We start from the raw sequence: 56,646 nt of genomic DNA, 5'->3' as shown, positions 1-56,646 counted from the left end.
GCCGTCCTCCGGGTAGTACCGCCACTCGTCGCCACAGGTTGCCGCCGCGCCCCACCCTTCTCCGGTTCGCAGGTCGCTCGGCATCCCCGGCCACGGGCGCGTGACGACGAGTTCGCCCGCCTCGTCCACGTCGACGGCCTCGCCCGCGGGGTCTACCACGCTCGTCTCGATACCGGGGAGCGGTCTCCCCGCCGCGCCGGGTTTCATCGCGTCGACGCCCGGCAGCGTCGAGACGAGGATGGCGCCCGTCTCGGTCTGCCACCACGTATCGACCACGGGGCACTCGCCGCCGCCGATGTGTTCGCGGTACCACCGCCACGCCCGTTCGTCGATGGGTTCGCCGACGGTCCCCAGCAGCCGGAGACTGGAGAGGTCGTGGCGCTTTGGGTACTCCTCGCCCCACTTCATGAACGTCCGGACGGCCGTCGGCGCGGTGTAGAACACGTCGACGGCGTACCGGTCGACGATCTCCCAGACCCGGTCCTTCTCGGGGTGGTCCGGCGTGCCGTTGTACAGCACCGCCGTCGTCCCGAGAGCGAGGGGCCCGTAGACGATGTAGGAGTGGCCCGTGATCCAGCCGATGTCGGCCGAACACCAGTAGGTGTCTTCGGGCTTGATGTCCAGTACGGACTGGGAGGTCCACGCGACGTGGGCGAGGTATCCCCCGGTCGTGTGGTCGACGGCCTTCGGTTCGCCGGTGGTGCCGGAAGTGTAGATGCGAAAGAGGGTGTCGCTGGCGTCCCGCGATACGGGAGCGACCGTCTCGCCGTCGTGGGCCGCCCGCAACGCGTCGTAGTCGTAGTAACCGTCGCCTAAATGCACGTCCCGGCTCAGGATGTCCAGTACGACCACCGAGACGTCCTGTTCGACGGCGATGCGGGCGTTGTCGGCCTTGTTCTTCTGTGCGACGGCGCTCCCCCGACGGTAGTAGCCGTCGCAGGTCACGAGCATCTCCGAGCCGGTCCGCTCCATCCGCTCGGCCAGCGCGTCGGCCGAAAACCCCGCGAACACGACGTTGTGGACGACGCCGAGACGCACGCAGGCCAGCATCACGACGGGGAGTTCGGGTACCATCGGCAGGTAGACGGTGACGACGTCGTCCTCCGAGACGCCCTTCTCGCGGAGCGCGGCCGCGACGGCGTTGACCTCGCGGTGCAGTTCCCGGTAGGTGTAGGTTCGGGACTCGCCCAGATGCCCCTCCCAGATGAGCGCCAACTGGTTCTTGCGCTCGGGGAGGTGCCGGTCGATGCAGTTGTAGGCGGCGTTCAGCCGACCGCCGGGGAACCACTCGAACGGCGGGACGTCACCACCCCGGAACACCTCGTCGTAGGGGTCCGTCCAGTCGAGTAAGTCCGCGGCCCGGTCCCAGCAGTCGGGCCACTCCCGTTCGAACGTCTCGTAGACGGACGGATCGGCGACGTTCGCCTGTTCGACGAACCACTCGGGCGGGTCGATGGCCGGTCGCTCGTCGAGCGCAGTATCACGGCCGGAGCCGTCGCCCCCTGTCATCGTTCGAATCTCCGGCGGCGCATTGATAAGCGTTGACGCTAACCACTGTGTCGGCGGACGTTCTCAGCATCGACACTGGCGGCGGAAGCTATATTCACGACCCTCGACAACGACGGATAGAGGCCGGTCACGGGGCATGAGCGACACAGAGAAGAAGATAGCCGATATGCAGGGGCAGTACCTGCTCGCCGTCTCGCAGGGCCAGCGGCTCACCGACGCCGAGTGGCGAAACTGTCGCGTCGTCCTCACGACCGAACGGATCGCACTCATCGGCGACAGCAAGCGTCAAATCGCGCTCGACGACATCGACCGCATCGCCGACCGCTTCGACGTGAATCAGCAGAGCGCGGGCGTCTCCGAGTACCTCGCCTTCCACGTCGGCGAGGACGTCGTCCTCGTCTCCACGTCGGACCACGACGTGTTCCAGACGGACTTCTACCGGGCGAGTCTCGACGGCGCGGTCATCCTCGCACAACACCCCGCGCTGAAAGGCGGCGTCGTACAGGACGCCGCGTGGACCAAAGGCCGACTGAAAGTCACCGACGAGGCGCTTCGACTGGCGCTGGCGGACGGACAGGCCGTCGATATCGAACGGACCGACATCGGCGACCTGACCGTCGAGGAAAAGCAGGTCTCGGGCGAGGAACGCACCGTCATCCAGGTCGAACACAGCGAGGGGGACATCAGCGTCGAGACGCACCTCGCCGGCGAGGAGTTCCAGGCCACCGTCCTCCGGACGATGCTCGAAGACAGCGCCGAGCAGAATCAGGCTGACCTCGACCTCTCTTCGACGGAGAAGCGGGTCGTCATGGCGCTCCACTCGGGCGTCTCGCCGTTCGACATCCCCAACTTCGTCGGCATCGACGTCGAGAAGACCGAGGCCATCTTCGACCGCCTCGTCGAACTCGGCGTCATCAGCGTCGTCCGCGAGCGCACCGAGGTGGCGCTGACGACGAAAGGACGGCGCGTCGCGGGTGATCGGATGGGCGAGCAGTAGCGAGACGCCGGGCCCCGCACGGCGTCTCGAACCGCGACGCGGTGACCGAAGGGGACCGCGGAGCGGTTTCACACTCACTTGGTTCGTTCGAACGCACCGATGGCGAGCGAGGAGAGAGCCGTGAGCAGTGGCGAAGAGCTGCGAACGAACGCAGCGTCTCCCGTCGTCGGTAGTGCCGAGGGTGTCCTCCAACGCTGCGACCGGAACTGGGCCGTGGTAGTCGACCCAGAACGCGAGTATCAAACAATGGTAGTCCCGCCATATTCAAATCCCCACTCCTGTTGATACGAGTATGGAAATCGACACGGCTGTCGTCCTCGCCGCCGGGGAGGGGACCCGGCTTCGCCCGCTGACGCGAAACCGGCCGAAGCCGATGCTGCCGGCCGGGAACCGGCCGATTCTGGCGCACGTCTTCGACGCGCTGGTAGAGGCCGGCGTCGAGCGGTTGGTGACCGTCGTCGGCTACAAGCGCGACCGCGTGCAGGATCACTTCGGACCGACGTACCGGGGTGTCCCGATCACGTACGTCACACAGCACAAACAACTCGGGAGCGGCCACGCGCTGTTGCAGGCCCGCTCGGTCGTCGACGGCCCGCCGCTCGTGTTGAACGGGGACCGACTCATCGACGCCGCGACCGTCGAGGCCGTCGCGGACACGTTCTCGGCGACGGGAGACCCGGCGCTCGCCGTCGTCGAGCGACAGGACACGAGCCGATACGGGGCCGTCGAAGTCCGCGACGGTGTCATCTCGGACCTCGTCGAGAAGCCCAGAGAGGGCGACTACCGCCTGATAAACGGCGGCGTCTACGCCTTCTCGGCGGACATATTCGACGCTATCGAGGACACGCCACGGCAGGCGGGCGAACTCGCGCTCACGGACACGCTCGCGACCCTCGTCGACGAGAACCGTGTCCGGGGCGTGGAAGTCGACGGGATGTGGGTCGACGCCACGTACCCGTGGGACCTGTTGACCGTCGCCCGCGAGGTGCTCGCCCGCGGGCGTCTCGTCGAGAGCGCGCGGCGCGAACAGGTCTGGATAGCGGATTCGGCCCGGGTTCACAACGAGGCCGTCTTGCAGGCCCCGGTCGTCGTCGGCCCGGACTGCGAGGTCGGCCCCGACGCCGTCGTCGGTCCGAACGTCGCGCTCGGTGCGAACGTCACCGTCGGGGCGAACACCGTCGTCCAGTGGAGCGTGCTGGACGCCGACACGCGGGTCGACCCCGGGTCGACGCTGCTCGATACGATCACCGGACAGGACGTCCACCTCGGTGCTAGCACTGTCGTTCCGGGCGGTCCCGCGGACGTACAGGTCGGGACGGAGATATTCGAAGACCAGCGACTGGGTGCGGTCATCGCCGACCGGGCCCGCGCACGCGGCGACGTGAGTTTCTCGCCGGGGTCACTGGTCGGGCCGAACGCGACGCTCGACGCCGGCGTAACGGTCGACCGGAACGTCTCAGAGGACGCGGAGGTGACGCGCTGATGTGTGGCATCATCGGCTGTGTCGGCCGAGGCGACGAGACGCTCGACACCCTCGTTCACGGCCTCTCGAAACTGGAGTACCGGGGCTACGACTCGGCCGGTGTCGCGATGGCCAACGGCGGCGTCGACGTCGTGAAGACCGCCGGCGAGATAGACGACCTGCGGAGGACGCTCGAAGGGTCTGCCCTGACCGGTGACGTCGGCATCGGCCACACGCGCTGGAGCACGCACGGGCCGCCGACCGACGCGAACGCCCACCCGCATCAGGACTGTACAGGTGACGTCGCCGTCGTCCACAACGGCATCATCGAGAACTACCAGTCGCTGCGGGACGAACTCGTCGGGGCGGGCCACACCTTCACCTCCGACACCGACACCGAAGTCGTCCCCCATCTCGTCGAGGACGCGCTGGAAGCGGGCGTCGACCCGGAGCGTGCCGTTCGCGACGCCATCGCGCGGCTAGAGGGGAGTTACGCCGTCGCCGTCGTCGTCGCGGGCCACAGTACGGTCTACGCCGCGCGCAACGACTCGCCGCTGGTGTTGGGGCTGGGCGAGGACGAGACGTTCCTCGCCAGCGACGTGCCGGCGTTCCGCGACTACACCGACCAGGTCGTGTATCTGGCCGACGGCGAGTTCGCCCGACTCGACGCCGAGGGCTGGACCGTCACGACGCTCGACGGGGAGTCGGTCGAGACGGACGTCGACACCATCGAGTGGGACCCAGAGGAGACGGGCAAGAGCGGCTACGACCACTACATGCTCAAGGAGATACACGAACAGCCACGGGCGCTCCGGCAGTGTTTGCGGGGCCGCGTCGACGAGATGGCCGGCACCGTCGACATCGAGGACCTCGGCGACCTCTCGCCGACGGGCGTGCAGTTCGTCGCCTGTGGCACCTCCTACCACGCCGCGCTGTACGGCGCGCAACTGTTCCGTAACGCCGGCATCCCGGCACAGGCGTTCCTCGCCAGCGAGTACGCCACGTCGGTGCCGCCTATCGGCGATGCGCTGGTCGTCGGCGTCACCCAGAGCGGCGAGACGGCCGATACCCTGTCGGCGCTCAGGGCGGCCCGCAAGCGCGGCGCGCGCACGATGACGGTCACGAACGTCGTCGGGTCGACCGCGGCCCGGGAGTGTGACCACGCCTTCTACATCCGGGCCGGCCCCGAAATCGGCGTCGCCGCCAGCAAGACCTTTTCGTCGCAGCAGGTGGCGCTGAACCTGCTCGCGTTGGGGATGACGCGAACCGTCGACACCCGCGACGTCATCACCTCGCTCCGAGAACTCCCGGGGAACGTCCAGCGCGTCTTAGACGAGTCGGCCGCCGAGGCGGTGGCCGAGGTGTATCAGGACGCCGACGCCTACTTCTTCATCGGCCGGGGGTACCAGCACCCCGTCGCCCTCGAAGGCGCGCTGAAGATGAAAGAGATCACGTACAAACACGCCGAGGGATTCGCCTCTGGCGAACTGAAACACGGCCCGCTGGCGCTGGTCACGGAGCACACGCCGGTGTTCGCCGTCGTGACCGGCGACGGCGAGCAGGCCCGAAAGACCGTCGGCAACGTCAAGGAAGTGGAGGCTCGCGACGCACCGGTCGTCGCCATCTCCGATGGCCAGACCGACGTCGCCCGCTACGCCGACCACGTACTGGAGATACCGGAGACGCACCCCCGGGCCGCGGCGGTGCTCGCGAACACGCACCTGCAACTGCTCTCGTACCACACGGCGGCGTTGCTCGGGCGGAACATCGACAAGCCGCGGAATCTGGCGAAAAGCGTGACGGTTGAGTGAGTGTATATCCGATAGCTAGCGCTCTCTACCCGGACTTTCTGGCGGCTTCAGTACTTCTCCGAGGAGTTGCCATGCGGTACTCTGACAGACAGCGGTCCGAATCGGCGTACTAGCCCGACGCCACTGTCGAACGACGGTTCGCAAAGCCGACGCACGATAGCTCCGAGACGCGGTCGCGGTGGCTCGGTGGAGCAATCGAACGACCGGTCCGACGGTCCGCGTTCGTTCGAGGTCGACGACCACTGTCTCTCCGGTCGGTTCGCTGGTGAGCCACCGGACACAGACCGACTGTGCGACGGCAGACGTGAGTCGGGTGGCCACGCTATCGGAGAGGCGGCCCGGTACCGAGTTCGAAGCGGCGGTCGCGAGTAACTGCCCGAGTCGCCGGGCCCGCCCGAGACACGACTTCTCGACGGCCGTCCGGAGTACGTCGTCGGTGGCATCTGGCATCGTTCTCACTGCTCGCTGGCGTTGGCCGGCCCGACTCGCTGGAGACGACCGGAGACGACGGCGTCGTCGGTGACGACGGTCACACGGTTGTCGACGCGAAGCGGGGACCCGCCGAACCACGGCGTCCCGTCACGCGCCCACGTTCGGAGGTCGAGCGTGACTGCTCGCTTGCCGTCTGCCGCCGGTCCATCGCCGACACGCTCGACGGTCGCGACGGTGTGGTCGTCCACTCGTGCGGTCGCGCCGGTCTCGACCGACCGGGCGACGCTCTCGTTCACCGAGATGACGACGCTGACTCGGCTCGTCGGGAGTGTCGCCGTTGTCTGGTTGACGGCGAGTACGTCGGCGCGGGTGCGGTATCCGTGGGCAATCACCGCTGTCTCGTCCCCACCGTAGAGCGGGCGCGTGTCGTCCCGAACGATTCCGTCTCCCCAGACCCACTGGGCCGAGAGCGGTCCGGTGTAGGCGACCCGGGCTACGACGTGTGCCTCGCCGCCCGGTGCGAAACTCCGTGTCACCCCGACCACCTCCAGTGGCTCCCCCGTCGGCGCAGGGTCGAGCGTCTCACCCGATTCGATCGCGGCCGCCCCGCTCGTCAGTGGCACTGCGTAGGAGACAGTCGCGTATTTCGTCGGTTCGGTGTTCGAGACACCGCTGTTGCCCCTATCGAGGACGAGTGCGGTTCCCGCGAGGAGTACCGTCAGGACGACGAGCACGACTACCGCGTCGACGACGTTGACGCGACCGAACAGCGCGCCGTTCTCGTCGATGATTCGGCCCGATCCGTCCGACTCGGTCATAGCATAGGTGTTTCAGTGTCGGTGTATGGGTGTTTCGCTTCCACCGACGGGGATTCAACTCGCGTCTGGACGATTCGATTGCGTGAGGTACCCCACGGCGTCCGTGCCCACCTGATACAGTTGTCTGACGACGATCTTCAGGTCGAACACGATGGACTGGTTGCGGATGTACTCGATGTCGTGCTGGAGTTTCCGGTGGGGTTCGTGGCCGGTGACGCCGTGTATCTGTGCGAGTCCCGTCAGTCCGGGTTTGACGAACCAGCGACTCCGCCACTCCCGGAGGTCCGATTCGATGTCGGCGTCCAGTTCCGGCCGTTCGGGTCGCGGGCCGACGACGCTCATGTCCCCGCGCAGGACCGCCACCAGTTGCGGAATCTCGTCTAGATGGGTCGTCCGGAGGACGCGGCCCACGGCGGTCACGCGGGGATCGACCCCGCCGGCGTCGGCGGCAGAGATGACCGCGCCCGACTGGCTCTCGGCGTCGGGCACCATCGTCCGGAACTTCGAGACGGTGAACGTCTCACCGAGCGTCGCCGTCCGCTCCTGTCGGTACAGCAGTGGACCCCTGTCGTCGAGTTTGATGGCCGCCGCGATAGCTGCAATGACCGGGAGGAGCGCACCGAGCGCTACCGTCGCGAACGTGACGTCGAACAGTCGCTTGAAGACGCGGTCTTGTACGTCCCACGGGTCGAGGTCGATTTCGGCGAGGCCGTCGCCGCCGAGGTCACGGGTCAACACGGCGTCGGCGTGGTCGCGGTGGACCTTCGCGGTCACGCCGTGTTCGTAGCAGACGTTGAGCGCGCCGAAAAAGGCCGAGCGGTCGGGCTGTCCGAAGGCAAGCACCGCGGTGTCGACGTCGTACTCGACGAGTACCGTCTCCAGTTTCGGGAGGCCGCCGAGGCAGGGGACGTTCTCCAGTCCCCGCACCTGTCCGCCGTCGGTGAAGCCGACCAACACTCGCTCGTCGGTCCGAACCGTCTCACCGACCCGCGGCGAGACGTATCCCAGTACGCTGCTGTCGACGTCTTCTAGCACCTCGGCGACCTGTTCCGGCGTGTCGCCGACGACGACGGTCCGACCCCCGCTTGCGGGGCGGCGCCGGACGGCGACGAAGTACAGCGGCAGGAACGCGACCAGTGCGGTGCCCGCGACGATGAGCGTCGAGCGCGGCAGCCGATAGGTGTAATCGAAGTACCCCACCGTCGCGAGCGCGAGCAGCGCGATACCGGTCCGCTGGAGGGCGAGCAGCCACGTATCGAGGAGTCGACGCGGCTGGGGGCGATACAACGGGGCGAACGCCGCCACGACCACGACCGTCGTCGTCGCCATCTCCATCCCGAGCTCTCGCCCCGTCGCGGATTCGATCGGGAGGTCACCGACGACGGGCAGGAAACTCACGGCCGTCTGCACCACCGGCAGGTACGCTAGCGAGACGGCCACCCCCGTCACCAGTACTGTCCCCACCAACGCGGTGAGGCGGTACCGCCACCCGCTTTTCATCACTACAGAGACTCACGTCCCGCAAAATAAGTCCACCGGGCCCACTATCGTTGCTGAAAACGAGGGCTGTAGCACCCTATCCGTGGCTGACGAGGCGGTCTACCCATCTGGCACCCGTCGCCCAGAGCGTCCCCAGACCCGGCCGACCGTCGGCCCACCAGAGGACCGTCGCGAAGACCAGTAAGGCGAGTTCGAACGTCACGTACGAATCGAGCGTGAGTTGGGCGACGTGAGCGAGGAAGCTCTTCCCGACCTCCGCTTCGGGGACGGGCAGTATCGGCCACAGGAGGTAGCTCAGGTCGGCGTAGCGCCCTTCGAGAACGGGGTAGAGTCCGTCGGCGAGGACGTGACTGAGCGTGCCTGAGACGAACGCGAGGCTGGCGTCGCGCCCGCGAAAGCGGTACCCGAGATAGCCGGCGACGGCCGCGACGAGAGCCAGCGTCACCAGCGAGTGCGCCAGCGACCGTCCGCCGGGGAGGACGCCGAGCGTCCACCCGAGCGGTTTGTCGACGAGGTCCGGGAACTGCGTCCCGACGGCGAGTGCGAGCACCGGCGGTCCGGCGGGTATCCGGCCCTGCCAACGGCGAGCGGACGAGTACCAGAGATAGCCGACGGCGGCGTGTCCCCATGGCCACATGGACGCCGCTATGTCAGGGGTGGTGTTGACGGTACCGTTTCAGGTCGAAGGCGAAATGGTATCGAAAGTGTGTCGCAGGGGCGTCGGACGAGCGGTTCCTGTGGACGTGAGAGTACTCTAATTCTATATCGACTGATACTGGTGGCTGTAAATTCGCAAAGACATTCGCCACCCCGGGGTGGCGAATTACTTCAGTTTGTTACAGCCACCAGTATGAGATCTAATGCAGCATCGGCGGTCTGCTGTCGTCTATATGATTCTCTCCGCCCAACGGAGTGGCAAGAGTGATACCGTTATTAGCCGTGAAGCGACGTAAGAATGAGTCAGTCTCTCTGGTATCCCTCGGTGGATGATGTCCTTGAAATCCACGAGGATATTCTCGCAGAGTACGCTGATACTAGCCCCGGCGTACAGAACGAGGGCGATATTCAATTTGCGCTGGATTACATAGAGCAAGGACACTTCGGATCGGTTCCTGAGACGATACATGAGAAAGCGTTTCACCTCTGTCGTCTCCTCGTAGCAAACCATCCTTTCGTGGATGGAAACAAACGTACGGCACTCAACACGACTGTCGTCTTCTACTTCCTCAACGGCTACGAGTTCGACTACGACGAAGAAATACGAGAGATACTGAAGCGGCTCGGGACGAACGAGGCGGATGTCGACGAAGATACTGTCGTTGAGTACCTCCAAACACATACTAAGGAGATTGATCTTGAGGAGGCAATCGCACGATGGCGGAATGACCTCGTGGAATATGGACTTGACCGGCTCTCGGATGAACCACGCGACCCGAACGATTAACCGGATTCGGAAGCAAGAGACCTATATGGCTACGGAGGAGGACACCGGTGATGAGACGTCACTCGACCGGGTGATGAATGATATCCGTCGAGAGATCGTCTTACAAGTCGCCAAAGCGGATCGGGACGACCACCGTGATATCTACGACGCGCTCGAACACGAGTAATCTGTATCCGTTTACTTTGAGTGGCCACTCAGCTCCGAGATGACAACCAGCACTGGGTAGTTACAATCGAAATAGGCATCGAATCACTACGGTGAAAATCCTCTTGTAGCGTATCAGGACCGGCGGACGAGCGGTTCGTACCACTCGCGGTTGGCCTCGTACCAGTCGATGAACTTCGAGACGCCCTCCCGGATGGTGTGGCTCGCCTCGTAGTCGAGCAGTTCGCTGGCCTTCGACGTGTCTGCGTGGGTGTGTTCGGCGTCGGCGTCGTGGCGCGCCTCGAAGACGAGGTCGAGGTCCGGCGCCAACTGGTCGCGAATCTCCTCGGCCAGCGTCTTGATCTCGATGTTGTCGGTCGACCCGATGTTGACGGCCTCGCCGTCGGCGGCGTCCTCCTCTAAGAGGGTGACGTTCGCCTCGACGACGTCGTCGATAAACGTGAAGTCTCGGGTCTGGGTGCCGTCGCCGTAGATGATGGGCGGTTCGCCGTTCATGCACCGCGAGACGAAGTTCGAGATGGCCATGTTCGGGCGCATCCGCGGGCCGTACACCGTGAAGTAACGCAGGGCGACGACGGGGAAGTCGTACACTTCGCCGTAGGCACAGGCGTAGCGCTCGGCCGAGAGTTTCGACGCGCCGTAGGGCGAGACGGGCGTCGTCGGGTGTTCCTCGTCGTATGGGAGATATCGCGGCACGCCGTACACCGACGACGAGGAGGCCATCACGAACCGCTCGATGCCCTCGTCGCGGCAGGCGTCGAGGATGTTGAGCGTGCCGTCGGCGTTGACCTCGTGGTACTTCCGGGGGTTCTCGACGCTCGGGCGGACGCCGGCCTGTGCGGCCTGATGGTAGACGTAGTCGGCGTCGGCGACGAGGTCCGCGACGAGGTCGGCGTCTCGTACGTCGCCCTCGACGAGTTCGTAGCTCCCGCCGCCGTCTGCTGCGGCCTCGCGGCCGGTCTCGACGTTGTGATGCTTGATGTCGAGGTCGTAAAACGGGTCGAAGTTGTCGAGGACGGTGACCGAGTGACCGTCGCGGGCGAAGCGCTCGGCGAGGTTGCCGCCGATGAAGCCAGCGCCGCCGGTGACGAGGACGTTCATTGCTTGAGTCGGGTCCGGCGACGGACAAAAAACCGTCGGGTCCGCTCACTCGCTCGCGGCGATGTTCTCGGCGACGAGTTCGGGATCGACCTCGCCTTCCAGGCGACGCTCGGCCTCGTCGCGGTCCTCGGGGTAGCCGATGTCGTTGCGCCAGCCGTCCGTGCGGATGGCGTCGATGGTTCGACCGGAATGGTGGAGGAGGCCGATGTCGTCGCTGATCTCGTACGCTCGGGATTCGACGGCTGGACGGGGTGGCGGGCGTGGACGATAGCCGGCGTACGCGTGTCGAAGCCGGCCATCGCCAGCTCGGCGGGGGTTTTCGGGCTTTTCGATGACCTCCGGGGTTTCGCCGTACTTGCTGGTGTCACAGACGCCGTACCTATTGGCCCCTCTCCGCTGATCGGTGATTCGACACTCCCGGTGACGTCCACATTCTCTGCGTTGCTGGTTGTGTTCTCGTGAGTCGAGGGTGCGAGGGCCGCTGTGCAACAGTCTGTGTTCCAGCCGACTGACCGTTCATGTCCATCTCGGAACTTTCAACCCATCGAAAAGTGGTGAGTGTCTCGCTGAGTGTTACCGAGGACGGTGGTGACAACTGCGTTCGTCTCATCGCCGACCACCGTGCAACGCTGCGTATTGCCTCGGGCTGCTCGGTTCGAGTGAGTACCCCAGTCAGACGAACTCTTCGCTCCGATACTCGGTCAGTATGGGGACGTCCCTGTGGTTGTCGATGAGCGACGCGAGCGTCAGGACGTGACAGAGTTCCTCCCGAGTGTACGACTCCGGGTCGTCGAGGATCGTCTGTTCGAGCCCCTCTCGGTCGAGGATCGACCGCGGGTTCCGAGTGACCTGGTCACGGAGGCAGTCGACGAACGGCGACGTCGCTCGGTCGGCTTCGCCGTTGAGTCCCAGCAGTGACTTGATCGTCGGCTTGACGACGTCGAAAAGCGCCGGGTGTCGTTGCAAGACGTTGTAGAGGGCGACGCGCGCTTCGTGGGTGACGCTGGCCGGCGGTGCGCCGAAGTTCGCGTTCGGCACCGTCGCCAACTCGGGCGAGAGTTGCTTTAACACCGCCGCGTACAGCTGATACCGCCGTTTCTGAGCGTCCGGGATGGACATGGCACAGTCGACGACGTCGGGCGCGTAAAACGGCGACGTCGTCCAGCAATGGTTCCGGTTCGTATCGGTCGCCTCGAAGAGCCACGAGAAGGCTCGCTGGAAGAGTTCGTAATGGACGAACCGCTTCGAGAGCGACGTTTCCGGGTACTCACGAACGGTCTCGCGGACGTCCGCTCGCACTTCGGCTTCGGCGACGCCAGTCATCGCCTCGACGTCCTCGGCGCTGAACGTCTCTTCCGATTGCATGATGTACGAGACGAGTTCGTCGATGGTCTCGATATCGACGACGGGTGAGATATCGGGGACGAGTTTGTCACCGCCATCGCCCGTGTACGTCCAGACGGGACCGTCGTGATCAGCTCTGATCTGTCGGAGGAACGGTTGCATGTGTGCGATTCCGAAGGGATCCGCCCCACCGCCCATGTCCAGATGGGCCAGCAGATCGCTCCCGTCTGGACCGGGCGTCGGCAAGCGGTCCCAGTTCGAACCGACGGCGTCGGTCAACTCTCGTGCGAGGTCGATATCCGCTCGCGAATCGTGTTCGAAGTCACGCGTTGCGGCGCTGTAGGACACCCCACATCGCTCGAAGCCCCCGAGAATCGCCCGTGAGTCCAACCCACCACTCAACAACACCACGTTCTCTCCGGGGGCGCTGTCGGCTCGACGCTTACAGGCGTTCGTGAACCGACGTGCGAATTCGCGGGCGTTCTCCGTGACCGAGGCGTCTGCGTTCCGCTCGTCGTCGAAATCGAACTCGTAGTGTTGGTCGATAGCCTGCGAGCCAGTGTCCGTATCGATCTGGATGTGGTATCCCTGCGGGAGCCGTCGCAGGTCGGCATAGAGAGTCCGATCCGCCAGCGCGTAGCCCAGACGGAGGTATTCGGCGACCGCCACCCGGTCGAACGTCGCACAGTTCCCGAGACGGGCCAGAATCGGTTTGTTGCGACCGACGAGCGCGTAGTCGGTGTGGACGGCGTAAAACAGCGGGAGTTGCCCCAGGAGGTCGGGTACGATCGTCACTGTCCCTGCAGCGGCGTCGTGCGCGTAGAAGACGAACTCGCCGTCGAGATCCCGGAGCCACGTCGGATCCACTGGCGACGCCTCACCGTCGACGAATCGGCGCTCGAGTTCGGCACGGAGTGTCTCCTCGTCGCGGTTGTAGACGACGCCCTCGACGAACACGGTACAGTCCCCGAACGTGACCTGCCTGAACGGGTACTCGGGGTAGAGGGCCCTCGCTACGCTGCAGTGGCCGGCCTCGTACGAATCGAACGTGTACCGGTCGTCGTAGAGCGAGGGTCGGTGAGCCGCCTCGATGTCGTCGTCCGCCGGGATAGACATCCCAGCGACCACGCTTATCCCGGGCATATATCATCCCAACGTCGGAGTGGGTGCAAAAGTAGTAGCCGTGTTCCAATTTTAGTTGGTGTCTACTGTCATAGAGCGATCACGCTGTTCGTCAGCTGGCCCCAGTTGCTCCACTTATGGTCGGCAATAGCCTTCGAAGCGGACATCCGACGCGCCTGTGAACCATATTCGTGACCTAATTACTGTCGAGCGTTTCGACTGCATCCTGATACCGCTCAGCGTACGGCCCGATTGCCTCACCAGCCCGTTCGGACAGGGCTGCAGGGGCGTCATCGAGGAGGCCCGCAATCTGATCACGCTCGTCGGCAGGTGGTTGCTCAGCGACGTCCAACAGAACGGCGACGACGTGTTTGCAGATTCCCGGCCCGTCGTACGGACACGTACAGGTTGCCTCGAATGCCGTCGTGGACAGGTCGACAGTCACGTCGTAGGACCGTGAGCCCTGTACGTCGGCGGTGACGACCTCACCGAACCGAGTCAGGCGTCCGATCCGCCCCTTTGCGCGGTAGTTCTGCCCGCGCTCGAACACCGCGTCCGTACACCGCTCGCGAATCTCGGCCTCGTCGATTGGCATAGTGTCGTCAGGCCGCTCTTCGTCTGCTCACTCGCTCGCGGCGATGTTCTCGGCGGCGAGTTCGGGGTCGACCTCGCCCTGCAACCGTTCTTCGGCCTCGTCGCGGTCCTCAGGGTAGCCGATGTCGTTACGCCAGCCGTCCATGCGGATGGCGTCGATAGTCCGACCGGAATGGAGGAGCAGGTCGATGGCATCGCTTATCTCGTACTCGTCGCGGTTCGAGGGCTGGACGAGGTGACATGCGTGGAAGATGGCTGGCGTGAACGTGTAAAAGCCGGTCATCACGAGATTGGAGGGCGGGTCCTCGGGCTTTTCGACGACCTCGGTTATCTCGCCGTACTTGTTGGTGTCACAGACGCCGTACCTGCTGGCTTCCTCCCACGGCACTTCCTCGACGAGGAAGGCGGCGTCGGCCCGGTCCTCCTGTTGCCGGTTGACGACGTCCTGCAGATTGGCCTCGAAGATGTTGTCACCCAGCATCAGCATGAAGTCGTCGTCGATGTTCTCCTCGACCGTGAGGAGGGCGTGGGCGAGTCCCTTCTGCTCGCGCTGGTGGGTGTACGTGATTGGCACGCCTTCGAACTCGTCCTCGAAGTGGTTGATGATGGCCTGTTTCTTGTAGCCGACCACGACCAGCAGTTCGTCGGCACCCAACTCGATGAGTTGCTCGAAGCAGTGCGTGAGGATGGGCTTGCCCGCGACTTCGACCATCCCCTTCGGTTTGTCCTCGGTGAGCGGGCGGAGACGGGTCCCCTCACCGGCGGCGAGTACGACAGCCTTCATGGACGCTACTCGTCGGCCACCAGTCAAAGTTCTTGTTGCTCTCTGTGACATCGGCCACGGCGACCGCGAGACGTCTCGTACTCGCTCAGGCTTCCCGTCCGAGGCCGTGGCAAGCAATTTAAGACCGGGACCGGTGTTGTCACGATTAATGCCTGACCCGCACGAGGAGACTGTCGCCCTCCTTGAGGACCACCCCGAGCGAGAGCAGACGATCCGGTCGCTGCTGACGCTCGACGCTGAGCGCGACACCTGGTCGTTCGACGAGGCCGCCCTCGACTCTGGCACGTTCGGCGAACTCGTCTCCCGGGGTATCGTCGAGAAGGTCGACGGCGAGTACCGCATCGCAGACAGGGCGGCGACACAGGCCGCTCTCGACGGCGACGCCAGACCCCAATCCGATGGAACCGAACCGCAGGAGGACGGGCTATCGCTCGATATCTCTCTTGGCTCGGTGGACTGGACACTCGTCGGGTCACTCGTGGCGCTCGTGGGGCTGGTCGTCCTGTTTCGGACAGCCTTCTCGTGGTCGGCCGTCTTCCGCGACGGACACGTCGTACTGATGGGGAACGACGCGTACCTCTACAGAGACTGGGTCGAACACCTCCTCCGTGCGGACCCGACGCTCGGGGGGCTCCCCCAGCGGATGGCGACCCACGACGTGTTGATGATCGTCACGGCGTGGGGTCTCGCCGGGGTTCTGGGCGGGACCGCCAACGCGGCCGGGATGGCACTCGCGTGGTACCCCGTCGTCGCGGCTGTCGTCGTCGGCCTCGCCGTCTACGGGATGGCGACGGTCGCGTTCGACCGACAGACCGGATTGGCGTCGCTGGCTGTCTACGCCGTGACGCCCGCTGCGGTGTATCGAACCGCGCTCGGCTTCGGCGACCACCACGCGTTCGATTACGTCTGGCTCTCGATCACTCTGGCCTCATTGGTCGTCCTCGCCGGCCAGCGCGTCGACTGGCGGACCGTCACGCGACGACGTGTCCTCGCCGCTGCGGGCGTTGTCGTCGGCGTCGTCGCACAGACGTTCGCGTGGCGAGCGGGACCGCTTCTCCTCTTGCCGATCGGAGTGTATCTCGTCGTCCGGTGTGCCGCCGACATCGCGGCCGGCCGCTCACCCGTCAGGTCGAACGCGTGGCTTCTGGGGTCGCTCGCCGTCGGGTCCGTACTCGTGTTGGGGGTCCACGCGCTCCTCGGGTGGGCAGAACCGTTCCGCGCGCTGTCGCCGGCCCTGCTCGCGGGCGGTGCCGTTCTCGTGGCGTCGGTTTCGGAAGTCGCCTCTCGACGTGACACCGCTCCCGGAGTGGCGCTCGGCGCCGAGTTCGTCGGTGGCATCGCGCTCTTCGGTCTCGCTTTCGTGGTGTTCCAGCCCGTTCAGGTCGCGTTCTCCGACGGTCTCCGGTACTTCCAAACGTACGGGCAAAGCGACATCGCTGAGACCCTCTCGTTGTTCAGCACGCAGAACGGCGGGCTCATCGCGCCGTTCCTGTTTTTCGGCTTCGCCTTCTTTTTCGGGATCGGCGCGCTCGTCGCGGCGTCGGTGTGGGTCTCCCGAACCGACCGACCGTCGATCCTCTGTCTCGTCACGTACGGGTGGTGCTTCGTCGTCGCTGCTGCCGTTCAGCTACGCTTCGCGGCGCAGTTAGCGATTCCGCTGTCTGTCTTCACCGGCGTCGCGTTCGTCTATATCGCGACGCGGATAGACCTGCTACCGGAACCCGAGTGGCTGTCGGTTCAGGGGGACGGTCGACCGACGATCACCGACACGGACGCCACGAAGACGACGCTTACGCTCCCCGACTCGCGTACGCTTCTCAACCTCGGGCTGTTGTTCCTCCTCGTGGGTGGTGTCGGATTCGTTCAGGCACCGGTCAAGACCACGCAACTCGCCGTCGAAGACACGACGTACGACGCAGCCGTCGGGACGGATACTGTCGCCGAACAGCAAGCCCGCTCGTGGCCGGAGAACTACGTGTTCAGCCAGTGGGGACGAAACCGGGTGTACAACTACTTCGTCAGCGGGCACGCCGAATCGTACTCGTACGCACGGGAGAACTACGGGGCGTTCGTTAGCTCGACGGCACCCGAGTCGTGGTATCGGACACTGGCGTCGAACTCGACTGGGTTCGTGGTCGTCCAGCCACAGCCAGCCATAACAGAGTCTGCGACGGTCCAGTCCCGGCTGTGGGACCGATGGGGGAGCCGTGGCAACGGTACCGACGGCGTGGGACACTACCAGGCGGTGTACGCGAACGACCAGCGGAAGGTCTTCCAGTTAGTCCCCGGCGCGCGTCTGACGGGAACGTCGACACCGAACACGACCGTCGACCTACAGACGACGGTCGAACTCGACGAACGGCAGTTTCAGTACACACGGCGAGTGGAGACGAACCGGTACGGGGAGTACGGTGTCACTGTCCCGTACAGTGGCACCTATTCCGTCCAGAACCGGACTCGAACCGTCTCCGACGCCGCCGTCGAAAACGGCTCGACTATCGGGCCCTACGTGGCTCACTATTCGTTCGACGACGGGCGGGGTGACGTCGTGACGGACGCGGTCGGTGGGACGACAGGAACGATTCAGGGCGCAGAGTGGGTCGACGGGCCGCGTGGCAGTGCGCTCGCGTTCGACGCCGACAGCAACGATACGGTTCTCGTCGACGACTCGGCGGGGCAACTGCAGGGGGCAGAGCAGTTCACCATCTGTGCCCGCGCAAAACCCGACGACTCGACCGCTGCACGACAGGACGTCGTCAACGTCGGCGGGTTCGACGCGCTCATCGCGTGGGGAGGACAGGCCGGGTGGGAAGTGTACTTCCGGAACCAGACTGGCTCCTACTCGCTGATGGCCACCTCGGACCAGCCAACGGGGTGGACCGACGTCTGCGGTCGCTACGACGGGTCCACGCTCGAACTGTGGATCGACGGCGACCTAGTCGCTGAACGCCCCGCGACCGGAACGGTCGGCGACCAGGGCGGGACGACGAGTATCGGTAGCTTCTCTAACAACGACCGGTTTTTCGACGGGACCGTAGACGACGTTCGCATCTACAGGTCTGCTCTCGAACCGTCACAGATACGGAATCTAACCACACGAGACGACTGAACTCCGACGTACCGCGGTGGAAAGAGTCCGGAACCTATATGATTGGCCTTTAGATACAACATAACGATGATACACGATGTCGAACTAAAGGATCTGCAGGCTAACGTCGACGAACGTGGTGAGCTGACGGAAATCTGGCGGTCGGACTGGGAGTTTTACGACGGAGACGATACCCCGGAGATGTCCTATTTCTCGGTTTCGTACCCGGGTATCATTCGAGCGTGGCACCGCCACCACCGTGGACAGATCGACCATTTCGTCGTCCCGCACGGGAAAGTGAAGGTCGGCATCTACGACGACCGCGAGGGGTCGCCGACGGAAGGCGAACTCGACACGTACGTCATCGGCGAGGGGAACATGCAGGCTATCCGCGTCCCCGGTGACTGCTGGCACGGGTTCAAGGTCGTCGGCGACGAACGGGCGACGCTGCTTAACTTCCCGACCAACCTCTATGACTACGAGGACCCCGACGAGGAACGACTGCCGTACGACACCGACAAGATTCCGCTAGACTGGGAGGAACCGCCCCACGAGTGACGATGAAAGGCATTATCCTCGCGGGCGGCACTGGCTCTCGTCTCCGCCCGATCACGCATACCGGTCCGAAGCAGTTGGTCCCCGTGGCCAACAAACCGGTCATGGAATACGCCATCGAAGACCTCCGTGACGCTGGCGTCACCGAGATCGGCATCGTTCTCGGCGATAAGGGCCGCGACGAGATTCAGGCGTACTTCGGCGACGGGAGCGACTACGACGTCGACCTGACCTACATCGTGCAGGGCGAACCGCTCGGACTCGCACACGCCGTCGGCTGTACTCGTGATTTCGTCGGTGACGACTCGTTCGTCGTCTACCTCGGCGACGACCTGATGCGCGAGGGCATCGAGGACCTCGTCGCCGACTTCGACTCGTCGACGTACGCCGCCGGAATCGGGCTACAGGAAGTCAACGAACCGTCCCGGTACGGCATCGTCGATATCGGTGACAACGGCGACGTGGTCGGTCTCGTCGAGAAACCGGACGACCCGCCATCGAATCTGGCCCTCATCGGTATCTACGTGTTCACGCCCGCGATCTTCGAGCAGATCGAAGCCCTCGAACCCTCCTGGCGCGGCGAACTGGAGATTACCGAGGCGATACAGGGCTTGCTCGAAGACGGCCACCGTGTCCAGTCTCACACCGTTCACGGCTGGTGGAAAGACACCGGGAAACCGGAGGACGTCCTCCACGCCAACCGACTCGTCCTCGACGCCATCGAGAAGGACATCCGTGGTGAGATAGAGGACGACGAGAACATCCGTGGCCGTATCGACCTCGGCGAGGGAAGCGTCATCGAGGCCGGTGCGGTCATTCGCGGGCCGGTCTCTATCGGCGAAAACACCCGAATCGGGGCGAACGCCTACATCGGCCCCTACACCAGCATCGGGAGCGACTCCGAAATCGACAACGTCCACCTGGAGTCAAGCGTCACCATCGGCGACAACAAGATAACGGCCAACCGGACTATCGTCGACAGCCTCATCGGTCGGCACGCGACGCTGATCAACAACGAGAACAAGAAACCGAAAGGAGATCGCCTCGTCGTCGGGCAGAACTCCTCGCTGGAGCTGTGACCAATGCGAATCATCACTCACTCGTGTCCGGACTGTGGTACCATCGTTGCAGGAAACATCCTCGAACGACGCCGCACGATGAAGTGCCCCGGCCTCGATTGTGAGGCCGTTCTCCGGTTCGCCGATCTCGACAGCGACGACCAGACCTACATAACCGAAAACCAAGAGAAATATACTCTCGACTAAGAAGTACGCAAACGATGACAGTCTTAGTAACCGGCGGTCTCGGCTATCTCGGCTCACGACTCATTCGCGAACTACCCGACCATCCGACGTTCTCGGGCCACGAGATACGCATCCTCGACAACTATCGGCAGCCTCGGTTCCACTCGCTGTGGGACCTCCCGAGCTATGCGGACTACAGTTTCGTCGACGCCGACATCCGTGACGAAGAGGCGGTTCGTGAGGCAATGGAGGGAGTCGACGCCGTCTTCCATCTCGCTGCGGTCACCAACGCTCCCGAGACGTTCGACATCCCCGAGAAGACCTGGGAAGTCAACTACGAGGGGGCGATGACGACCTACGAAGCCGCCCGCGACGCGGGTGTCTCCGAGTTCGTCAACGTCTCGACCTGCTCGGTGTACGGCCGGACCGAAGAGGAGATCGACGAAGGGTTCGACTGTGACCCCGAGTCGCCGTACGGCGAAGCGAAACTCGAAGCCGAACAGGAGATGCTCGATCGGTACGACGGCGGCATGGGGCTGACGGCGCTCCGACTCGGCACCGTCTACGGTTGGACGACCGGCATGCGGTTCGATACGGTCGTCGACAAGTTCGCACTGCTTGCGGCGACCGGCGAACCGCTCACCGTCTACGAGGGCGCAGAGAACCAGAAGCGACCGTATCTCCACGTCCACGACTCCGTTCGCTCGATGCTGTTCGCTGCCAGCGAACTCGGCGACGGCGAAGCGTACAACGTCGTCGGCCAGAACGGACGCCTGCAGGACGTCGTCGACGCCATCGAGAAGCACTTCCCCGAGGTCGACATCGGCACCACCGAGGCCGAACAGCTGAACCAGCTCTCCTACATCGTCAGCGACGAGAAGATCAGTTCGGAAGGGTTCGAGACCTGCTACACGCTCGATCAGGGCGTCGAGGAACTCGCCGACAAGTTCCGCGCGCTCACCAACTAGCGCGCCGACTGCATACTCTCGAAGGCTTCTTTCGGCGTGTCGAACTCCCACTCGAGCCACTCGTATAGCGCAGCGGAATCGAGCGTACTGTCTGTCGGTCGCGGGGCCTCCTGTCCGAACTCTTCGGTCGATATCGGTCGGACGAGGTCGGTGTCGTAGCCGAACACCTCGGCCAGCCGCTGGGTGAACTCGTATCGGTCGATACTCGTCGGCCCGGTGGCGTGATACAGACCGGTCTCGCCCTCGGTCACGAGGTCGACCGACGCTCTCGCGAGGTTGGGGGCGTAGGTCGGGGCCGACACCTGATCGTCGACGATGTCTATCGCGTTCCCGGACTCGAGTTCGCCGAGCGCCCACGTCACGAAGTTCGCGCTTTCGAGGCCGTAGATGACGCTCGGCCGCACGATGGTGGCTCGCTCGGCCACACGCGCTGCACGCTCGGCGGCGTACTTCGTCTCCGCGTAGTAGTTCAGCGGTGCAACGGCGTCTGACTCCCGGTAGGGTGTCTCGTCGCTGTTCCCGGCAAACACGTAATCAGAGGAGACGTACAGGTAGTGCGCGTCGAACTCGTTTGCGAGGGCCGCCAGCGTGAACGTTCCCTCGGCGTTGACTTCCCACGCCTTGGCGCGGTTCGTCTCGCAGTCGTCGACGGCGTGGAACGCGGCGGTGTCGACGACGGCGTCCGGGTCGACGGATTCGAACACCGACCGGGCCTGCTCTTCGTCCGTCTTGTCCAGTTCGACGTCGGCCGTCGCTGTTTGCTCGGAGCGGTACGTTCCAGTGACGTCGACGCCACGGGCTCGACAGTCCTGTACCACGTTCGTGCCGACGAGACCGGATGCCCCGACGACGAGAACACGCTGGTTGCTCATGTCCGTACTGTTCGCAATCTGGGATTTATTCGTACTGGTTCGGCGTGACCCGGACCCTGCTCCGTCGACCGGAATTGCAATAATTATACCCGGCGGGACACAGGTGAGCATATGAGAATCGGTCGGTCCGCGACGACGCTTTTCCTCGCTAATGCTGGAAAAGCGCTTCTCCTCTTTGCCGGGACGGCCTACTTTTCACAGGTGCTGGGTGGTGCGGGATTCGCTCCAGCCATCCTCTTCGAAGCGCTCCTCGGCCTCCTCTCTATCCCTGCCGACATGGGGCTTCGTGGTGCCGTCGAGAAGCGAATCAGTGAGGGCGACCGGGCGGGCGTCGTCGTCGCGACGTCGTTGGTGCTCAAGACGGTGCCACTGCTCCTCGTCGGCGGCGTCGTCCTCCTCTTTCGCGGGCAGATCGCCGCGTATCTCGGGGCCCCTCTGGCATCGCTGTTGGTACTCACGCTCGCCGTACAGGAAGCGGCACTCGTCTGTACCGCGGCCGTTCGGGGCGAACTCCGTGTCAGTGCGAGCGCCCCCATCATGTTCAGCAAGTACGCTGGCTGGGTCGGGATCGGTGTCGTACTCGTCCAGTTCGGGTACGGGGCTCTCGCGCCGGTGTACGGACTGCTCGGAGGCAACGTCGTCGCACTGCTGTGGGCCGTCGCCACGCTCCGAGCGACACCGGGACGCCCCGCCGTTGCGACCGCTCGCTCGCTCGTCAGGTACGCTCGCTACAACGTCGTCTCCGACATCGGCGGCTACGCGTACAACTGGATCGACGTCCTCGTCCTCGGGTTGTTCGTCGCCCCCGCGTCGGTCACCGCCTACGAGATCGCGTGGCGCGTTTCGATGACCGTGATGACGTTCTCGGCGGCCCTCTCGGACACTATCTTCCCACAGATCAGCGCGTGGGACGCCGACGGGAGCAAACGCCGCATCGAGCAGTTACTGCCGCACATGCTCGCGCTCTCGATATTCGTCGCGGTTCCGTCCTTCTTCGGGGCGTTACTGTACGCCGACGCGATTCTGGCGTTCGTCTTCGCGCCGGAGTACACCATCGCAGCAGTGGCGCTCGTCGTACTGATGGGCGAGAAGGTGTTTCAATCCGTCCACGCCGTGCTGGGTCGAACCCTCCAGGCGATAGACCGACCGGACCTCGCGGCGATGGCGACGGTCCTCGCTATCGCCGTCAACGTCGTGTTCAATGTCGTCCTGATTCAAGCCTACGGAATCGTCGGGGCAGCGGCCGCGACCGCTCTCTCTTTCCTGCTCAACACCGTTGCACACGGCTATTTCGTCGCACAGTTCCTCTCTATCGAGATACCCGCGAGACAGATCGCCCACTCGGTTCTGTCTGCCGTCGCCATGACGGCCGGCTTACTGCTCGTTCGTCAGACGTTCGGAGTGACGACGCCGCTGGCTCTCGTTGGGAACATCTTCCTCGGTGGGTTCCTCTACGTAGTGGCGATGTTGCTGTCACGGCAGGTCAGATGGACGGTCAGATACAGTTTCCGGGCAGGTGAGTCCGTATGATGGTCTCCGTCGCGCTCTGTACCTACAACGCGGGTGCGTACCTCGAACCCCAACTGCAGAGCATCGTCGACCAGACCCGGCCACCCGACGAAATCGTCGTCAGCGACGACGGGTCGACCGATGGGACTCGCGACCGACTGCGTTCGTTCGCTGCGGCGCACCCCGACACCGTGACCGTCATCGAGAACGACCGCCAACTGGGGGTGACGAAGAACTTCGAGCAGTGCATCGCCGCCTGTTCGGGGTCGGTCATCGCGCTGTCGGACCAAGACGACATCTGGGACGAAACCAAACTCGAAACCCAGCTAGACGCCTACCGGGCCACACCGGACGCCCGACTCGTCTGTCACGATTCGGAACTCCTGTTCGAGGACGCCGACACCCCGGCGACGACTCTCTGGGAGACGATTCACGACTCCCACGAACCGGAGAGCGCACTGGAGCCGACGGCCGCCATCTCGGAGCTCTTAGGCCGGAACTTCGTCCAAGGTGCGACGGCGCTGTTCGACGCCGCTCTCCGATCGGTCGCGCTCCCCATTCCGCCGTCGTGGAACCACGACGCCTATCTCGCGTTCTGGGCGGCGATGACCGGTGGTCTCGTCGACATCGGCGACCGACTCCTCACCTATCGGATCCACGAGAGCCAAGATATCGGCGTCGCCTCGGGTATCAGACAGAAGGTCGACAGAGAACTGTCCTATCCGACAGAACACTATCTGTCGCTCGCCGAGCGGTGGTCGCCACTGCTCGACGCTATCGACGCGGTGGACTCGGACGCTCTCGTCGTCGACGAGACGTGGCTTCGCCGCGTGATCGAACGCAGACAGCGATACGACCGGCGGCGGGCACAGATCCACTCACCGGAACGGTCACTCGGCACACGGTTCGGTAAGTTGGTCCTGACGCTACTCTCCGGCGGGTACACCCGGTTCGGACACGTCGGACTGGCAGGGACAGATGCCGTCGCCCTCCTCACGGACCCGTTTGGCAGACAGTGAAGGACATGCTTTCACAGAGTAGGAAAGAATAAAAGCGACAACGCGAATGACCCGATATGCGACCCACTCTGTGGGCACTCGTTGCCCTGTCGAGTCTGTTCGGTGCGGCCGGAAATATCACGATGAAGGTCATCACTAACGATATCGGCGACCTCTCTCTGGCTAAACTGACACAGATAGACTTCCTCGTCGAATTCTTCCTGATGCCGCTGGTCCTCTTCTCCATCGGCGCGGCCTTCGTCGGTCGCTTGCTCCTGTTCGCGCCGTTGAGCGAACTCGAAGTCGGCATCGTCACTGCGGTCGCACTGCTGCTCTGGGCGCTGTTTACCGCAATCGGCGACGTGGTCCTGTTCGGGACCGATTATAATCCGATGTTACTCTTCGGGTTCGGGCTTTCGCTCGTCTCGATCGTGATAATCGTCACGAACTCCTGAGCGAGTCAGTCGTCGGACGTCGAGACCGGGGCCTGCGAACTCTGGGGCGAGTCGGGCCCGAACCGGTAGTTCACGACGCTCTTTGCACAGTTCAGGGTATACGAGAAGATCCACGGGTTCGCGCTCGCGTTGTCGTCGTAGTAGCAGTCGGTCGGGACCTCTTTGAGGTTGTCGTAGAGCCCGGCGCGCTGAATCTCGCCGACGACGTCCGTATCGAAGTGGAACTGGTCGGTGCAGTTGTGGTAGTCGATCTCTTCGAGGGCCGCCGCGGAGTACGCTCGGAACCCGGTGTGGAACTCGTAGAGGTCCGTCCCGAGCGTGACGTTCTGGAACGTCGTCAGGATTCGGTTCCCGAGATACCGATGGAGCGGATAGCCGCCCGAGAGCATCCCGTACCGGGGTGCGAAGACGATTTCGGTGTCGTCCTCGTTCTCGATGGGTTCGACGACCTCCGGTATCTCCTCGGGGGCGTAGTGTTCGTCCTGGTGGATCATGACGGCGATATCGCCGCCTCGGTCGAGCACTTCGTCGTACAGCGTCTTCTGTCCGCCTCCGTAGCCCTTGTTCTCGTCGTGCTGGAAGGCACGAATCTCGTCGTATTCCGATTCGAGCGTCGTCAGCACGTCCCAGCTATCGTCGGTGCTGCCGTCGTCGACCATGTACAGTTCGTCGACGGTGTCCCACGGCACCCGGTCGACGACGTCTCGAACCGTCTCGGCGCCGTTGTAGACCGGCATGACAGCGACAGTATGCATAGGCACACTAAAACGCTACATTAGTAAAACCCTAACTATCTGTCTCGTCGGTGAGAAGACGAACCAAGACCCCAAGTAAGCGCTTCCTACCGCCCGGAGATTCCGACTCCGATATCTGATTGGGAACGTCACACATCTTCTGGCGTGAATCACAATGGATTTCCTTTCCGACTGGAAAGGAACCGCTATGTCTGTTGGTTCTCGTCGGGACCGAGTCACGTGGGTGGCAGACCCAACAGGAGTCTCACGAGGCCGACTAGCACGGGTTGGGCGACTTTACGACCTAAATACTGGGCTGTAAACATCTGGCGCAAGCGGGTGAGCGATAATGGGAATATTGGAGATTACGCACGAATGAAAACACACACAGACCGTTTGAGTTTTATAACAAACCACATAGAGAAGAATTGTGATTGAACGAGTTCGAGAAGCTACTAGCGATCAAAACTGGCGACTGATTGCAGCGCTCGGATTTTTATATATTGCTGGAATCATCGCACGGTATCCCACCAGTATGGGACTGATGCAGTGGAACGACGTTGGGTATCACATGCGGATCAGCCAATTATTGATCCGGAAGTTCCCCCAGCACACGTTCTATGATCCGAACTGGCGCGGCGGTATTCTGATGAATTATCCTACGATTTTCGAAAGCATCCCGGCCTACCTCTCGGTACTAACTGGCATTCCGATAAAGGAATTATATCCCGTAGTCCAGTTGCTCGTCTGGGCCCTAACTCCCGTGGCTCTGGCATACTTCGTCTATCAATATACCAATGTTTATGGCGCTCTTATCGCCGGCTCTATTGGCGTCTACCCTTCGACAATGCCCGATCAGGTAAGTTTCATTATTGCGACTCCTTTGTTCTTTTTAGCGACCATCTCGTTCGTTAACCACCTCACTCAGCGTCGAGTTCGGAGTGGTCTGATAATGGGACTCGGAACGGCATTAGTATTCCACAGCCACCTTTTGGCTGCTCAGTTGATGGTCTACACGTGGACAGTGGTTGCCGCTGTGTTCATAATTTCTTATCCGATGTTGGGTTCCGAAGGCCTGGGGACCCGTTTCGACCAGCGTTTGAGACTTATTATTCGTCTATCCATGACTACAGCCCCTGGTGTTGCACTGTATTTCTTGATATCAGCAGAGTGGTGGTACGATACCCTGACCACCTATGGTCTTCATTTCATGGACTCTCCACTTGCGAACATGACTAAAGAGATGGCTATCGGAACTTCAGGAATTGTTCCTCATCTCACAATGACCTATCTCCCGGTATTTGCCGCTGGGCTAATATCGTTATTTATTGGCATTTCGATGAGATTTTACCCTGCTTTATTTGAAGACCAGTACATTTCATTCCGACCAAAACATGACCTTGCTGCTCTTTGCATTATTGTTCTTACTGGCTTTTCAGCGGTGTGGTTCTGGGGTTACAATTTCAACATTTGGAAAGGTCCTGTCTGGAGATACTACGTGTTCCTTGTATTCACAGCAGCTATTGGAATTGGCTTCGTCGCCGGTGGTATTATTGAACTAATACCAACACGTGAAAAAAGACAAGTGCGTTTTCAGGAAGTTGCCATTACAGCAGTAATAATTCTATCTGTCATCTCGTCCGGTCTGTTGGTTGGTTCTGGGTACTCGTCAGGGATTGATCAAAAGATAACTAACACAAATACTCCTTGGCCAGACTCTGCTGGCACACCAAACCAGGGTGGTTATGAATATCTTAAAACTCATGCAAATGGAAGCGACACTGTACTTGCTGGCGTTCCAGATAGTACCTGGGCATTGGCTGAATCAAATGTGACTACGGTTACGGGGCACTACGGCACAACAAATCCGAACCCACAGCGTGATGCGGACGCAGCGAAAATGATCTGGAGCTCAAATTATACCGAAACAGCTCGACTTCTCTCCAGCTACAACGTGGATTACATTTTCGTTGACGAAGCACATCGGACAAATGGGATTTTTGAGGGATGGGTAGCCCATCAAAAACTTTGGGGTGGCCCCGGGAACGGTGCAGAACTCCCCATCTCAAAATATGAGTACTTTGGAGAACAAGTCTATGAAGACGAGAGTGTTACAATTTATCGAATTGATCAGAAAACTCTCTCTGAGGACGAAAATGGTCGGTCACTATCATTAGATAATCGTAATGAATGGCAGTTCGAACAATTAGGACCGGTTAGACACTTCACTTACAGAGCAGATGGCGATCTTGCACTCAAGTGGTACGCAAGCCCCTCCCGAAACGAAGCGTTTGCGACTCGGGTGCTACAAAATCAGGTACGGGCCGGTTCTGAGGGGGTATTGGTCCGGTTCGCCGTCAATCGTTCAGCAAATGTGACTCCACACGTCGCGGTGCATTACCACGAAGAATCATCTACACGTGTTGCTGTGGGCTGGTCAGATGAGTACTATCCCTACGCAAATACATACCATGGGACTGGAAACAGTACTTACTACGCATACTTCCCTGAAGTAGAGGGAGAGGTTGATGTCATTAAACTCGGTGCGGTAGCAAATGACCAGACTTCATCAACAGAGTATATGGCTTATAAAAATGTCACAATCTATCCAGTGAACTCGTCGTCGCTGTCCGCACAGAACGACACCAGCGACGCTCGGGTCGCGGACTAGTCCCGAACCCAACGGCTATTTGTTCTGCACGGGAAGACGGCGCTAACGGATGGAACGCGACACGAAGGTAGCCGCTATCCTCTCACTGCTTGCCGGTGTCGTCTTGCTGTGGGGGAGTCGGCTCGAATCCCTCGCGCTCCTCGCAGTCGGCACCGTGGCGTTTCTCGCCGCCGCTGTCCGGTTCCGGTCGCCGATTGCTACGTACGTCGCCGCGGGCGTTCTCCCGCTCGTCTTTCAGGTCGACAACTGGGGGTGGCTCTCTGGACGGGACGCACACGGCGAGGCTGTCATCACGAAGAACGTGCTCGAACACGGGTGGCCGATTCCGCCGGCGGTCCACGACGCGTGGGGGTTTCAGGCCACGCCGGGGCTCCACTTCCTCACAGCGGTACTCGCGCGTGTCACTGGGCTCCCTGTCGTCCCCGGCGTCGAGGGCCGAGTCCTGGTCACGCAACTCCTCCCCGTCGTCTTCGTCTGGACGACGCTCGCGCTCGTCGTCGTCGCGGCCCGGACCGTGACGGCGCGGCCGAGTACCGCGCTCGTGCCGTTGCTCTGCTGGACCCCGCTCCTGTATTTTTACACGTCGTTCCGCCGGCCGTCGATGGGGCTGGTCCTCGTGACGTTCGTCGTCTCGACGCTGTTTCTCTCACGTCGTCCGTCCTCGACCCGGATGCAATTGCTCACCGGTCTCGGACTGCTCGTACTGGCGTTCACGCACCACCTGACGACGCTGTACGCGATGCTCTTTCTCGGAAGCTACGCCGCTGTGACGTGGTCGCTCTCGCAGTTCACCGAGGCCGATTCGGCGACGCCGCTGCGATACGTCGCCGGTGCCCTCGGGAGCGGCGGCGTTCTCGTGGCCGTACTGGCCCAGTTCGAGTCCGGGCGACGGTTCCTCGGGAAAATCGTCGGTCTCGTCGTCCCGGCTTCCGGGGCCCCGGATTCGAACCCTAACCAATCCGGCAGTCCATCACCGGACGGCTCTACCGGTGCCGTCTCCGACGGCGGTCCGGTAGCGAAGTTCCTCGATAATGCGGCGTACCACACGCAGAACTTCCTCGTGCCGTGGGGGTACGCGGGGGTACTCGGATCGCTCTCGGTGTTTGCGCTCGGGACGACGCTCCGACGCGATGAGTCTGTCTCGCCGTTTCTTCTGACGAGCGTCGCGTTCGGCGGTCTCGCGGCTGCACTCGGACTGCTCGGATGGCTGGCTGGGATGCTCGAGTTCCGTCGGCCGCTCACGGTTTGGGTCGTCGTCTGTGGCTGGCTCGGCGTGGTCGCCGTCCTCCGGAACAGACCGGCAGAGACGGGCCTCCGACGGGTCGTATTCGCCTGTCTGCTCGTCTTCGGCGTGCTGATGGTCCCGGCCTACGACCTCGGTGTCGGGACGCCGAACTACGCGACAGGTGAGGCCGAACAGGAGTTCTCCCCGCAACTGTACGCGACGGCGGAGTTCGTCGACGAATACGGGACACGAGGTCGGGTCGTCGGCGACGCGAACGTCCGGGAAGTCGTGTCACCGCTCGGCCAGACCCTCGTCGAGACGCGTCCGGAGACTATCAAATCCGGTGTGAACGCGACGGGGACGTACGTCGTCTTGGAGTATCCGCGCAACGACCGACTCTACTTCGGACCGACCCCCTCCGGATGGGTGCACTTCGACCCCGCGGACACCAACGGGACGTTCCGGAACGAGAGTGTCATCTACACGACCGACTCGGCGGTCGTCTACACCTGATCGCGCCGCTGAACTCCGTGCGGTCGTGATGGTATCGAACGTTACGACAATCGCCCGACTGCCTTGCCGAACTGGAACGCGACGTAGTATATCGCGTCGTAGAGCAGGGCGTACGGGAGCCACGCCGCGTACCCTTCGTCGACGAGGAACCGGAGTTCGGCCAGTAGATAGTCGATTCCGTCGCTGAGAAACGTGTCGTCGCCAGTCGACGCGATTCGTGCGAAGGCCGCGCCGTCTTTGAACCGTCTGACGAACAGCGAGCGGAGGGAGTAATCGTGTGAGTGACGGACGACTGCGCTCGGTTCGTACACGATTCCGTGGCCCGCTCTAAGCGCCCGGAGCGCGAAGTCCTTGTCCTCAGACATCGCCACGTCGTCCTCGAAGCGAACCGACTTCCAGACGCCCCGTTCCATCGCGGCACACACGTCGGAGATGTAGATGTGCTCCAGATAGAAGCGTCGTTCGTCACGCGTCGCGGTGTGGTCGAGCGTCCGCTCCTCCTCGGGGTAAAAATACGAGTAGAAGAACTGCTCCATCGGTTTCGCCCCGTCTTTCGCGACTTGCCGTCCGTACGCGATGCCGACATCCGGGTCAGCGAGCGGCGCGGTGAGTCGTGCTAACCACTCGTCGTCTGCGGGCACCGCGTCCTGTGTCAGGTACACCAGCACGTCACCGCTCGCCTGTTCGGCAGCCAGGTTCCGGGTCCGGCCGTGGTGGAAGTCCTCGGGTGGGATTTCTACGAACACGTCGGCGTACGTCTCGGCGACGCTGGTCGTCCCGTCGGTCGACCCCGAATCGACGACCACGATTTCCACGTCTCGGTCCGTCGACTGTGCCCGAACCCGCTCGAACACTCGGCGCACGTCCGGGAGCCCGTTTTTCGTCAAGAGGAGGACACTGACGTCGGCCGAACTCATCTATCGGCGGGTCTGCTGGTGATGCTCATGAAGAACGAACTGAACACGATCTGAATGCCGAGGACGATGGTGGTAAACGCCAGTACGTCCATCCGTATCGACGGGAGTCTGGTGAAGTCACTCGCCACCCAGTTGTAAATCAGGTAGCTCGCGGTCAGCGCACCGACTGCGAAGACGGTGGACCCGGTGACCAGCCCCCGTTCGAGCGTGAACGAGTCGCGGATGTAGGTGGTCAGCGGGTCGGACGGTCGACGGATCGGGTCCGTCGCGATGTCGCTGAGCAACCCGAAGCTACCGACCTGAAACCCGAGTATCGACAGCAGACTCCCGGCGATCATCGAGTGAATACCGATCGGTTGGCCGGAGATAGAGAGGTTCAGAAAGCCGAGTACCAGCACCGCGAGTCCCACACCGCCCATCACCATCCCCGGGACAGAGAAGAGATAGCCGGGTGCGTTCTCGAGCATGAACTTCACGTGTCGCCAGCCGTCCCTGAAACTGTCAAGTTTCGCGTCTCCCTCGCGCGGGTGGTACGTAATCGGGACCTCCCTGATGTCCAGTCCCTTCGCGCCGGCGTCCATTATCATCTCGCTGGCGAACTCCATCCCGTCGGTGGTCAACTCCAACTGCTGTAGGGCATCGCGGGTGAACACTCGGAAGCCGGAGTGTGCGTCGGAGACGCCAGCGTCGTAAAACACGTTCAGGAACTTCGTCAACAGCGGGTTTCCGACGTACTGGTGCAGCGCTGGCATCGCACCCGGTCTGATTTCGCCGTCGAGTCGGCTCCCCATGGCGATGTCCGCACCTTCATCACGGACGAGCGAGAGCAACTTCGGCAGTTCCTCGAAGTCGTAGGTCGTATCTGCGTCCCCCATCACCAGATAGTCGCCACGAGCGTACTCGAACGCGTATCGATATGCGTATCCGTATCCCGGCTCGTCCGGTTCGACCACCGTCGCACCCATCTCCCGTGCGATGTCCGGCGTCCGGTCGTCCGAGGCGTCGCTGATGATGATCTCGCCGGTCAGGTCGAGCGCCGCCAGCGCGTTCCGTATCCGCTCGATACATTCGGCGATCCCTTCCTCTTCGTTCATCGTCGGCAACACGACACTCACCGTCGGCACGGCGTCGGAGTCGGGTCCGACGATGTCGGCCGTCGACCGCGCCGGCGTCTCGGGTGCCGTCTGCGGAGGTTCAGCGTCGAGTGACATAGCGGGGCGATTAGGTCCCGTCAAACGGGGTTGTACGTACACTGTACGCTATCTGGTAAGAGTCTTGTTCTTCTTCGAACCGGGTTCGCGCCTCTGTGGCTACGCCCCGTCTGGGACGGACACCCAGAGCCGTGCCGTCTGATACGGCGACTGTGCGTCGCCGCGATACAGTCGGAACTGTACTCGGAGTCGCTCGCCCCGTACCCGTGGCGCTGCGAGCGTCCGCCGGAACTGCTCGCTCTCGCTCGCTGCCACGCGGCGCGAGAACCGGTCGAGGACCTGTCGCTCGGTGACGACCGACCGGTTCCCGTCCGGTCTGACTCGCTGGAGTTCAGCGACGACGGTGTAGTTCGTCGGGTCGTCCTCGTAGTTCCCGATACCCACGACGATCGGTTGTTGGGAACCGGTCTGCAACGTCTCCGGGTAGCCTCCGGCGACGAGTTCGCCGTCCTCGGTTTCGGTCAACAGATACAGTTCCGAGAACTCCGCTCTGTCCGTCGGGGTCGACGTGGTGTATGCGACCGTACCCACGGCCAGACAGACGCTCAGCAACAGCACAACGGTGAGTAGTCCGTCGACTCGGTCGTTCGGGTTCGTGACCGCTCTGAGACTGCTGTGAACGGTCGCCACGATTTCGGGCTCGTACCGAACGTCGGGGGACAGTCGCCGTCGCCGCACAGCAGCGACGAGCACAGACGGGAGCGTAACGAGTGTCAGTGCGGCGAGCACCGGGATCAGTCTCAGTCCCCACGGTGTGACGTTCAGCGCCACCCCAGTCAGCGAGACGAGCGCTATCGACGCGCCGACGGCGAGCACCACCCGCTCGAAGCCGTCGACGCCGTTCCCGGACAGTTCGCCGCTCCCGACAGTTGCCGAGACAGTCCTCTCGTCGTCCGTGCCGCTTCCCGGAAACAGTGCTGCGAGGAGCGCGTAGCCGGGAACGAACAGCGTGATGAGACCCGCGACGACGAACCGAAGTGGCGTCGACGCGACTCCCGGGCCCAGCGTCACCAGCCAGAGGAGCCCTACGGCACCTATCACTAGCTGTATATCCGTTGCAACGCGGGGCGATGGCCACCCCTCGCTCCACGACCCGTCTCTGTCGGGCATCTACGGGAACAACGCGCTCTGTGACAAAATACCCTCGAATCTCGGGACAGGCTGCCGGTCTGCTGTCCGGTCTTCGGAGTGCCACAACAGCAGTTGTCTGCCGGGGACTCTCACTCCGCCGGTCGGAGAACGACGGCGCTCGACGTCGCCGACGCCCGCTTCTGTCGTCCCCGCACGCAACCAGCGCAGGGGTCTCTGTACTCGAGTGGCGTAGCAACTCGATTGGATGGCTACTGGTCGTTCGAGGCCAGATGATCGTCGGATACGGTTCGAGGACTCCGTGGGGATGTCCACACAAGACAGGAACAACGTCTTCTCGGTGGCTATCGGACGTCTCGTGACCGTTAGTGTGTACTGTTCTCGGTCAGCCCACCGGCCAGCGTGAGATTTCCACTCGAATCCATATCGGCTATCTTTGTCCCGGAATCGTTGAAAAACCCGAATCCACCGTCGCTCTGTATGGTGAGCCGGACTTGTCCACCGATGTTTATATCGAGATCTTCCGAGATAGAACCTTTCAGAGTGTTGACGTTGAAGATATCCCCATCGGACAGATCCACGTTGCCAGACGATTGGACGCCAAAGACGAGATTGTCGTCCGCGTCCATCGCTTTCACGTGGTAGTTCCGCACGTCTTTCGTCTCGATAGCGCTTTGCCAGACACCTTCCATGCGTTCCACACGGACTGCCACATCGGCTTCGCCTCGCCCGACTCCGCTCAACAGCAGGCCGCGCCCAATCCCGTCGACGTCGGTGTTTACGTCGGCCTCTATCGCGTAGCTATTGGCACCGCTGTAGCCGTCCCCGTCGTCCGTAATCTCGACGAGTGGGTTCAACGCCCACACGTCCTGATCGCTCGTCCTCGCTGCACAGTAAATAGCGGTTAAATCGCCATCGTTAGTGTCTTTGGCGGACGCATCCAACTGCGAGTGGATTCCATAGATTTTCCGCGTTTCGGACGCGTCGAAGTCGTAACTCTGGAGTAGTCCGTAGTAGTTAGTGTTCCCCTGACCGACTGCGTCCGCCACGGAATCGCTAATACTAGTTGTCTCGAGAACCTCTGTACTACCAGATTGTGCGGATAGGGTGTCCGACGCTGTCCCGTCCGTGTCACTCGGCTCTGTGTCGACAGCTCTACCAGTCGTTTCAACTGAGCCCGAGTCCTGACAGACTTCTCCGGTTTCGTCGTGTCTTCCGGTCACACTGCCGCCGGTGACTGATAGGCCGACAGCGCCAGCAGCGGCGCCAAGTCCCAGTTTCAGAACATCACGCCGATTTACCAGCATCTTCTGGAGCGTCTGGCGCATCTCCCGGTTTTCTCTCTCTAGTTTTTCGACACGCCGCTCGAGATCGACGTTGTCGGTATCAGTCTCTTCGATGGTCATTTCATGGCCCGGATAGTGGGATATCTGGCAAACCGCCGTATCGGGAAGCCAACCCCGCATCTTCGTCGATTCATTGCATTGTAACACCTCGAGGTGAACACCGTACGTCACAAACCTGTGAGTATTGTAATTCGTTATGTAACCTGTCACGACCCCTCGATTTTGGCACGTCGCATCGAGATAACCGGCGCAGGGTACGAACTGACTGGCGTGAAACGCTCGGGGTTTGAGCAGGGCCGGTGATGGAACCAACAGTCTATCTGCTACATTCCCGGACTGACCGATAGCGGCTGTGTGATCGGTTGCTACCTGATTCGGTTCGATAGGGCTGTCCGTCCTCTCCTCGGCTATACCCGCTCAGGTCGGCGTCGTCATCGCTCACTGATAGCGGTATACGGAACGTACCAATCACGTCCCCGACGAGACGGTATCGTCTGGGTGATAGCGGATCAGCGGGATAGCGAGTGTGAGCAGACGGGCCGGAACGTCACAACCGTTCAGGCGGCCGAACGGCGGTGTGGCATCTCGTCGCACAGAGTGTCCGACGCAGACGGGCCGCCCTGACTCACTCCGCGGCCCCACAGGGACGAGCGAGTGGCGTGGACGCCGACGGTGTATCGAGTGGACGCTCGCGTTGCTTTCGGTCGCCGACGGACAGTATCCTCGGGTCCGGTGTGAGCCACCCGACCCGTACCACACCTACTTCCTGTTGTGGATCGAACAACACACTCGGAGGTAGCACGATGGCTCCAGACAGGCGGACAGTGCTCCAATTGACTGGCGGCGCGGTGGCCGGGATACTCGCTGGTTGTGCCGGCGGCGGTGGCGGGACATCGGTTGAAGCGACCACGGACGTCGCGATGGTTAACAGTCAGTTCGACCCGCGAAACGTCCACGTCGGGGCGGGCGCGACGGTCACGTGGGCGAACGAGGACGGCGACGCCCACACCGTCACCAGTGCGTCGGACAACTGGGTGGTGGACGTGGAGGTGCCGGGTGGCGAGACGGCGACGCACACGTTCGATAGTGACGGTGTCTACGACGTGTACTGTCGGTTCCACGGCAGTTCGGACCTTTCCGGGATGAGCATGAAAGTCGGCGTCGGCGAGGCGACCATCGAGCAACCACTCGGTAGCGGCGGTGGCGACGTCGGGGGTGGGTACTGATGGACCGACGGACGTTTCTGACACGCGGTGCCCTCGTGACGGTGCCGCTGGTCGCGGGGTGTTCCGGACAGGGGGCGACGATGGCGGGTCACCGGCCGACCACGTCGACGGCGACGGAGACACCCACGCCGACGCCGATACCGGACGACGACGGCGGGGGCTACTGACATCGGCGCGTGTCACTCCACCGACAGGCGGCTGCGAGTGAATACTTTTGTCAGTAGAGTGCTAACAATGAACAATGGCGACCGACACAGGGACGACAGACTATCGGGTCGTCGTCTCAGTGGCTGACCCCGATCACGTCGGGCAGTTGATGCGGACGGCCCTCGACGTCGCCCGTGACCGCGACGGTGACGTCTTCGTCGTCAGCGTGGTCGGCGAGTCCCGGTCGTCGCCGTTCTGGGTGTTCCGCGACGAGGTCATCAAGGCGGAGTTCAGCGGCGATCGCCGCGAGCTACTCGACCGTGCCATCGACGCGGCCGAGGGGACCGGCATCGACGTGGACGGGCGACTCGCCGTCGCGGACAGCGTCGCCAGCGGCATCCTCACGGCGGCGACGGACTGCGACGCCGACGCGATACTGATGGGCTGGCACGCCCGCCGGCACAGCGACATCCTGATGGGACACATCGTCGACGACGTCGTGGCCTCGGCCCCCTGTGACGTCCTCGTCGAGAAGATCGGCCCGACCGCGGACGGCGTCGAGACGGTTCTCCTCCCCGCCGGCCCCGGGGCGCACACGACCCTCGCGGCGGGCGTGAGCCGTGCCATCGCCCGCGCGAACGACGCCCGCGTCGACGTGCTCAGAGTGGTGGCACCGGACGCCGCCGACGAGACGCGCGAGGAGGCCGAGACGCTCGTTGCGGAGGCAGCGTCCGCCGTCGGCGACGTGGCCACGACGACGAACGTAGTGGAAGGCGAGGACGTCACCGAGACGCTGGTCTCGGCCGCGGAGGAACGGGACGTAACCGTCGTCGGTGGCGGCGGCCGCGGGCGACTCCGCCGGGTCGTCGTCGGGTCGACCGCTCGCACGGTCGGCCAACGCGCCGAGACGACCGTCATCGTCGCCACTCACTCGCAGGGGCCCCGTTCGTGGCTCGCTCGCCGACTCTCGTGATTTCGACCGCGGGAATCGCCGTTTCGGCGACGCCCGTCTCGCTCGCGTCGACGTTCGGCGCGTCTTTGCCCTCACTATCGGCGTCGGCGAGCGCGGGATACCGCCCGACGGCGTCACCCGTTCGCCTCGACGTAGAGGCCCAGCGCCATCACCACCGACCCGACGGTGACGACGCCGCCGGTCCAGGCGAGCAACGCCTGCGTCGCGTCGGGGAAGCGGTCGGCCAGAGCGACGAACACGCGCACGTCCAGTGCGACCACGACGAGAGCACCCACGAGGTCGAAGGCGAGGTCGAAGGCCGTGTCTCGCCAGCCGTAGTGGACGAGTACTGGCTCGATACCGTAGCGCTTGCCGACGGCCCGCGCGACCAGTTCCCCCAGTTCCCAGAAGACGCCGAGGAGGAACGTGTAGACGACGGTCGTGACGGCGATGGCGAGCGGCGAGAGCGTCAGCGCCGCGTCGGTGGCCACGGCGACGACGAGGCCGGCGTACAGTAGCGCGGCGACGAGCGCGGCAGAGACGGTGTGAGTGAGGTGGTCCCACCACCAGACGGACTCGTAGGGGCCGAGCATCCCCACCGAGTGCAGGAGGCCGGCGACGGTGACCCACACCGGCAGCGCCGGCGTGTCGACGGCGAGCCACGGCGACTGGAAGCCGCCGGCGACGAAGACCGAGCACAGAGCGAGGACGAGCGACACCAGCGCGTTCACTATCGCGGCGCCGTTCCGGCGGTGAACGGCGACGACGAGCAAGAGCGTGAGCACGCCGAGGAGGACAGCCAGTACTCCGTTCGATTCCCCTACCATCGGTACGAACCGCTGCTACCGGAGTTCGTCACCCGGCCGGCATGACTCTTTGGTCCGTCGGGACGATGGTCGCACTCCCGCCGACGTAGGGGCCCACGTGTGGCCTACCTCGATGTCGTCTGTTCGGCGGCCGAGTGCGACCGCAGGTACCGCTCCGGGACTCGACTGCGTACGCGCCGGGGAAGTGCCGGGAGGACGCTGCCGAGTATCGCGTCGGCGATGGTCGGCAAGACGCGCCGGAGCGCAGTGTAGACGACCGCCACGCCCAAGCTAGCGGCGACGACGCCCTCCAGTACGCCCTCGACGCTCCAGAAGAGCGGGACCGAAAGCGCCGTCGAGAGCAGGAGGTCGCCCGGCGACCCGTCGTAGCGGACCCAGCGACGGGGTTCGAGCCACCGGCTGTTGTAGTGGTCGTACACCGCGCGGTCGGACGTCGCCTCCCACGGCCGCAGTTCGAGGCCGCCGCCGAAGACGTCGGCGACGCTGTGAGTCGCCGCGCCGAGGAGCAAGACGGCCGCGCCGACGGTCAGGGCCGACGGGAGCAGTGATGCGAGGACGAACGTTCCGGAAGCGAGGGCGGCGTAGTACACCGGATAGTGGAGCGTTCGACGGTGGCCGACGTACATATCGAGGTCGGGGAGAATTCCGCCGAGCAAGCCCGCGACGAGGGCCACGCCGGCGAACTCCGGGACGGCGTACCCGGCCGCCAGACCGAGGAGCATGCCCGCCAGCGCGTGCGTCGGGAGCATCATTGTGGCGTGTCCTAGGGGACAGAATCCGTTGAACCTATCGGTGGTCTCGACCCACCGCGTCGGCCCGGACTCGCGGGCCACACTGTCGACGCCGGTGCCCACCGACGAACAGAACTGGGGTCCCGAACTGGTCGACGGAAACCCGGCGACGCGGCCGAAGGAGACGCCGTCGGGGTCCGTGACGTATCGAGCGCGCAGGCGCTGAAACGAACGACCATGGTGCGTGGTGGACGTACAGAGCGATACGTCACACGCAAGTTGGCGATGATCTTTTAAACTCCCCGGGGTAGACAAGGAGCTATGACGAAACAGCGGCTACGGGACAATCTCCGTCTTCTCGGCCTCTCGTCGAAGGAGATCGACGTGTATCTCACGATTCTCGAACACGGCGAGGCCAAAGTGAGTCACATCGTCGACGACTCCGACGTCTCTCAGCGGTACGTCTACGAACTGTGTGAGAAACTGGACGAGCGAGGGTTGGTCGTCCTCAACGACCACGTCAGGCCCTCTATCGTGCGCGCACGGGAGGCCGAGAACGCCATCACGGGCATCACCACCCAACTCGAAGAACTCGAACAGGACATCGCCACGCAGCTAGCTACCCAGAATCTCTCTGCCCTCGAAGTCGAACTGATACAGTCGAGACAGACGATCCGAAAGCGCTGGCGAAAGTTCATCAGCGAGGCCAAAGAGGAGGTGTTCATCTGTCTGCCCGCGACGGCGTTCGAGCGGTTCCAAGCGGAGTTGGCCGCCGCTGTCGACCGGGACGTGCTCGTTCTCGTCCTCCTGACGGAACCGGGGCTGGACTCCACGGACAGTGAGGCCCTTTCCAGTCACGCGAGTCTCGCGCGGTCGTGGCCCTACGAACCGCGCCCACTCTTGACAGTCGACAACACGACCGTCGTCCACGACGAACCGAAACTACTCGTAGACGAGACGGCCGACGGGGCCGCTGTCTCGCTTACGCGGTCCGCCGTCGCCGGCAACCTCTTTAGCACGTACATCAGCAACTACTGGCGGATCGCAGAAGAAACGTTCCGCTGTGAACCGGACGAGCTACCGCAGTCGTACCCACAACTCAGGAACGCGATCGTCCACGCGACGCTCCACGAACAGGCGGGCCACGACCTGACAGCGACGATTCGGGCACAGCGTACGACGTCCGACGAGGTGGTCGAGATGGAGGACGTCCCCGTCGTCGAGATTCGACAGGGGTTAATCGAGCCGTTCACCAACCGCTTTCCCATCGAGAACGGCATCAGCGTCGCTTATGAGGGGGAGGTCGTTTCTGTCGGCGGCATCAGCGCGATTATCGAGGAGTACGAGGCACTGGAGATAACGCTCGACACCGGCGGGTGAGACGACCCTCGCTCGGGAACGGTCGCGGCGCGTCCGCGCGTCAGGCGGGTCGGGTTACCCGAGACGACGGGGCAGGCGAGTGGCAGTCGCTCGCCTCACTCCGTGATTTCGAAGTCGCCGAACGCGACTCTGCTCTTTGTCCCCTCGTTGTGTGAGGTGACGAACATCCCCGCGTCTTGTCTCTCGGCCGCAGTGGAGAGGTCGACGGTCCCGATTTCGGTGAACGTCGAACCGCCGTCGGTGCTCGCAAACCCAGTAAACGTCGTTCCGTCCTTTTCGAGTCGGAGGTGAGTCGGGAAGCTGTAGGGCACTTCCGCTCCGATGAAGCTGTCGACGAGGCCGTCACCGTCGGCGTCGACGTGCATGAACGGTCCCAGACGCGGTGCCGTCGCTACCAACAGGTATCCGGGCGACTCGCCGGCGCCAGTGATGTCGTTTCGCACCATGATACCCGACTTGGCGAACGGGTTGGTCTGTTCCTGGTCGAGAACCGCCGCCGTGACGGTGCCGCTCTCACCGAGTCCGTCGTCTACGTAGACGGTCCCGTATTCGTCGGCGTAGCTCTCGACGTCCTCGCCGGCGGCGTTGATGAGGATCCGGTCGTCGCTGCGACCGAACTCCGCGGGCGCGGACGCGAACGTCGAATACCGCTCGGGAAGGGTGGCGGCGTACGGGTCCCGGACGGTGATGGTCTGTGCCGGGAGTGCATCGTCGGGAGACTGTCCGACGGTGATCTCGTACTCACCGGGTTGGTCGAAGGTGAGGCTGAAACTGTCCGTCTCCCGTGTCGAGGAAAAGCGGACGAGGACGGTGGCTACCCGTTCGCCGTTGGCGTAGACGTTCAACTCTTCGCCCCCGATGAACTGGCCGGTGTGTGACCCGGTTATCTCGACCTCGAACGGGAAACTCACGTCGGCCGCGTCGGGCAGAGCGAGGGACTCGTACCGCTGCTCCGGTCGTTCGTACTCGGGGAGTTCGGTCTCCTCCCGGCCGCTGGCCTTCCGCAGTCGGATTGCCTGACCGCCGCTTGGCACGACCGACGCCAGCACGGTCGTACTCGGGTCGACGATCGCCTCGTCGATGCGAACGTCCGTGGGGTCCTCGTCGACGCCCGCGTCGATGCCGTCGCTGTAGATCTCCGCGACGTACTTCGGCCCGAATACGGCGTTCGAGCCGTCCGCAGAGGCGCTGCGCTCGTTCGCCTGTCCGCTCCCACAGCCCGGTGTGAGAAACTGCAACGGCACATCGAGTGCCCGCCCGCGGTCGCCGGTCATCGTGCCGACGAACCACTCGTCCCCTGACTCGCGTGCCGTGACGGTGTAGTCGCCGATTTCGGCGTCGATGACCGTCGTGTCGTCCCAGCCGCCAGCAGGGACGGCTTCGAGGAAGGCGAATTCGGGTTCGGTCTCGAAGTTCTCGTTTTCGGGCGTGTAGCCGGCGTAGTCGCTCGGAACGGGTGACGCCGCACCCTGCTCGGTGACGGCGACCGTGTTGAGGTTGAACCCGCCGACGTCGCCGGTGAACTCCCCGCCGGAGTCGTCGTAGTCGAGTTCGACGGCGACGGTGTTATCGCCCTCGGTGAGTTCGACCGAGGTGGTGAACACCTGCCAGTCGTCCCAGTGCTCCGTCAGCGGCAGTTCGAGCGTCGCCGTCGAGTCGTTCACTCGGAGCGTCGCCTGTGCGTGTCCGGCGTCGAGGACGCGGTTCGCGTTCGTTTCGCCGTCGCTGGCGTAGCGCAGATGGAGGTCGTACGTCCCGTCCGCCGGAACGTCCGTGACCGTCCACGACACCGACGACCCGGACGGCACTCGGTTCGGGTCGACAGCGACGTAGTTGGTGCCAAAGGCGTCGCGCCAGTTGTCGGCGGTGACGAACCCACCGAGGTCTCCGGCCGCCGCTTGGACGAGTTCGCCGACGCCCAGTTCGGGATTGATGTAGGCCTCGATACGGTCGGCGGCCATCTGCATCCCGGCGTTGTACGTCGGGTACATGGCGAGTTGCTTCGCTCGCGTCGTCTGAATCTGCCCGCCGGTGTCGTCGTTGAACGTCACGTCGAAGATGCCGGGCTGGAAGCTCGTCGGGCCTGCCAGCATCCGGGTGAACGGTAACTCGACGTGGTGGGCGGCCCCGAGGTTGGAGGCGAGGGCCTCGAAGCCGTCGAACTCCTGTGCCTTTACGGTCTCCGTGGCCGCCAGATTGGGGTACGTTCGGCGCTTGCCCGTCGGCTTGTCGGCTTCGTGTCGTTCGAGTAGTTGGCGGTTCCCCGCCGCCTCGCGGGCGACCAGTTCGTGGTGATTGACCGCAATCTGGCAGTGGTGGTTGATCGTCGGCGATCCGTCGCTACTCTCGTGAACCAGACCCGGGTCCGAGACGTATCCGTTCTTGATGCTCCGAATATCGTTGTCCTCGTAGAACTGGAAGATGTCGTCGGTTAGAATCTGCTCCTCGTAGTTGTCCACGTTCCCGGCGGTCTCGTTGTGCGCGGTCATCTCGACGCTCGGTGACAGCGACTGCCCGTAGTCCGTGACGGCAGTCAGGCTGAAGTCGGGCGAGGACTGGCCGAAGTCCATCGACGTCCCCGGCCCGGACATGTAGCTCTCCCAGCCGACGTTCCAGCCTTCGACGAGGACGCTGTCGATGCCGTTCTCGCTGGCAAAGCGCATGTACCGCTTCATCCGCTCGGTGCGGGCGCCGTGGATGTACCCGGCCGGGTCGTCCCCGTTGTGCGCTATCTCGGCGTCCGACTTGTACCACCAGTTGGCGTTGCCGGCGATCATCGTCCACCAGATGCCGATGTACTTCTTCGGCGTTATCCAACTCGTATCCGGTTCTCCGTCGACTGTCGGCAGTACCGACTCGTCGAGGTCGTCGTTGAGGAGCGGAATCATCGAGGATTCCACGAGGTCACCCGGAGTGGTGCCTATCTGTATCGTCCGCCACGGCGTCACGGTCGGCGCCGCCGTCGACACCTTGGTCCCGTCGGGGAGCGGCGCGAGTTCGGCGGCGAAGTCGGTGCCGCCGCTGTCGGATCGAGGCGCGAGCGACATCGTCGCGTAGTCGGTCAGGTCCGCCTCGTGGACGCTCAGATAGGCGTCGTCGGAAGCCTTGACCGTAAGCGGCGTGTGCACGCCGTTTCGGATCGCGTTCCCGTTGGGGCGGATGGTTCGGGTTCCGGCCTCGACGTCGCTGAGGGCGGTCTCCTCGTACTCCTGTTCGAAGCGCGGATTGACGAACTCGTTTTTGATCCACCACGCCGTGTAGTCCCCCGCGAAGTTGAACTGCGTGTTCTCCGACGTGACGACCGCACTGTCGCTGTTGCTGGCGAACGCCTCGCCCAACGCGATCCGGAACCCCAGACCGTCGTCGAACACCCGAAATTCGAGGGTCGCCGAGCGGCTCGGCCCGGCCGTCTCGGCGAGGCCCACCCGCAGGACGTTGTAGTCTGCCGTGACGCTCTCGTACTGGTCCCAGATGGGGTCCCAGTTCTCCGTCTCGGTGCCGCTCTCGCTTCCGGTGACGGTGAGGGCGGGTCCCGTCGTCCCGTCCGCTGCGGTGCCAAACGACTGCTGGTTCTGGAAGTCGAAGCCGAGCGCCGACGAGTCGACGTACGTCTCTCCCTCGAAGGCTACCGAGTACGTCGGTACGCCACTCGATACGTCGACTGTCACTTCGATACGCCCGTCCGGCGAGGCGACCGTCTGCGTGTCGTCGTCCTCGTCGTTGGCGAGCTGTCCAGCGACCGTCTCCGGAACGTCCAGCGTGTACGCCGCGGCGGCCAACACGCCGGTTAGCCCACCGAGGAAATCCCGACGATCCAATCCAGTTGTACCCGATTTATAGTTCATGTCCACCGCAATTAATGAACAATTGGGTAATAAGTATTTCTGTAAAACTATTACACACGCTGGAAAACTGCCTGCAAGTTCAAGGTCCGCTCGGCGTCCGGTGGCTGACAGCGACGCATCCCGCCGGCGTCGTCGCTGGTCGAGGGGGCTCTCCGCGGTCGGCACCGCTGTGTGCTGGGGAGGCGTGATACTCGTTCCCGCCGACGGTCTCGATGTCCCAGCGCTTGTGGGACGACCCAGAGCGGACGACCCGTCGACTCGCCGCCCCCGGTAGGACGAGGATAACTAAGCCCGCAATCCATCTGTCACTGTCCGATGAGTACGGACACTGACGCCGTCGCCGACCACTGCGGAACCGTCCTCGACACCGTCTCCGGCGCGGTCATCACCGAGCGAGAGACGCTCGAAACCGTTCTCTCGGGCTTTCTCGCCCGGGGGCACGTCCTCCTGGAAGACGTGCCGGGGACCGGCAAGACGCTCACCGCTCGGTCGCTCGCCAACGCGCTGGGACTCCAATTCTCGCGCATCCAGTTCACGCCGGACCTCCTGCCGGCGGACGTCACCGGCACCTACGTGTTCAACGAGAAGGCCCACGAGTTCGAGTTCCGCGAGGGCCCCATCTTCGGCAACGTCGTCCTCGCCGACGAGATAAACCGCGCCTCGCCGAAGACCCAGGCCGCGCTGCTGGAGGCGATGGCGGAGGGGCAGGTCACCATCGACGGCGAGACCCACGCCTTGCCGGAACCGTTCTTCGTCATCGCGACCCAGAACCCCATCGAGCAGGACGGCACGTTCCCGCTACCTGAGGCGCAGGTCGACCGCTTCGTCGTCAAGACGAGTCTGGGCTACCCCGACGAGGCGGGCGAACTGGAGATCATCGACCGGCGGGCGGCCCGCACCGACCGGACGCCGACGGTGACGGAGGCCGTCTCGATGGCACCCGCGGAACTCCGACAGGCACCCGAGGCAGTCCACGTCGAGAAGGAGGTCCGGAAGTACGTCGTCCGACTGGCACGGGCGACCCGTGAGGAACAGCGCGTCGAGACGGGCGTCTCCCCGCGAGCGACTCAGCGGCTGTTCGAGGCGGCCAGAGCGCTCGCCGTCGTCCGCGGGCGGGACTACGTCACGCCCGACCACGTGGCTCGGATCGCGCCGGAAGTGCTCTCCCATCGGCTCGTCCTGACGCCGGACGCGCGCGTCGACGACGTCGAGAAACGCGCCGTCGTGGCGGACCTGCTGGACGAGGTCGAGGTGCCGACCGTCAGTTATACAGAACAGCCATCAACGTGACGGCGGCGGCCAAGAGCAAGGCCAGCGCCCCCAGCGGCACCCCGGTCCCCCCGTTCTCGTAGAGGACCATCGCACCGACGACGAGCACGGCCCCGTAGCCGCCGCTCACGCCGGCGTGGACGAGTTCGACGGTGTAGGTGCGGGCGTCGGCCCGCAACTGCTCGCCGAGGCTGATGGCGTGTTCCGCGAGGTCCCACGCGACGACGGCGGCGGCCGTCGCCGCGAGCAGTGCGGGCGGGTCCGCCCGCTCGAAGACGCCGGTGAGGACGACGCCGAGTACGAGGGCGGCCAGCCCCGCCGAGACGAACCGGCGGGCGAAGCGCTGTCTGAGCGGGCGGGTCCCGAGGCCGATGCAGACGACGCCGACCAGTCCGGGGACCAGTTCCGCCTGTGCGCCGAACTCGCCGACCGCGCTCAGGGCGTGGGCGAGGGCGGCGACGACGACCACCGCACCGACGGCGACGACGAGACGGCCGACGAGGCGGGGATACTCCCCCGTCAGGTCGTCCCGGTCGCCGAACACGACCAGGCCGACGCCCGCAACCGTCCCGAACACGGCGAGTCGCTGCTCGGGGCCGGGGGCGAGCAGCGCCGTCGAGATGCCCGCAAGCAGCACCGCGAGCGCGCTGGCGACGGGTGTGGGCCGGTGGTCGACGCCCGTCACGCAGACCACCGCCGTCGGTGCTCGCCGAGCAGTACCGTTCCAAGTGGGTCCGTCGGGGTCCAGTCGACGACCGGGACGCCGGCCTCACGGAGCGCGTGCATCCGGTTCTCGCGCTCGGTCCGTGCAAGCCGTTCCCCGACCGTCCCGTCGGCGGTAACGTCCGGACTCAGGACCGTCGTGGCGTGGGAGGCGGCCTCTAAGGTCCGGACGGTCCGCACGATGGCGTCGTCGGTCAGCGGCGAGCAGACGAGTACCTGCGTGTCGGCGTCGAGCCGTTTCCGGAGCATCTCCGTCTGGCGAGCGACGTCGCCGTCCTCCTCGGGCGCGGGGGGCGTCGCCGACAGGCCCGGATGGGTTCCGAGCAGTCGGCGGAGGTCCGCGTGGTGGTCCGGGCCGGCGCCGGGCGAGGCCCAGCAGAACTCTCGGCCCAGCGCGGCCACGCCGACGAAGTCGTTGGTGTCGTCGAGCGTCGCGAGCAGGCGCTCGACGGCGGCGAGGCTGTGGGCGACGGCGTTGGGCGACCCCTCGCGTTGCGAGCGGTACGCCGGTTCGCGGGCGTCGACCAGCAGGAGGACCGAGGTGCGCCGCTCCTCCCGGAATTCGATGGTCGTGAGTTCGCCGGTGCGCGCCCACCGCTTCGAGTCGATGCGGCCAAGCGGGTCACCCCGTCGGTACTCGCGGACGGCGTGGAACTCGATGCCGCTGCCGCCGTCGTCGGTGACCAGACGGCCCGCGTGGCCGTTTGTTCGCTGGCGCACCGGGAGCGACGGGACGGACTCGGCGCAGTCGATTTCGGTGCCCGTCGCCACCGTCGTCTCCACCTCGTGGGCACCGGTCACGTTCCGGACGACGACCGTTGCCGGGTCGAACTGGTGGCGGCCGTGTTCGGCTTCGACCGCGTAGGTGTACTCCGTCGTCTCGCCGGGGCGCAGCACCGCCGCGTGGCGCGGACTGCCCGACGCGACGGTGAGCATCGGCGGGACGCCGTCGACGATGCGCACGTCCGTCAGTGGCCGGTCGCCGGTGTTCGTCAGTCGCGTCGTCACCGTCACCGGGTCGCCACGGGCGGGGTGGCCGTCGTCGAGGCGGCGTTCGAGGTCGAGTTCGACCGACGGCGGCCCGAGCAACCGGGGGTACGCCGCGAAGCCAGCGCCGACGACCCCCACCAACAGGACCGCGGGCCGGTCGGCGAGGACGCCGACGGCGACGGCGAACAGGCCGACGGCGACGATGCCGCGCCAGCGGCCGGTCGTCCGGACCGTCGTCATGCCTCGTCGCTCCCGTCGTCTCGCCGGCCGAGCCGATTCGTCTCGCTCCCGACGTCGTCCCCACCGTTGCTCTCCTCGCCCGTCTCGATTCGGTCTGTGAGTGCCTGTGCGGTCGCTTTTGCGCCGTGCTGGACCCACGAATCGCCGCGAAGCGCGAGCCGGGCGCGCTCGCTCAGTGGGGGGCCCCTGGCCGTCTCGTCGAGGAACCGCGCGGCGACAGGGTCGTCGGTCCACGCCCCCGTCTCGACCCGTTCGCTGGCACGCTCACGGTTCAGCCCCTCCTCGCGCATCATCGTCGCGACGACCGCGTCCCGCAACCGCTGACGGAGCTGTTCGGCGTCCTCGCCGCCGTCTCGGGCCGAGAGCGTCGGGATCCCTTCGACCAACCGGTCGAACTCCTCGCCCGGCGGCGGCGCGTCGCGCACCGTCTCCGGTTCCGGCGGATCGGCTTGCGTGACGTGCTCTCTCGCTCGGCGGACGACCATCCAGCCGAGGACGCCGACTCCGACGCCGCCGAGTATCCCGAGCAGGAAGTACTCGTTGCCGACTCGGTCGATGAGCGTCTCCGTCGGGAGGATGCCCGACCCGCCGGGCACGACCGCCAGCGCGAACGCGAGGACGCCGACGACCACGAGTAGATACCACCCGAGACGCCGGACGCCGGTCACCGCTCGCTCGCTCATTCGTCGTCCTCCCCCAGCGACTGGAGCGATTCGCGTGCGACTCGCACTCGCTCGCCGGACGGTGACTCGCCGCCGTACTGGACGTCTTCGAACGCCCGGCGGAGTCGGTGGACCGCCTCGGCGTCGAACCCCGTCTCGACGGCGGCACGGGCACAGTCTCGCGGCGTTCGAGTCCGTGGCCGCGTGATGCCTGCTCGCTGGAGTAGGGCGACCCACGCTCGCTGTACGTCGTTTTCTGGTGCTGGTCGCAACGTCTCGGTTCCCTCGTCTGGCGGGGCTTTGGCTCCCACCATCATTCCTAACAGCGAGATAATTTCCTCGCGGTAGCGGTACGCGATGCCTACGAGCACCGCGAGCGCCACCAGCGCGAGGAGCGCGAAGAGGAGCGCTTGCAGGTTCGACTCGGTCGGCACGACGCCGGTGCCTTCTCCCTCGCTGGGGGCGTTCTGCTGGTCGTTGCCGTCGTTCGAACTGCCAGAGTTCGACTCCGAGCTGCCGGGGTTCGACTCGCTGGCGGACCGCGTATCGGCCCCCTCCGGGTCCCGGTTCGCGCGTTCGCTCCGCTCACCGGTCGGCGCCGGGTTGCCGGTGTAGCGGTCGTGGAGGTCCTGTGCGGCGTCCTCTATCTGGCCGGCCCGGTCGTCACCGACGGGGAGCATGTCGTAATCCGGGTCTATCGCGTCCGATGGGTCGGTCGACATCGACGAACCGAGCGTCGCGGCCGAGAGGCCGATGGCGACGACGACGACACAGGCGACGCCGACCGACACGAGTCGTTCAGTATCCATTGGTGTCCGAGCGGCGACTGGGCCGCCTGACTGGTCGGTCCTGCGTCAGCGCCCGGCGTTGTTATTGGGAGGTTATCCGCGAGGCGGCGGTCGAAGAGAGCGCCGAACGCCGACGCCGAAGGACCCGAATTCTCAAGGGCGGTGGTTGCCAACCCCTCCCCGATGAACGTCAGCATCGTCGGGAGCGGCTACGTCGGGACGACCGTCGCGGCCTGTCTCGCCGATTTGGGTCACGAGGTCACGACTATCGACATAGACGAGGCCATCGTCGACGCCGTCAACGCGGGCGAGTCCCCCATCCACGAACCGGGACTGGACGAACTCGTCGCCGAACACGGCGGCGACCGGCTGCGTGCGACCACCGACTACGGCGTCGTCCGCGAGACGGACCTGACGATGCTGGCGCTGCCGACCCCTTCCAACGAGGACGGCAGTATCGACCTGCAGTACATGGAAACCGGCGCCACCTCCGTCGGCGAGGCGCTCGCCGACGCCGACGACGCCGACGACCCGCACCTCGTCGTCACGAAGTCGACGGTCATCCCGCGGACCACCGACGAGCGACTGGCCCCGCGCATCGCCGAGGCGGGCCTGACCCGCGGCGAGGACTTCCTCGTCGCCTCGAACCCCGAGTTCCAGCGCGAGGGGACCGCCGTCGCGGACTTCCTAAACCCCGACAAACTCGTCTTCGGCGCCGACGACGAGCGCGCGTTCGAGCAGTTACGCGCTCTCTACGCACCCCTTCGCGAGGCCGCCGACGGCGACGTGCCCGTCGTCGAGACGGGCATCGCCGAGGCCGAGATGATAAAGTACGCCAACAACACCTTCCTCGCGAGCAAGGTCAGCCTCATCAACGACATCGGGAACGTCTGCAAGGAGTTCGGCGTCGACGCCTACGAGGTGGCCGAAGCTATCGGCCTCGACGACCGCATCGGAGAGCAGTTCTTGCGGAGTGGGGTTGGCTGGGGGGGAAGTTGCTTTCCAAAGGACACTAATGCAATTATATCGGCTGCCCGCGAGGAGGGCTACGACCCCGGCATGCTCTCGGCGGCCGTCGAGGTGAACGACACCCAACCCGAGCGCCTGCTCTCCCTACTGGACGACCACGTCGACGTCGCCGGCAAGCGCGTCGCCGTGCTCGGTCTGGCGTTCAAGCCCGGCACGGACGACATCCGGAACACGCGTGCCGTTCCGGTCATCGAAGGCCTGCAAGAGCGCGGGGCCGATGTCGTCGCCTACGACCCGGTGGCGACCGAAAACATGCGCGAGCGGTATCCCGACATCGAGTACGCCGCGTCCGCCGGCGAGGCGCTGGAGGGGGCCTCGGGCGCGGTGGTCGTGACCGACTGGGACGAGTTCGCGGCGCTGGACGGCGAGTTCGACGCGATGGCCGACTCCGTTGTGGTCGATGGTCGGCGGATTGTCGAGCGACGCGACGGGATTACGTACGAGGGATTGACGTGGTGATCTCGGTCACGACCTCGTTCGGCGCTCGTCTACCACGAACACGATAGCTGCGATGGCCAGCGTCACGACGAGTACCGCGGGGTCCGACGAGACGTAGAGGCTCGGTGTCGGTGGGCGCCAGTACGTGAACGGATAGAGCCACGCGGAGGCGCGGCCGTCGGCGTAGACGCGCATCCCGTCGAGCAGTAGTGCGCTCAGACCGCCGCCAACCAGTAGGCCGTAGACACGCCGCCAGTGTCGGCGCTCGAACGCGAGCGTGATCACCCCTGCGACGAGAAGAACGCCGCCCAGCGACGAGAACGGGGCGTATGTCAGCGGGAGACCTACCCTCTCACCGACCGTCGAGGCGTCGAGGACGAGGTTCAGTTTCACGAGGTCCGGTATCGCGGCGCCGCCCATCGAGAGGACGGTCCAGCGGCGGTCCAGCCAGTCGACCCGCCAACCGGCGACGGTCAGCAGAACGAACGGGACCAGCACGTGGGTGAGGAGGTCAGCCATCGCGTCTCGCCTCCAGTACCCACCGAGTCGTATCGAGCCGCCAGTATCGGACGAACGCGGCGAGAAAGAGGGCGACGCCGACGAGTGAGGCCCCGTACTTGTACAGTTTTGCGTCGGAGCTACTGTTGACCACGACGACCCGGTCGGCCCGGAACGTGTGTTCTGGGCCGACCGTTCCGGCGACTTGTACGGTCGCACCCCGTCGTGGTGACTTCTCTACACCCGAGACGGTCAACGAGACTGGCCCCAGATGACTGTCGAAGCGGACGGTGAGCGTCGCCCCGTCGGCGGCAGTGACCGTTCCTATCATGAACGTCTCCGATCCGACGTAGCGGTCGTAGTCCGCCACGAGGTCGTCTGCCTGTGGAGTCGGCCACCGCCGTTCGCCGGTGACCTCCGCGTGGACGAACAGTCCACCCAGAACACTCAGAAGCAACAGAGCGACGACGACCCGTTCCCACACCAACACACACCCCAGATTACGCGGTCGGGCTATGTCGGTTTCGGTCCCAGCGACGCGCGACCGGTCGTCGGCAGAAGATATTTACCTACGGATGGTTACTCACGAGTTGAGTAACCATGACTGTTCTCGTCACCGGGGCCGACGGCTACATCGGTTGGCCCACCGCCTTGCGCATCGCGAACCGAACCGACGACCGCGTCCTCCTCGTGGACAACTTCGCCCGCCGCGAGTGGGTCGAAGAGGTCGGCGCGACGAGCGCCACCCCCGTCGCGTCCATCGACGAGCGCGTCCGCGCGGCCGAGGAGACGCTCGGGGTCTCGAACATGTCCTTCGTCGAGGGCGACCTGACCGAGCGAGCGTTCGTCGACGAACTCCTGCAGGTCCACGAACCCCACACTGTCGTCCACGCGGCCGCTCAGCCCTCCGCACCGTACTCCCAGATCAACGGCGAGCGAGCGAACTACACCCAGCACAACAACATGCAGGCCACGCGGAACCTGCTGTGGGGCCTCGAAGAGAACGACCTCACGGATACGCACTTCGTCGAGACGACGACGACGGGCGTCTACGGCGCGCCGGAGTTCCCCATCCCCGAGGGCGGTGCGACCATGGAGAATCAGGGCGAGGCCGACGACGTGCCGTTCCCCGCGATGGCCGGGAGTTGGTACCACCTCACGAAGTCCCACGACGCGGCCAACATGCGGTTGGCCCACAAGCAGTTCGACATCCCCATCTCGGACGTGCGCACGGCCATCACGTACGGGACCGAGACCGCCGAAACCCGAGAGGACGACCGCCTGAAGACGCGCTTCGACTTCGACTACTACTTCGGGACGGTCACGCATCGCTTCTGTGCACAGGCCGTCGCCGGCTACCCGGTCACCGTCTACGGCAAGGGCGAACAGCGCAAGCCGTTCGTCTCGCTGGAGGACGCCGTCGAAGGCCTCGCGCAACTGGCCCTTTCCGACGCCGACGACCGGCCCGAGGGCCTGACCGTGTACAATCAGGTCACCCGAGCCATCTCCATCGTCGAGATCGCCGAGACCATCGCCGACGTGGGGAGCGAGTTCGAGTTGGACGTGGCCGTCGAACACTTCGAGAACCCGCGTGACGAGGACGAGACCCACAAGATGGAGATCGAGAACGAGCGCTACGACGATCTGATCGGCGGGCAGGCCCAGTCCTTCGAGGAGGGCGTCGAAGACATCTTCGAGACGCTGACCCGCTACGCCGACACCATCGAGTCCCACGAGGACCGCTTCCTGCCGGGCGTCCTAGAGTGATGACGACCGACGTCCTCGTCACGGGCGGGTGTGGCTACATCGGGAGCGACCTGATTCCGCGCCTGCAGGCCGACGACCGCGTGGGCGAGGTGGTCGTCCTCGATAGCCTCGCCTCCGGGTCGCCCCGGGCGCTGATGGGCACCGTCGACGGCAATCTGGAGTTCCGCCGCGGCGACGTCCGCGAGTACGGCGACGTCGAGAGCGCCATGCGCGGCGTCGACACGGTGGTCCATCTGGCCGCCATCACCGGCGCGTCCAGCACCCACGACCGGCGCGAGGAGACGGTCGCGGTCAACTACGACGGCACCGAGAACGTCCTCCGAGCCGCCGGGAAGTTGGGCGTCGAGAACGTCGTCTTCGCCTCCTCGTGTAACGTCTACGGGCGGGCGACGAGCACGGACATCGACGAGACGGTCACGCCCGACCCCATCAACCCCTACGCCGAGACGAAACTCGACTCCGAAACCCTGCTTCGGGAGTACTGCGAGGAGTTCGAGATGGACGGCACGGCCCTGCGGATGGCGACGAACTTCGGCTACTCGCCGGGTGTCCGGTTCAACCTCGTCGTGAACTACTTCGTCTTCCGGGCGCTGACCGGCCGCACGCTCACCGTCTACGGCGACGGGTCGAACTGGCGACCGTTCGTCCACGTCTCGGACGCCGCCCGCGCCTACAAACACGCTGCGCTCGAACCGGGCGAGTGGGACGAGACGGTGTACAACGTCGGACGTTCCGACGCCAACTACCAGATTTCGGAGATAGCCGACATCGTCGACGAGGAGGTCGGCGCCGTCGACATCACCTACCTCGAAGACGAACACCCCGGCCCCTCCTACCACGTCGACTTCGACCGACTTCGCAGCACTGGCTTCGAACCACAGACAACCCTCCGCGAGGGGATTCGCGACATCGCACGGAGATTCACCGATGCCTGAACGAACAGTAGAAACGCCACACGTCGCTATCACGGGCGCGGCCGGCTACATCGGTAGCCGCGTCCTCGTCGAACTGCAAGACCAACACCCCGACTGGGACCTCACCGCCATCGACAACTTCTACAGGGCGAAGGTCCGCTCGGTCGGCGACGTCGACGTCGACCACGTCGACATCCGCAATCGCGACCGACTCGAGACCGCGCTGGACGGTGCCGACGTCGTCCTCCATCTGGCCGCCGTCTCGGGCGTCGACGACTGCGAGGAGAACCCGGATCTGGCCTACGAGGTCAACGTTCAAGGGACCGACAACGTCGCGTGGTTCTGCCGGAAGACCGGTGCCGCCATGGCGTTCCCGTTCTCGATGGCCGTCATCGGCGACCCACAGGAGTTCCCCATCACCGCCGACCACCCGCGAGCGCCCATCAACTGGTACGGCCGGACGAAACTCCTCTCGGAGCGCGCAATCGACACCTTCGCCGACGGCGCGTTCCCGGCCCACCAGTTCATGATCTCGAACCTCTACGGCGGCCACGTAGTCGACGGGGACCGCATCTCGAAAGGGACCGTCATCAACTTCTTCCTCGACCGTGCGCTGGCCGGCGAGACGCTGACGGTGTACGAACCCGGGACCCAGTCTCGTAACTTCGTCCACGTCAAAGACATCGCGCGGGCATACGTCAAGAGTAGCGAGCGGCTGCTGGAACAACTGCGCGACGGTGTGACCGGCGTCGAGAAGTTCGAAATCGCCAGCGACGAGGATCCCAGCGTCCACGAGATGGCGAAGCTAGTCCAGTCGGCCGCCGCCGACCACGGCCTCGACTGTAACGTCGAACTCGTCGAGAACCCCCGCGCCGGCGAGGAGACGCTCGTAGAGTCGTTCGAAGTCGATACCTCTCGCGCGGCGCGGCTGCTAGACTGGGACGCGAGTGAGTCCGTCGAAGCGACTGTAGCGGCGGCACTCGACGACGGGGCTTGAACGCGGTTCTTCCCACTCGGTTTCCACTTCAAGTACCTCAGTAACCAGAAACTACAAGCCCGCTTGTACGCTTGCATCGGACGAATGGATCTCGACGCTCGTTTCGACGAACGGCCGGTGTTCGTCACCGGTGCGGACGGTTTCGTCGGTTCACACCTCACTGAACGCCTCGTCGACGCCGGCGCGAACGTACACGTGTTCGTCCGGGCCACCTCTAGCGGCGAACTGCGGAACGTCCGACACCTCCGAGACGACATCACGGTCCACCGGGGTGACCTCCGGGATAAGCACTCCGTCTCACAGGCACTGTCTGCGCTCGATGAGTACGACGAGAGCATCGTCTTTCACCTCGCGGCGCAGGCCCACGTCGGCGAGTCGTGGGAGCGACCCTACGAGACCGTCGATACGAACGTTACGGGGACGCTGAACCTCCTCCAGAGCATCGTGGATCTCGACCTCGACATCGCGAAGTTCGATACTGCCGGGACGAGCGAGGAGTACGGCAACGTAAAGGAGGAGATGGCCGAGAAACACGACTTCGAGGACGACGGCCGCGTCCTGCTGAGCGAACGCTCCCCGGTCAACCCGACGAGCATCTACGCCACCTCGAAACTCGCCGCCGACTTCCTGACGATGAACTTCTACGACGCCTACGGCCTTCCGGGGGTCACGACCCGGATGTTCAACAACTACGGCCCCCGGCAGAACCCCCGATACATCACGGGGACCATCGTTACGCAGGCCCTCGAACGGGACATCGTCGAACTGGGCAACCTCACGCCGAAACGCGACATGTGTTACGTCTCCGACGGCGTCCGCGGACACATGCACGTCGCACTCGACGGCAATCCCGGCGAGGAGTACGTCTACGGGTACGGCGAGAACATCTCGATGCGCGAGTGGACCGAGACGATTCTCTCGGTCGGGACCGAAGCGGGGTACTGGGACGACCCCGAAATCGTCCAGAGCGAGGACCGCTATCGGCCGGGCGACAGCGACGTCGAGGAACTGCTGGTCGGCTACGAGAAACTCAACGAGGAGACTGGCTGGGAACCCGAGGTTAGCTGGCGTGAGGGTGTCCGCCGGACTATCGAGTGGTACGCGAACAACAAACCGAAGTGGTACGGTCGGGTCGACTGGCGATGACCGACGACTACTGGGCCGGGAAGACGGTGATGGTGACCGGCGGCGCGGGCTTTCTCGGCAGCCACCTCGTCGAGGACCTCCGCTCACGGTCGTCCGACGTAGAGGTGTTCGTCCCCCGCAGCGACGACTACGACCTCAGAGAGAAAGCGGCCATCCGACAGGCGTTCGTCGAGTCTGACGCCGACGTCGTCCTCCACCTCGCCGCGACGGTCGGCGGTATCGGTGCCAACGCAGAGAACCCCGGCCGGTACTTCTACGACAACGCCGTCATGGGCATCGAACTGCTCGAACAGGCCCGTCAGTTCGACGTCGAGAAGTGTACGATTCTCGGGACCATCTGTTCGTATCCGAAACACACCGAGGTCCCCTTTAGCGAAGACGACCTCTACGACGGCTATCCCGAGGAGACCAACGCTCCCTACGGCATCGCGAAGAAAGCCCTGCTGACCCAGTCCCGGGCCTACCGCGACCAGTACGACTTCGACAGCATATACCTCCTCCCGGTGAACCTCTACGGGCCGCGAGACGACTTCGACCTCGAAACCGCACACGTCATCCCCGCCATCGTCCGGAAGTGTATCGAGGCCCGCGAGGCGGGGGCCGACAGTATCACCGCATGGGGAACCGGTGAGCCAACACGCGAGTTCCTCTACGTGGAAGACGCCGCCGAGGGTATCTTAGACGCGACGGAACGCTACGACAGCAGCGACCCGGTGAATCTGGGCAGTGGGACGGAGATATCCATCCGCGAGTTGGTCGAGACCATCGTCGAGATGACGGGGTTCGATGGCGAGGTGGCGTGGGACACCTCGAAACCCGACGGACAACCGCGGCGACGCCTGGATACGTCCCGCGCTGAAGAGCGGTTCGGATGGGAGGCGTCGACGGACTTCGAGGAGGGACTGGAGCGGACCATCGAGTGGTACGAGGCGCATCGACCTGTCGAGGAAGGGGCGTTTTATTGAGCCCCCTCCTGTGTTCAACGAGTAGCAACGATGTCTTCGTCTATCTCTTTCCGAGACAAAATCGATGCGATCCGAACTATCACCGGATTCCGTCCGTTTCTGTCTCTCGCAATCGTTCTCCTGAGTGCAGTGGCAGCGCTTCTTGAGGGGGTTGGTCTATCGTTCCTCGTTCCGATCATTCAACTCGCAGAGGGTGGCAGTGCCACACAACCCGATGGTATCACTGCGGTGTTCTTCCGTGCGTACAGAATACTCGGCATCCCCTTCTCACTGGAGTCCGTTCTTTTAGGGGTTGCAGCCGTCATTGCAGTCCGATATACGGCATCGTTTCTCGTCGCATATCTTCGAACAGTCCTGGGTCTGACCTTCGTTCGGTCCCTACAGCGAGATATCTTCGATGACGCTCTCAGCGCCCGCGTGGCATACTTTGACACTCACGGCTCCGACGAAATCCTGAACGCGATAATCACCCAGGCGGAGTACGGGAGTGACGCGATCAACCGACTCGTTCGGTTCGTCGAACAGTCCCTCATAGCGCTTATCTACCTCTCCATCGCGGTGTATCTCGCGCCGGTTTTAACTATCGGCTCTGGCATCATCCTCGGCGTCCTAGTGTTTGTCGTCCGGCGGCGTG

51 protein-coding genes and 1 pseudogene (2 of these 52 only partly in view) are annotated in these 56,646 nt (G+C 64.0%); 28 read left to right on the top strand and 24 right to left on the bottom strand.

The genetic code is table 11. The annotated features are described in order from the left end of the window. Positions 1-1,509, bottom strand: partial view of an acetate--CoA ligase gene (locus NDI85_RS12065; protein ID WP_310915905.1) — the 5' portion only. The gene continues 435 nt to the left of window position 1, outside the view; the window shows 1,509 of its 1,944 coding nt (coding positions 1-1,509); the start codon lies at positions 1,507-1,509; the stop codon falls past the left edge of the window. A 136-nt stretch (positions 1,510-1,645) separates the two neighbouring features. Here NDI85_RS12065 and NDI85_RS12060 point away from each other — a divergent pair, with 136 nt between their 5' ends. The 3 genes from NDI85_RS12060 to glmS all read left to right on the top strand — a co-directional run bounded on the left by NDI85_RS12060 (position 1,646) and on the right by glmS (position 5,779). Further along, entirely contained in the window at positions 1,646-2,506 is an 861-nt protein-coding gene (locus NDI85_RS12060; RefSeq protein WP_310915904.1) for a CheF family chemotaxis protein, read from the top strand. A 292-nt stretch (positions 2,507-2,798) separates the two neighbouring features. Continuing rightward, complete coding sequence (glmU, locus tag NDI85_RS12055) at positions 2,799-3,989, top strand: bifunctional sugar-1-phosphate nucleotidylyltransferase/acetyltransferase (RefSeq protein WP_188996154.1); 1,191 nt, start codon at positions 2,799-2,801, stop codon at positions 3,987-3,989. Further along, positions 3,989-5,779: a glutamine--fructose-6-phosphate transaminase (isomerizing) gene (gene glmS, locus NDI85_RS12050; protein WP_310915903.1), complete on the top strand. Its 1,791-nt coding sequence runs from the start codon at positions 3,989-3,991 to the stop codon at positions 5,777-5,779. Before glmU ends, glmS begins: the two co-directional genes overlap by 1 nt. Positions 5,780-6,234: 455 nt before the next feature. On the opposite strand, the gene NDI85_RS12045 is transcribed toward glmS, so the two are convergent. From NDI85_RS12045 to NDI85_RS12035, 3 genes are all read right to left on the bottom strand, one after another. After that, entirely contained in the window at positions 6,235-7,029 is a 795-nt protein-coding gene (locus tag NDI85_RS12045) for a DUF4330 family protein (protein ID WP_310915902.1), read from the bottom strand. A 54-nt stretch (positions 7,030-7,083) separates the two neighbouring features. Continuing rightward, on the bottom strand, positions 7,084-8,529 hold the full coding sequence (locus NDI85_RS12040; protein WP_310915901.1) for a sugar transferase: 1,446 nt from the start codon (positions 8,527-8,529) through the stop codon (positions 7,084-7,086). 76 nt (positions 8,530-8,605) lie between these two features. Continuing rightward, positions 8,606-9,166, bottom strand: coding sequence for a metal-dependent hydrolase (locus tag NDI85_RS12035; RefSeq protein ID WP_310915900.1), 561 nt, complete (start codon positions 9,164-9,166; stop codon positions 8,606-8,608). 318 nt (positions 9,167-9,484) lie between these two features. Here NDI85_RS12035 and NDI85_RS12030 point away from each other — a divergent pair, with 318 nt between their 5' ends. Together NDI85_RS12030 and NDI85_RS12025 are read left to right on the top strand one after the other, a co-directional pair. Then, a complete protein-coding gene (locus NDI85_RS12030) occupies positions 9,485-9,973 on the top strand; it encodes a type II toxin-antitoxin system death-on-curing family toxin (RefSeq protein ID WP_188996166.1) in 489 nt (162 codons plus the stop codon). Positions 9,974-9,998: 25 nt separating this feature from the next. After that, complete coding sequence (locus tag NDI85_RS12025) at positions 9,999-10,139, top strand: hypothetical protein (protein ID WP_188996168.1); 141 nt, start codon at positions 9,999-10,001, stop codon at positions 10,137-10,139. Positions 10,140-10,252: 113 nt separating this feature from the next. On the opposite strand, the gene NDI85_RS12020 is transcribed toward NDI85_RS12025, so the two are convergent. The 5 genes and pseudogenes from NDI85_RS12020 to aglF form a co-directional block, all read right to left on the bottom strand. Further along, positions 10,253-11,239: an SDR family oxidoreductase gene (locus tag NDI85_RS12020; protein ID WP_310915899.1), complete on the bottom strand. Its 987-nt coding sequence runs from the start codon at positions 11,237-11,239 to the stop codon at positions 10,253-10,255. Between the two features lie 45 nt (positions 11,240-11,284). Next, positions 11,285-11,626, bottom strand: a pseudogene (locus NDI85_RS12015) (UTP--glucose-1-phosphate uridylyltransferase); the annotation flags it as partial. 285 nt (positions 11,627-11,911) lie between these two features. After that, on the bottom strand, positions 11,912-13,726 hold the full coding sequence (locus NDI85_RS12010; RefSeq protein ID WP_310915898.1) for an asparagine synthase-related protein: 1,815 nt from the start codon (positions 13,724-13,726) through the stop codon (positions 11,912-11,914). 175 nt (positions 13,727-13,901) lie between these two features. Continuing rightward, positions 13,902-14,300 (bottom strand): SWIM zinc finger family protein, encoded by a 399-nt coding sequence (locus NDI85_RS12005; RefSeq protein ID WP_310915897.1) that lies wholly within the window; start codon positions 14,298-14,300, stop codon positions 13,902-13,904. Positions 14,301-14,327: 27 nt separating this feature from the next. After that, a complete protein-coding gene (aglF, locus tag NDI85_RS12000) occupies positions 14,328-15,083 on the bottom strand; it encodes a UTP--glucose-1-phosphate uridylyltransferase AglF (RefSeq protein ID WP_310915896.1) in 756 nt (251 codons plus the stop codon). Between the two features lie 148 nt (positions 15,084-15,231). Between aglF and NDI85_RS11995 the strand changes: the two genes are divergently transcribed. From NDI85_RS11995 to NDI85_RS11975, 5 genes are all read left to right on the top strand, one after another. Beyond that, entirely contained in the window at positions 15,232-18,192 is a 2,961-nt protein-coding gene (locus NDI85_RS11995) for a LamG-like jellyroll fold domain-containing protein (RefSeq protein ID WP_310915895.1), read from the top strand. Between the two features lie 66 nt (positions 18,193-18,258). Further along, positions 18,259-18,729, top strand: coding sequence for a dTDP-4-dehydrorhamnose 3,5-epimerase family protein (locus tag NDI85_RS11990; protein WP_188996181.1), 471 nt, complete (start codon positions 18,259-18,261; stop codon positions 18,727-18,729). Positions 18,730-18,731: 2 nt separating this feature from the next. Beyond that, positions 18,732-19,805 (top strand): glucose-1-phosphate thymidylyltransferase, encoded by a 1,074-nt coding sequence (locus NDI85_RS11985; protein WP_188996183.1) that lies wholly within the window; start codon positions 18,732-18,734, stop codon positions 19,803-19,805. 3 nt (positions 19,806-19,808) lie between these two features. Continuing rightward, positions 19,809-19,991 (top strand): hypothetical protein, encoded by a 183-nt coding sequence (locus NDI85_RS11980; protein WP_310915894.1) that lies wholly within the window; start codon positions 19,809-19,811, stop codon positions 19,989-19,991. Between the two features lie 14 nt (positions 19,992-20,005). Beyond that, positions 20,006-20,938: an NAD(P)-dependent oxidoreductase gene (locus NDI85_RS11975; RefSeq protein WP_188996184.1), complete on the top strand. Its 933-nt coding sequence runs from the start codon at positions 20,006-20,008 to the stop codon at positions 20,936-20,938. Here NDI85_RS11975 and rfbD read toward each other — a convergent pair. Then, the gene (gene rfbD / locus NDI85_RS11970; protein WP_188996185.1) at positions 20,935-21,810 is read right to left on the bottom strand and encodes a dTDP-4-dehydrorhamnose reductase; all 876 of its coding nucleotides are present in this window, start codon (positions 21,808-21,810) and stop codon (positions 20,935-20,937) included. The two genes, NDI85_RS11975 and rfbD, sit on opposite strands and share 4 nt — an antisense overlap. A 111-nt stretch (positions 21,811-21,921) precedes the next feature. Between rfbD and NDI85_RS11965 the strand changes: the two genes are divergently transcribed. The 3 genes from NDI85_RS11965 to NDI85_RS11955 are packed head-to-tail and all read left to right on the top strand — an operon-like array spanning position 21,922 to position 24,772. Continuing rightward, positions 21,922-23,340, top strand: coding sequence for a polysaccharide biosynthesis C-terminal domain-containing protein (locus NDI85_RS11965; RefSeq protein WP_310915893.1), 1,419 nt, complete (start codon positions 21,922-21,924; stop codon positions 23,338-23,340). Continuing rightward, positions 23,337-24,338, top strand: a complete 1,002-nt coding sequence (locus NDI85_RS11960) for a glycosyltransferase (RefSeq protein ID WP_188996189.1) — start codon at positions 23,337-23,339, stop codon at positions 24,336-24,338. Before NDI85_RS11965 ends, NDI85_RS11960 begins: the two co-directional genes overlap by 4 nt. 56 nt (positions 24,339-24,394) lie before the next feature. Continuing rightward, positions 24,395-24,772: a hypothetical protein gene (locus NDI85_RS11955; RefSeq protein WP_188996191.1), complete on the top strand. Its 378-nt coding sequence runs from the start codon at positions 24,395-24,397 to the stop codon at positions 24,770-24,772. Positions 24,773-24,777: 5 nt separating this feature from the next. Here NDI85_RS11955 and NDI85_RS11950 read toward each other — a convergent pair whose 3' ends face one another. After that, positions 24,778-25,527, bottom strand: coding sequence for a glycosyltransferase family 2 protein (locus tag NDI85_RS11950; RefSeq protein WP_188996193.1), 750 nt, complete (start codon positions 25,525-25,527; stop codon positions 24,778-24,780). Positions 25,528-25,936: 409 nt separating this feature from the next. Here NDI85_RS11950 and NDI85_RS11945 point away from each other — a divergent pair, with 409 nt between their 5' ends. Further along, positions 25,937-28,177, top strand: a complete 2,241-nt coding sequence (locus NDI85_RS11945; protein ID WP_310915892.1) for a hypothetical protein — start codon at positions 25,937-25,939, stop codon at positions 28,175-28,177. Positions 28,178-28,226: 49 nt separating this feature from the next. Beyond that, on the top strand, positions 28,227-29,915 hold the full coding sequence (locus tag NDI85_RS11940; protein WP_310915891.1) for a hypothetical protein: 1,689 nt from the start codon (positions 28,227-28,229) through the stop codon (positions 29,913-29,915). Positions 29,916-29,956: 41 nt separating this feature from the next. Here NDI85_RS11940 and NDI85_RS11935 read toward each other — a convergent pair whose 3' ends face one another. From NDI85_RS11935 to NDI85_RS11920, 4 genes are all read right to left on the bottom strand, one after another. Continuing rightward, positions 29,957-30,832 carry a glycosyltransferase family A protein gene (locus NDI85_RS11935; protein ID WP_310915890.1) on the bottom strand — a complete coding sequence of 292 codons (876 nt, stop codon included), beginning with the start codon at positions 30,830-30,832 and terminating at the stop codon, positions 29,957-29,959. Next, the gene (locus tag NDI85_RS11930; protein ID WP_188996201.1) at positions 30,829-32,043 is read right to left on the bottom strand and encodes a glycosyltransferase family 2 protein; all 1,215 of its coding nucleotides are present in this window, start codon (positions 32,041-32,043) and stop codon (positions 30,829-30,831) included. Before NDI85_RS11930 ends, NDI85_RS11935 begins: the two co-directional genes overlap by 4 nt. Positions 32,044-32,142: 99 nt before the next feature. After that, on the bottom strand, positions 32,143-33,153 hold the full coding sequence (locus tag NDI85_RS11925; RefSeq protein ID WP_310915888.1) for a DUF1616 domain-containing protein: 1,011 nt from the start codon (positions 33,151-33,153) through the stop codon (positions 32,143-32,145). A 344-nt stretch (positions 33,154-33,497) separates the two neighbouring features. Then, positions 33,498-34,688, bottom strand: coding sequence for a hypothetical protein (locus NDI85_RS11920; RefSeq protein WP_310915887.1), 1,191 nt, complete (start codon positions 34,686-34,688; stop codon positions 33,498-33,500). Between the two features lie 593 nt (positions 34,689-35,281). Here NDI85_RS11920 and NDI85_RS11915 point away from each other — a divergent pair. The 3 genes from NDI85_RS11915 (at position 35,282) to NDI85_RS11905 (ending at position 36,824) form a co-directional block, all read left to right on the top strand. Continuing rightward, positions 35,282-35,704 carry a plastocyanin/azurin family copper-binding protein gene (locus NDI85_RS11915; protein WP_310915886.1) on the top strand — a complete coding sequence of 141 codons (423 nt, stop codon included), beginning with the start codon at positions 35,282-35,284 and terminating at the stop codon, positions 35,702-35,704. Then, positions 35,704-35,871 (top strand): hypothetical protein, encoded by a 168-nt coding sequence (locus NDI85_RS11910; protein WP_188996209.1) that lies wholly within the window; start codon positions 35,704-35,706, stop codon positions 35,869-35,871. The genes NDI85_RS11915 and NDI85_RS11910 overlap by 1 nt, the downstream gene beginning before the upstream one ends. A gap of 74 nt (positions 35,872-35,945) precedes the next feature. Next, the gene (locus NDI85_RS11905; protein ID WP_188996211.1) at positions 35,946-36,824 is read left to right on the top strand and encodes a universal stress protein; all 879 of its coding nucleotides are present in this window, start codon (positions 35,946-35,948) and stop codon (positions 36,822-36,824) included. Between the two features lie 113 nt (positions 36,825-36,937). Here NDI85_RS11905 and NDI85_RS11900 read toward each other — a convergent pair whose 3' ends face one another. Together NDI85_RS11900 and NDI85_RS11895 are read right to left on the bottom strand one after the other, a co-directional pair. Next, positions 36,938-37,630, bottom strand: coding sequence for a hypothetical protein (locus tag NDI85_RS11900; RefSeq protein ID WP_310915885.1), 693 nt, complete (start codon positions 37,628-37,630; stop codon positions 36,938-36,940). 104 nt (positions 37,631-37,734) lie between these two features. Beyond that, positions 37,735-38,382 (bottom strand): metal-dependent hydrolase, encoded by a 648-nt coding sequence (locus tag NDI85_RS11895; RefSeq protein WP_310915884.1) that lies wholly within the window; start codon positions 38,380-38,382, stop codon positions 37,735-37,737. A gap of 28 nt (positions 38,383-38,410) precedes the next feature. Here NDI85_RS11895 and NDI85_RS11890 point away from each other — a divergent pair, with 28 nt between their 5' ends. Further along, the gene (locus tag NDI85_RS11890) at positions 38,411-38,587 is read left to right on the top strand and encodes a hypothetical protein (protein ID WP_310915883.1); all 177 of its coding nucleotides are present in this window, start codon (positions 38,411-38,413) and stop codon (positions 38,585-38,587) included. 95 nt (positions 38,588-38,682) lie between these two features. Continuing rightward, entirely contained in the window at positions 38,683-39,741 is a 1,059-nt protein-coding gene (locus NDI85_RS11885) for a TrmB family transcriptional regulator sugar-binding domain-containing protein (protein WP_310915882.1), read from the top strand. 95 nt (positions 39,742-39,836) lie between these two features. Here NDI85_RS11885 and NDI85_RS11880 read toward each other — a convergent pair whose 3' ends face one another. Further along, the gene (locus tag NDI85_RS11880; RefSeq protein ID WP_310915881.1) at positions 39,837-43,586 is read right to left on the bottom strand and encodes a glycoside hydrolase family 97 catalytic domain-containing protein; all 3,750 of its coding nucleotides are present in this window, start codon (positions 43,584-43,586) and stop codon (positions 39,837-39,839) included. Positions 43,587-43,901: 315 nt separating this feature from the next. Between NDI85_RS11880 and NDI85_RS11875 the strand changes: the two genes are divergently transcribed. Next, positions 43,902-44,876, top strand: coding sequence for a MoxR family ATPase (locus NDI85_RS11875; RefSeq protein ID WP_188996223.1), 975 nt, complete (start codon positions 43,902-43,904; stop codon positions 44,874-44,876). Here the strand turns inward: NDI85_RS11875 and NDI85_RS11870 are convergent. Genes NDI85_RS11870 through NDI85_RS11855 form a run of 4 tightly spaced genes read right to left on the bottom strand, consistent with a single transcriptional unit; the run spans position 44,848 to position 48,279 of the window. Next, the gene (locus NDI85_RS11870; protein WP_188996225.1) at positions 44,848-45,549 is read right to left on the bottom strand and encodes a hypothetical protein; all 702 of its coding nucleotides are present in this window, start codon (positions 45,547-45,549) and stop codon (positions 44,848-44,850) included. The two genes, NDI85_RS11875 and NDI85_RS11870, sit on opposite strands and share 29 nt — an antisense overlap. Then, complete coding sequence (locus NDI85_RS11865) at positions 45,537-46,808, bottom strand: DUF58 domain-containing protein (RefSeq protein WP_310915880.1); 1,272 nt, start codon at positions 46,806-46,808, stop codon at positions 45,537-45,539. Before NDI85_RS11865 ends, NDI85_RS11870 begins: the two co-directional genes overlap by 13 nt. Further along, positions 46,805-47,491 carry a hypothetical protein gene (locus tag NDI85_RS11860; RefSeq protein WP_310915879.1) on the bottom strand — a complete coding sequence of 229 codons (687 nt, stop codon included), beginning with the start codon at positions 47,489-47,491 and terminating at the stop codon, positions 46,805-46,807. Before NDI85_RS11860 ends, NDI85_RS11865 begins: the two co-directional genes overlap by 4 nt. After that, on the bottom strand, positions 47,488-48,279 hold the full coding sequence (locus NDI85_RS11855) for a DUF4129 domain-containing protein (RefSeq protein WP_310915878.1): 792 nt from the start codon (positions 48,277-48,279) through the stop codon (positions 47,488-47,490). Before NDI85_RS11855 ends, NDI85_RS11860 begins: the two co-directional genes overlap by 4 nt. 162 nt (positions 48,280-48,441) lie before the next feature. Here NDI85_RS11855 and aglM point away from each other — a divergent pair, with 162 nt between their 5' ends. Continuing rightward, positions 48,442-49,746: a UDP-glucose 6-dehydrogenase AglM gene (gene aglM, locus NDI85_RS11850; protein ID WP_310915877.1), complete on the top strand. Its 1,305-nt coding sequence runs from the start codon at positions 48,442-48,444 to the stop codon at positions 49,744-49,746. Positions 49,747-49,752: 6 nt separating this feature from the next. Here the strand turns inward: aglM and NDI85_RS11845 are convergent, their stop codons facing one another. Further along, the gene (locus NDI85_RS11845; RefSeq protein WP_310915876.1) at positions 49,753-50,244 is read right to left on the bottom strand and encodes a hypothetical protein; all 492 of its coding nucleotides are present in this window, start codon (positions 50,242-50,244) and stop codon (positions 49,753-49,755) included. Beyond that, positions 50,237-50,713 (bottom strand): hypothetical protein, encoded by a 477-nt coding sequence (locus NDI85_RS11840; protein WP_310915875.1) that lies wholly within the window; start codon positions 50,711-50,713, stop codon positions 50,237-50,239. The genes NDI85_RS11845 and NDI85_RS11840 overlap by 8 nt, the downstream gene beginning before the upstream one ends. 110 nt (positions 50,714-50,823) lie before the next feature. Here NDI85_RS11840 and NDI85_RS11835 point away from each other — a divergent pair, with 110 nt between their 5' ends. The 6 genes from NDI85_RS11835 to NDI85_RS11810 all read left to right on the top strand — a co-directional run. Beyond that, the gene (locus NDI85_RS11835; RefSeq protein ID WP_310915874.1) at positions 50,824-51,990 is read left to right on the top strand and encodes an NAD-dependent epimerase/dehydratase family protein; all 1,167 of its coding nucleotides are present in this window, start codon (positions 50,824-50,826) and stop codon (positions 51,988-51,990) included. Beyond that, a complete protein-coding gene (locus NDI85_RS11830) occupies positions 51,990-52,925 on the top strand; it encodes an SDR family oxidoreductase (RefSeq protein WP_310915873.1) in 936 nt (311 codons plus the stop codon). The genes NDI85_RS11835 and NDI85_RS11830 overlap by 1 nt, the downstream gene beginning before the upstream one ends. Further along, positions 52,918-53,901, top strand: a complete 984-nt coding sequence (locus NDI85_RS11825) for an NAD-dependent epimerase/dehydratase family protein (RefSeq protein ID WP_310915872.1) — start codon at positions 52,918-52,920, stop codon at positions 53,899-53,901. The genes NDI85_RS11830 and NDI85_RS11825 overlap by 8 nt, the downstream gene beginning before the upstream one ends. Positions 53,902-53,985: 84 nt before the next feature. After that, the gene (locus NDI85_RS11820) at positions 53,986-55,047 is read left to right on the top strand and encodes a GDP-mannose 4,6-dehydratase (protein WP_310915870.1); all 1,062 of its coding nucleotides are present in this window, start codon (positions 53,986-53,988) and stop codon (positions 55,045-55,047) included. Continuing rightward, on the top strand, positions 55,044-56,012 hold the full coding sequence (locus NDI85_RS11815; RefSeq protein WP_188996247.1) for a GDP-L-fucose synthase: 969 nt from the start codon (positions 55,044-55,046) through the stop codon (positions 56,010-56,012). Before NDI85_RS11820 ends, NDI85_RS11815 begins: the two co-directional genes overlap by 4 nt. A 30-nt stretch (positions 56,013-56,042) precedes the next feature. Next, positions 56,043-56,646, top strand: the start of a protein-coding gene (locus NDI85_RS11810) for an ABC transporter ATP-binding protein (protein WP_310915869.1). The gene runs 1,172 nt beyond the window's last position; the window shows 604 of its 1,776 coding nt (coding positions 1-604); it begins with the start codon at positions 56,043-56,045; the stop codon falls past the right edge of the window.

The sequence above is a fragment of the Haloarcula sp. S1AR25-4 genome, assembly GCF_031624555.1.
In the GTDB taxonomy this organism is placed as follows: domain Archaea; phylum Halobacteriota; class Halobacteria; order Halobacteriales; family Haloarculaceae; genus Haloarcula; species Haloarcula pellucida.
Note: the sequence above shows the minus strand (reverse complement) of the source record. Positions and strands in the feature narration are given on the sequence as shown.

What these genes read in the sequence shown, in the direction of transcription:
- NDI85_RS12040 (WP_310915901.1), bottom strand. Translation starts at nt 8,529, where the DNA reads ATGAAAAGCGGGTGGCGGTACCGCCTCACCGCGTTGGTGGGGACAGTA.
- NDI85_RS11985 (WP_188996183.1), top strand. Translation starts at nt 18,732, where the DNA reads ATGAAAGGCATTATCCTCGCGGGCGGCACTGGCTCTCGTCTCCGCCCG.
- NDI85_RS11880 (WP_310915881.1), bottom strand. Translation starts at nt 43,586, where the DNA reads ATGAACTATAAATCGGGTACAACTGGATTGGATCGTCGGGATTTCCTC.
- NDI85_RS11910 (WP_188996209.1), top strand. Translation starts at nt 35,704, where the DNA reads ATGGACCGACGGACGTTTCTGACACGCGGTGCCCTCGTGACGGTGCCG.
- NDI85_RS11925 (WP_310915888.1), bottom strand. Translation starts at nt 33,153, where the DNA reads ATGCCCGACAGAGACGGGTCGTGGAGCGAGGGGTGGCCATCGCCCCGC.
- NDI85_RS12025 (WP_188996168.1), top strand. Translation starts at nt 9,999, where the DNA reads ATGGCTACGGAGGAGGACACCGGTGATGAGACGTCACTCGACCGGGTG.
- NDI85_RS11845 (WP_310915876.1), bottom strand. Translation starts at nt 50,244, where the DNA reads ATGGCTGACCTCCTCACCCACGTGCTGGTCCCGTTCGTTCTGCTGACC.
- NDI85_RS11950 (WP_188996193.1), bottom strand. Translation starts at nt 25,527, where the DNA reads ATGCATACTGTCGCTGTCATGCCGGTCTACAACGGCGCCGAGACGGTT.
- NDI85_RS11935 (WP_310915890.1), bottom strand. Translation starts at nt 30,832, where the DNA reads ATGAGTTCGGCCGACGTCAGTGTCCTCCTCTTGACGAAAAACGGGCTC.
- NDI85_RS12005 (WP_310915897.1), bottom strand. Translation starts at nt 14,300, where the DNA reads ATGCCAATCGACGAGGCCGAGATTCGCGAGCGGTGTACGGACGCGGTG.
- NDI85_RS12045 (WP_310915902.1), bottom strand. Translation starts at nt 7,029, where the DNA reads ATGACCGAGTCGGACGGATCGGGCCGAATCATCGACGAGAACGGCGCG.
- NDI85_RS11975 (WP_188996184.1), top strand. Translation starts at nt 20,006, where the DNA reads ATGACAGTCTTAGTAACCGGCGGTCTCGGCTATCTCGGCTCACGACTC.
- NDI85_RS12060 (WP_310915904.1), top strand. Translation starts at nt 1,646, where the DNA reads ATGAGCGACACAGAGAAGAAGATAGCCGATATGCAGGGGCAGTACCTG.
- NDI85_RS11900 (WP_310915885.1), bottom strand. Translation starts at nt 37,630, where the DNA reads ATGGTAGGGGAATCGAACGGAGTACTGGCTGTCCTCCTCGGCGTGCTC.
- NDI85_RS11955 (WP_188996191.1), top strand. Translation starts at nt 24,395, where the DNA reads ATGCGACCCACTCTGTGGGCACTCGTTGCCCTGTCGAGTCTGTTCGGT.
- NDI85_RS11830 (WP_310915873.1), top strand. Translation starts at nt 51,990, where the DNA reads ATGACGACCGACGTCCTCGTCACGGGCGGGTGTGGCTACATCGGGAGC.
- NDI85_RS11930 (WP_188996201.1), bottom strand. Translation starts at nt 32,043, where the DNA reads ATGTCACTCGACGCTGAACCTCCGCAGACGGCACCCGAGACGCCGGCG.
- NDI85_RS11875 (WP_188996223.1), top strand. Translation starts at nt 43,902, where the DNA reads ATGAGTACGGACACTGACGCCGTCGCCGACCACTGCGGAACCGTCCTC.
- NDI85_RS11960 (WP_188996189.1), top strand. Translation starts at nt 23,337, where the DNA reads ATGATGGTCTCCGTCGCGCTCTGTACCTACAACGCGGGTGCGTACCTC.
- NDI85_RS11915 (WP_310915886.1), top strand. Translation starts at nt 35,282, where the DNA reads ATGGCTCCAGACAGGCGGACAGTGCTCCAATTGACTGGCGGCGCGGTG.
- NDI85_RS11825 (WP_310915872.1), top strand. Translation starts at nt 52,918, where the DNA reads ATGCCTGAACGAACAGTAGAAACGCCACACGTCGCTATCACGGGCGCG.
- NDI85_RS11940 (WP_310915891.1), top strand. Translation starts at nt 28,227, where the DNA reads ATGGAACGCGACACGAAGGTAGCCGCTATCCTCTCACTGCTTGCCGGT.
- NDI85_RS11905 (WP_188996211.1), top strand. Translation starts at nt 35,946, where the DNA reads ATGGCGACCGACACAGGGACGACAGACTATCGGGTCGTCGTCTCAGTG.
- NDI85_RS12010 (WP_310915898.1), bottom strand. Translation starts at nt 13,726, where the DNA reads ATGCCCGGGATAAGCGTGGTCGCTGGGATGTCTATCCCGGCGGACGAC.
- NDI85_RS11980 (WP_310915894.1), top strand. Translation starts at nt 19,809, where the DNA reads ATGCGAATCATCACTCACTCGTGTCCGGACTGTGGTACCATCGTTGCA.
- aglM (WP_310915877.1), top strand. Translation starts at nt 48,442, where the DNA reads ATGAACGTCAGCATCGTCGGGAGCGGCTACGTCGGGACGACCGTCGCG.
- NDI85_RS12020 (WP_310915899.1), bottom strand. Translation starts at nt 11,239, where the DNA reads ATGAACGTCCTCGTCACCGGCGGCGCTGGCTTCATCGGCGGCAACCTC.
- NDI85_RS11860 (WP_310915879.1), bottom strand. Translation starts at nt 47,491, where the DNA reads ATGAGCGAGCGAGCGGTGACCGGCGTCCGGCGTCTCGGGTGGTATCTA.
- aglF (WP_310915896.1), bottom strand. Translation starts at nt 15,083, where the DNA reads ATGAAGGCTGTCGTACTCGCCGCCGGTGAGGGGACCCGTCTCCGCCCG.
- NDI85_RS11815 (WP_188996247.1), top strand. Translation starts at nt 55,044, where the DNA reads ATGACCGACGACTACTGGGCCGGGAAGACGGTGATGGTGACCGGCGGC.
- NDI85_RS11995 (WP_310915895.1), top strand. Translation starts at nt 15,232, where the DNA reads ATGCCTGACCCGCACGAGGAGACTGTCGCCCTCCTTGAGGACCACCCC.
- NDI85_RS11885 (WP_310915882.1), top strand. Translation starts at nt 38,683, where the DNA reads ATGACGAAACAGCGGCTACGGGACAATCTCCGTCTTCTCGGCCTCTCG.
- NDI85_RS11835 (WP_310915874.1), top strand. Translation starts at nt 50,824, where the DNA reads ATGACTGTTCTCGTCACCGGGGCCGACGGCTACATCGGTTGGCCCACC.
- NDI85_RS11990 (WP_188996181.1), top strand. Translation starts at nt 18,259, where the DNA reads ATGATACACGATGTCGAACTAAAGGATCTGCAGGCTAACGTCGACGAA.
- NDI85_RS11965 (WP_310915893.1), top strand. Translation starts at nt 21,922, where the DNA reads ATGAGAATCGGTCGGTCCGCGACGACGCTTTTCCTCGCTAATGCTGGA.
- glmS (WP_310915903.1), top strand. Translation starts at nt 3,989, where the DNA reads ATGTGTGGCATCATCGGCTGTGTCGGCCGAGGCGACGAGACGCTCGAC.
- NDI85_RS12035 (WP_310915900.1), bottom strand. Translation starts at nt 9,166, where the DNA reads ATGTGGCCATGGGGACACGCCGCCGTCGGCTATCTCTGGTACTCGTCC.
- NDI85_RS11855 (WP_310915878.1), bottom strand. Translation starts at nt 48,279, where the DNA reads ATGGATACTGAACGACTCGTGTCGGTCGGCGTCGCCTGTGTCGTCGTC.
- NDI85_RS11820 (WP_310915870.1), top strand. Translation starts at nt 53,986, where the DNA reads ATGGATCTCGACGCTCGTTTCGACGAACGGCCGGTGTTCGTCACCGGT.
- glmU (WP_188996154.1), top strand. Translation starts at nt 2,799, where the DNA reads ATGGAAATCGACACGGCTGTCGTCCTCGCCGCCGGGGAGGGGACCCGG.
- NDI85_RS12030 (WP_188996166.1), top strand. Translation starts at nt 9,485, where the DNA reads ATGAGTCAGTCTCTCTGGTATCCCTCGGTGGATGATGTCCTTGAAATC.
- NDI85_RS11865 (WP_310915880.1), bottom strand. Translation starts at nt 46,808, where the DNA reads ATGACGACGGTCCGGACGACCGGCCGCTGGCGCGGCATCGTCGCCGTC.
- rfbD (WP_188996185.1), bottom strand. Translation starts at nt 21,810, where the DNA reads ATGAGCAACCAGCGTGTTCTCGTCGTCGGGGCATCCGGTCTCGTCGGC.
- NDI85_RS11895 (WP_310915884.1), bottom strand. Translation starts at nt 38,382, where the DNA reads ATGATGCTCCCGACGCACGCGCTGGCGGGCATGCTCCTCGGTCTGGCG.